General features: G+C 65.6%; 51 protein-coding genes and 1 other RNA gene (1 of these 52 running past the window's edge). 22 read left to right on the top strand and 30 right to left on the bottom strand.

Annotated features, from left to right (window positions below; genetic code table 11):
* The first annotated feature begins 52 nt into the window (after positions 1-52).
* Together AAFG16_RS02425 and AAFG16_RS02430 are read left to right on the top strand one after the other, a co-directional pair.
* Entirely contained in the window at positions 53-988 is a 936-nt protein-coding gene (locus AAFG16_RS02425; RefSeq protein WP_342741107.1) for a transporter substrate-binding domain-containing protein, read from the top strand.
* Positions 989-1,171: 183 nt separating this feature from the next.
* Complete coding sequence (locus AAFG16_RS02430; protein ID WP_342737008.1) at positions 1,172-2,815, top strand: lysine--tRNA ligase; 1,644 nt, start codon at positions 1,172-1,174, stop codon at positions 2,813-2,815.
* 88 nt (positions 2,816-2,903) lie between these two features.
* On the opposite strand, the gene AAFG16_RS02435 is transcribed toward AAFG16_RS02430, so the two are convergent.
* Together AAFG16_RS02435 and AAFG16_RS02440 are read right to left on the bottom strand one after the other, a co-directional pair.
* Entirely contained in the window at positions 2,904-3,656 is a 753-nt protein-coding gene (locus AAFG16_RS02435) for a carbonic anhydrase family protein (protein ID WP_342737010.1), read from the bottom strand.
* A gap of 119 nt (positions 3,657-3,775) precedes the next feature.
* A complete protein-coding gene (locus AAFG16_RS02440; RefSeq protein WP_342737012.1) occupies positions 3,776-4,429 on the bottom strand; it encodes a helix-turn-helix transcriptional regulator in 654 nt (217 codons plus the stop codon).
* 191 nt (positions 4,430-4,620) lie between these two features.
* Between AAFG16_RS02440 and AAFG16_RS02445 the strand changes: the two genes are divergently transcribed.
* Complete coding sequence (locus tag AAFG16_RS02445) at positions 4,621-4,965, top strand: DUF952 domain-containing protein (protein ID WP_342737014.1); 345 nt, start codon at positions 4,621-4,623, stop codon at positions 4,963-4,965.
* The gene (locus AAFG16_RS02450) at positions 4,962-6,059 is read left to right on the top strand and encodes a quinone-dependent dihydroorotate dehydrogenase (protein WP_342737016.1); all 1,098 of its coding nucleotides are present in this window, start codon (positions 4,962-4,964) and stop codon (positions 6,057-6,059) included. The genes AAFG16_RS02445 and AAFG16_RS02450 overlap by 4 nt, the downstream gene beginning before the upstream one ends.
* Before the next feature lie 130 nt (positions 6,060-6,189).
* Here the strand turns inward: AAFG16_RS02450 and AAFG16_RS02455 are convergent, their stop codons facing one another.
* From AAFG16_RS02455 to AAFG16_RS02470, 4 genes are all read right to left on the bottom strand, one after another.
* A complete protein-coding gene (locus AAFG16_RS02455) occupies positions 6,190-7,515 on the bottom strand; it encodes an MATE family efflux transporter (protein ID WP_342737018.1) in 1,326 nt (441 codons plus the stop codon).
* An 87-nt stretch (positions 7,516-7,602) separates the two neighbouring features.
* Complete coding sequence (locus tag AAFG16_RS02460) at positions 7,603-7,908, bottom strand: DUF6460 domain-containing protein (RefSeq protein WP_283083419.1); 306 nt, start codon at positions 7,906-7,908, stop codon at positions 7,603-7,605.
* 72 nt (positions 7,909-7,980) lie between these two features.
* Positions 7,981-9,882 (bottom strand): ATP-dependent DNA ligase, encoded by a 1,902-nt coding sequence (locus tag AAFG16_RS02465; protein ID WP_342737022.1) that lies wholly within the window; start codon positions 9,880-9,882, stop codon positions 7,981-7,983.
* Entirely contained in the window at positions 9,879-10,916 is a 1,038-nt protein-coding gene (locus AAFG16_RS02470) for a ligase-associated DNA damage response exonuclease (RefSeq protein WP_342737024.1), read from the bottom strand. Before AAFG16_RS02470 ends, AAFG16_RS02465 begins: the two co-directional genes overlap by 4 nt.
* 134 nt (positions 10,917-11,050) lie before the next feature.
* Between AAFG16_RS02470 and AAFG16_RS02475 the strand changes: the two genes are divergently transcribed.
* The 5 genes from AAFG16_RS02475 (at position 11,051) to AAFG16_RS02495 (ending at position 17,676) form a co-directional block, all read left to right on the top strand.
* Entirely contained in the window at positions 11,051-11,977 is a 927-nt protein-coding gene (locus AAFG16_RS02475; protein WP_342737026.1) for a methyltransferase domain-containing protein, read from the top strand.
* 116 nt (positions 11,978-12,093) lie between these two features.
* Positions 12,094-13,323: an ABC transporter substrate-binding protein gene (locus tag AAFG16_RS02480; RefSeq protein ID WP_342737028.1), complete on the top strand. Its 1,230-nt coding sequence runs from the start codon at positions 12,094-12,096 to the stop codon at positions 13,321-13,323.
* A 152-nt stretch (positions 13,324-13,475) separates the two neighbouring features.
* Positions 13,476-16,052, top strand: coding sequence for a ligase-associated DNA damage response DEXH box helicase (locus tag AAFG16_RS02485; RefSeq protein WP_283083423.1), 2,577 nt, complete (start codon positions 13,476-13,478; stop codon positions 16,050-16,052).
* A 152-nt stretch (positions 16,053-16,204) separates the two neighbouring features.
* The gene (gene pdeM, locus AAFG16_RS02490) at positions 16,205-16,903 is read left to right on the top strand and encodes a ligase-associated DNA damage response endonuclease PdeM (RefSeq protein WP_342737030.1); all 699 of its coding nucleotides are present in this window, start codon (positions 16,205-16,207) and stop codon (positions 16,901-16,903) included.
* A 341-nt stretch (positions 16,904-17,244) separates the two neighbouring features.
* Entirely contained in the window at positions 17,245-17,676 is a 432-nt protein-coding gene (locus AAFG16_RS02495; RefSeq protein ID WP_342737032.1) for a hypothetical protein, read from the top strand.
* Between the two features lie 118 nt (positions 17,677-17,794).
* Here AAFG16_RS02495 and AAFG16_RS02500 read toward each other — a convergent pair whose 3' ends face one another.
* Positions 17,795-18,574, bottom strand: a complete 780-nt coding sequence (locus tag AAFG16_RS02500; RefSeq protein WP_342737034.1) for a DUF2865 domain-containing protein — start codon at positions 18,572-18,574, stop codon at positions 17,795-17,797.
* Positions 18,575-18,824: 250 nt separating this feature from the next.
* Positions 18,825-19,388 (bottom strand): orotate phosphoribosyltransferase, encoded by a 564-nt coding sequence (pyrE, locus tag AAFG16_RS02505; RefSeq protein ID WP_018647906.1) that lies wholly within the window; start codon positions 19,386-19,388, stop codon positions 18,825-18,827.
* A gap of 182 nt (positions 19,389-19,570) precedes the next feature.
* Between pyrE and AAFG16_RS02510 the strand changes: the two genes are divergently transcribed.
* The gene (locus AAFG16_RS02510) at positions 19,571-20,197 is read left to right on the top strand and encodes a glutathione S-transferase family protein (RefSeq protein ID WP_283083427.1); all 627 of its coding nucleotides are present in this window, start codon (positions 19,571-19,573) and stop codon (positions 20,195-20,197) included.
* A 121-nt stretch (positions 20,198-20,318) separates the two neighbouring features.
* Here AAFG16_RS02510 and AAFG16_RS02515 read toward each other — a convergent pair whose 3' ends face one another.
* From AAFG16_RS02515 to AAFG16_RS02525, 3 genes are all read right to left on the bottom strand, one after another.
* Entirely contained in the window at positions 20,319-20,954 is a 636-nt protein-coding gene (locus AAFG16_RS02515; protein ID WP_342737036.1) for a LysE family translocator, read from the bottom strand.
* Positions 20,955-21,258: 304 nt separating this feature from the next.
* Positions 21,259-24,354 carry a DNA polymerase I gene (gene polA / locus AAFG16_RS02520; protein ID WP_342737038.1) on the bottom strand — a complete coding sequence of 1,032 codons (3,096 nt, stop codon included), beginning with the start codon at positions 24,352-24,354 and terminating at the stop codon, positions 21,259-21,261.
* A gap of 130 nt (positions 24,355-24,484) precedes the next feature.
* Positions 24,485-25,552 carry an acyltransferase family protein gene (locus AAFG16_RS02525; RefSeq protein WP_342737040.1) on the bottom strand — a complete coding sequence of 356 codons (1,068 nt, stop codon included), beginning with the start codon at positions 25,550-25,552 and terminating at the stop codon, positions 24,485-24,487.
* A 192-nt stretch (positions 25,553-25,744) separates the two neighbouring features.
* On the opposite strand from AAFG16_RS02525, the gene AAFG16_RS02530 reads away from it, so the two are divergent.
* The 3 genes from AAFG16_RS02530 to AAFG16_RS02540 all read left to right on the top strand — a co-directional run bounded on the left by AAFG16_RS02530 (position 25,745) and on the right by AAFG16_RS02540 (position 30,489).
* Complete coding sequence (locus AAFG16_RS02530) at positions 25,745-27,061, top strand: UDP-glucose/GDP-mannose dehydrogenase family protein (protein ID WP_283083431.1); 1,317 nt, start codon at positions 25,745-25,747, stop codon at positions 27,059-27,061.
* Positions 27,062-27,184: 123 nt separating this feature from the next.
* Positions 27,185-29,659 (top strand): ATP-dependent helicase HrpB, encoded by a 2,475-nt coding sequence (hrpB, locus tag AAFG16_RS02535; RefSeq protein WP_342737042.1) that lies wholly within the window; start codon positions 27,185-27,187, stop codon positions 29,657-29,659.
* A 317-nt stretch (positions 29,660-29,976) separates the two neighbouring features.
* Positions 29,977-30,489, top strand: coding sequence for a TIGR02281 family clan AA aspartic protease (locus tag AAFG16_RS02540; RefSeq protein WP_283083433.1), 513 nt, complete (start codon positions 29,977-29,979; stop codon positions 30,487-30,489).
* A 35-nt stretch (positions 30,490-30,524) separates the two neighbouring features.
* Here the strand turns inward: AAFG16_RS02540 and AAFG16_RS02545 are convergent, their stop codons facing one another.
* Positions 30,525-31,151 (bottom strand): transglutaminase-like cysteine peptidase, encoded by a 627-nt coding sequence (locus AAFG16_RS02545; protein WP_283083434.1) that lies wholly within the window; start codon positions 31,149-31,151, stop codon positions 30,525-30,527.
* Between the two features lie 404 nt (positions 31,152-31,555).
* Here AAFG16_RS02545 and AAFG16_RS02550 point away from each other — a divergent pair, with 404 nt between their 5' ends.
* Complete coding sequence (locus AAFG16_RS02550) at positions 31,556-33,055, top strand: phosphomannomutase/phosphoglucomutase (protein ID WP_283083435.1); 1,500 nt, start codon at positions 31,556-31,558, stop codon at positions 33,053-33,055.
* Positions 33,056-33,270: 215 nt separating this feature from the next.
* On the opposite strand, the gene AAFG16_RS02555 is transcribed toward AAFG16_RS02550, so the two are convergent.
* From AAFG16_RS02555 to AAFG16_RS02595, 9 genes are all read right to left on the bottom strand, one after another.
* Positions 33,271-33,780 (bottom strand): Lrp/AsnC family transcriptional regulator, encoded by a 510-nt coding sequence (locus tag AAFG16_RS02555; protein ID WP_283083436.1) that lies wholly within the window; start codon positions 33,778-33,780, stop codon positions 33,271-33,273.
* Between the two features lie 97 nt (positions 33,781-33,877).
* Entirely contained in the window at positions 33,878-34,801 is a 924-nt protein-coding gene (locus tag AAFG16_RS02560; RefSeq protein ID WP_342737045.1) for a sugar kinase, read from the bottom strand.
* A gap of 6 nt (positions 34,802-34,807) precedes the next feature.
* Complete coding sequence (gene nudC / locus AAFG16_RS02565; RefSeq protein ID WP_342737047.1) at positions 34,808-35,746, bottom strand: NAD(+) diphosphatase; 939 nt, start codon at positions 35,744-35,746, stop codon at positions 34,808-34,810.
* 10 nt (positions 35,747-35,756) lie between these two features.
* Positions 35,757-36,176 (bottom strand): HIT family protein, encoded by a 420-nt coding sequence (locus AAFG16_RS02570; RefSeq protein ID WP_092220890.1) that lies wholly within the window; start codon positions 36,174-36,176, stop codon positions 35,757-35,759.
* A 262-nt stretch (positions 36,177-36,438) separates the two neighbouring features.
* Positions 36,439-37,566: a muconate cycloisomerase family protein gene (locus AAFG16_RS02575; protein ID WP_342737050.1), complete on the bottom strand. Its 1,128-nt coding sequence runs from the start codon at positions 37,564-37,566 to the stop codon at positions 36,439-36,441.
* The gene (locus AAFG16_RS02580; RefSeq protein WP_342737052.1) at positions 37,563-38,318 is read right to left on the bottom strand and encodes an SDR family oxidoreductase; all 756 of its coding nucleotides are present in this window, start codon (positions 38,316-38,318) and stop codon (positions 37,563-37,565) included. Before AAFG16_RS02580 ends, AAFG16_RS02575 begins: the two co-directional genes overlap by 4 nt.
* Positions 38,318-39,124: an amino acid ABC transporter ATP-binding protein gene (locus AAFG16_RS02585; protein ID WP_342737054.1), complete on the bottom strand. Its 807-nt coding sequence runs from the start codon at positions 39,122-39,124 to the stop codon at positions 38,318-38,320. The genes AAFG16_RS02580 and AAFG16_RS02585 overlap by 1 nt, the downstream gene beginning before the upstream one ends.
* Positions 39,121-39,783, bottom strand: a complete 663-nt coding sequence (locus AAFG16_RS02590; protein ID WP_283083442.1) for an amino acid ABC transporter permease — start codon at positions 39,781-39,783, stop codon at positions 39,121-39,123. Before AAFG16_RS02590 ends, AAFG16_RS02585 begins: the two co-directional genes overlap by 4 nt.
* 187 nt (positions 39,784-39,970) lie before the next feature.
* Positions 39,971-40,819 (bottom strand): transporter substrate-binding domain-containing protein, encoded by an 849-nt coding sequence (locus AAFG16_RS02595; protein WP_283083443.1) that lies wholly within the window; start codon positions 40,817-40,819, stop codon positions 39,971-39,973.
* A 183-nt stretch (positions 40,820-41,002) separates the two neighbouring features.
* Here AAFG16_RS02595 and ffs point away from each other — a divergent pair.
* The 5 genes from ffs (at position 41,003) to AAFG16_RS02620 (ending at position 44,530) form a co-directional block, all read left to right on the top strand.
* Positions 41,003-41,099, top strand: an RNA gene (gene ffs / locus AAFG16_RS02600) — signal recognition particle sRNA small type.
* Between the two features lie 94 nt (positions 41,100-41,193).
* Positions 41,194-43,035, top strand: a complete 1,842-nt coding sequence (locus tag AAFG16_RS02605; protein WP_342737056.1) for a DNA polymerase III subunit gamma/tau — start codon at positions 41,194-41,196, stop codon at positions 43,033-43,035.
* 105 nt (positions 43,036-43,140) lie between these two features.
* Complete coding sequence (locus tag AAFG16_RS02610) at positions 43,141-43,461, top strand: YbaB/EbfC family nucleoid-associated protein (RefSeq protein ID WP_283083445.1); 321 nt, start codon at positions 43,141-43,143, stop codon at positions 43,459-43,461.
* A 1-nt stretch (position 43,462) separates the two neighbouring features.
* The gene (gene recR, locus AAFG16_RS02615) at positions 43,463-44,065 is read left to right on the top strand and encodes a recombination mediator RecR (protein ID WP_027561562.1); all 603 of its coding nucleotides are present in this window, start codon (positions 43,463-43,465) and stop codon (positions 44,063-44,065) included.
* A gap of 27 nt (positions 44,066-44,092) precedes the next feature.
* Positions 44,093-44,530: a hypothetical protein gene (locus AAFG16_RS02620; protein ID WP_283083446.1), complete on the top strand. Its 438-nt coding sequence runs from the start codon at positions 44,093-44,095 to the stop codon at positions 44,528-44,530.
* A gap of 125 nt (positions 44,531-44,655) precedes the next feature.
* Here AAFG16_RS02620 and AAFG16_RS02625 read toward each other — a convergent pair whose 3' ends face one another.
* The 3 genes from AAFG16_RS02625 to rmuC all read right to left on the bottom strand — a co-directional run bounded on the left by AAFG16_RS02625 (position 44,656) and on the right by rmuC (position 47,857).
* Entirely contained in the window at positions 44,656-46,020 is a 1,365-nt protein-coding gene (locus AAFG16_RS02625; RefSeq protein ID WP_342737061.1) for an MFS transporter, read from the bottom strand.
* Positions 46,021-46,225: 205 nt separating this feature from the next.
* On the bottom strand, positions 46,226-46,528 hold the full coding sequence (locus tag AAFG16_RS02630; RefSeq protein WP_342737063.1) for a GIY-YIG nuclease family protein: 303 nt from the start codon (positions 46,526-46,528) through the stop codon (positions 46,226-46,228).
* Between the two features lie 129 nt (positions 46,529-46,657).
* Positions 46,658-47,857: a DNA recombination protein RmuC gene (rmuC, locus tag AAFG16_RS02635; protein ID WP_342737065.1), complete on the bottom strand. Its 1,200-nt coding sequence runs from the start codon at positions 47,855-47,857 to the stop codon at positions 46,658-46,660.
* 171 nt (positions 47,858-48,028) lie between these two features.
* On the opposite strand from rmuC, the gene def reads away from it, so the two are divergent.
* The 3 genes from def (at position 48,029) to truA (ending at position 50,411) form a co-directional block, all read left to right on the top strand.
* Complete coding sequence (gene def, locus AAFG16_RS02640; RefSeq protein WP_283083449.1) at positions 48,029-48,556, top strand: peptide deformylase; 528 nt, start codon at positions 48,029-48,031, stop codon at positions 48,554-48,556.
* Between the two features lie 194 nt (positions 48,557-48,750).
* Complete coding sequence (gene fmt, locus AAFG16_RS02645; protein WP_342737067.1) at positions 48,751-49,674, top strand: methionyl-tRNA formyltransferase; 924 nt, start codon at positions 48,751-48,753, stop codon at positions 49,672-49,674.
* Positions 49,674-50,411, top strand: coding sequence for a tRNA pseudouridine(38-40) synthase TruA (gene truA, locus AAFG16_RS02650; RefSeq protein ID WP_342737069.1), 738 nt, complete (start codon positions 49,674-49,676; stop codon positions 50,409-50,411). The genes fmt and truA overlap by 1 nt, the downstream gene beginning before the upstream one ends.
* A 171-nt stretch (positions 50,412-50,582) precedes the next feature.
* On the opposite strand, the gene dapE is transcribed toward truA, so the two are convergent.
* The 6 genes from dapE to argB all read right to left on the bottom strand — a co-directional run.
* Positions 50,583-51,749, bottom strand: coding sequence for a succinyl-diaminopimelate desuccinylase (gene dapE, locus AAFG16_RS02655; RefSeq protein ID WP_342737071.1), 1,167 nt, complete (start codon positions 51,747-51,749; stop codon positions 50,583-50,585).
* Complete coding sequence (locus AAFG16_RS02660) at positions 51,746-52,396, bottom strand: DUF805 domain-containing protein (RefSeq protein ID WP_342737073.1); 651 nt, start codon at positions 52,394-52,396, stop codon at positions 51,746-51,748. The genes dapE and AAFG16_RS02660 overlap by 4 nt, the downstream gene beginning before the upstream one ends.
* A 222-nt stretch (positions 52,397-52,618) precedes the next feature.
* Entirely contained in the window at positions 52,619-53,464 is an 846-nt protein-coding gene (dapD, locus tag AAFG16_RS02665) for a 2,3,4,5-tetrahydropyridine-2,6-dicarboxylate N-succinyltransferase (RefSeq protein ID WP_027561552.1), read from the bottom strand.
* A 209-nt stretch (positions 53,465-53,673) separates the two neighbouring features.
* Positions 53,674-54,363: a pyrimidine 5'-nucleotidase gene (locus AAFG16_RS02670; protein ID WP_342737076.1), complete on the bottom strand. Its 690-nt coding sequence runs from the start codon at positions 54,361-54,363 to the stop codon at positions 53,674-53,676.
* A 236-nt stretch (positions 54,364-54,599) separates the two neighbouring features.
* A complete protein-coding gene (locus AAFG16_RS02675) occupies positions 54,600-55,586 on the bottom strand; it encodes a DUF1036 domain-containing protein (protein ID WP_342740837.1) in 987 nt (328 codons plus the stop codon).
* 179 nt (positions 55,587-55,765) lie between these two features.
* On the bottom strand, positions 55,766-56,393 hold the 3' portion of the coding sequence (gene argB / locus AAFG16_RS02680) for an acetylglutamate kinase (RefSeq protein WP_283083455.1). It continues 260 nt past the right edge of the window; 628 of the gene's 888 nt are visible here — the last part of the coding sequence; its start codon lies beyond the right edge, outside the window; the stop codon is at positions 55,766-55,768.

Here is a 56,393-nt window from a genome sequence, read left to right on the forward strand (position 1 = left end):
GGATGGTCTATAAGGCCCTCCGATCCCAATGAAATTCATTACTTTCCCGCCGATGGCCCCGTCGCGACAGGCAAAACCGTCCAAAATCGTGCGCCGCGCCCTGCTCGGACTGGCCGCCGCCGTCAGCCTGCTCGCGGGCCTGTCCGGCGCGAACGCCCAGGCCCCGGCCAAGCAGCCCCCGGCTGCCCCACAGGCGGCGCCGCAGGTCGCGCCTCAGGCGGCCCCCCAGGCCGTGCCCGGTTTCTGGGACCCGCGGCGGCGGCCGGAGCGGCCGGACCTGTCGCGCCTGACCGTAATCCGCTTTCTGACTGAGACCGACTATCCGCCGTTCAACTACACCGGCGCCGACGGCAACCCGGCCGGCTTCAACGTCGATCTTGCCCGCGCGCTGTGCGATGAGATCAAGGTCACCTGCACGGTGCAGATGCGCCGCTTCGAGACGCTGGTCGACGCGCTCACCTCCAACCGGGGCGATGCCATCATCGCCTCGATGGCGGTGAGCCCGCAGCTGCGCGCCCGCGTCGATTTCACCGATCCCTATTACCGGGTGCCAGCGCGTTTCGCCTCGCGCAAGGATGCGGTGATGCCGGAGATTCGCCCGGAATATCTCGAGGGCAAGAAGGTCGGCGTCATCGCCGGCTCCGCGCATGAAGCCTATCTGAAAGCGATGTTCACCGACGCCGAGCTGCACGCCTATCCCAACGACGATGCGCTCCGCGCCGCGCTGCGCAAGGGCGAGGTCGACTTCATCTTCGGCGATGCCATCTCGCTGGCGTTCTGGATCAACGGCACCGATTCCGCCGATTGCTGCGCCTTCTCCGGCGGCCCCTTCGTCGAGAGCCGCTTCTTCGGCGAGGGCATCGGCATCGCCGTCCGCAAGGGCAACGACGTGCTGCGCCAGGCCCTGAACTGGGCCCTGTTCCGCGTCTGGGAAAAAGGCCGCTACACCGATCTGTGGCTGCGCTATTTCTCGGTGAGCCCGTTCTAGTCTTGTCGCTGCTCCCTCCGCCGTCATTGCGAGGAGCCCTTGCGACGAAGCAATCCAGATTGTTTCCGCAGTGACAGTCTGGATTGCTTCGCTTCGCTCGCAATGACGGTACGAGAGGCTACACCGCCCACAAAATTGCATTCTGCCCGGAAATCGCTATTTTCCGCGGCCCGGAGGCTCCTGATGTCCGTTATCGATCTTGCCGCGAACCCGAGCGACCTGCGTGCGCTCGCCGAACAATCCAACGCCTGGCCGTTCGAGCAGGCGAAGGCCATTGTCGCGCGGCTGAAGAAAAGCCCGAAGGACGAGGTGCTGTTCGAGACCGGCTACGGTCCGTCCGGCCTGCCGCATATCGGCACGTTCGGCGAGGTCGCGCGCACCTCGATGGTGCGCCACGCCTTCCGCGTGCTCACCGAAGACAAGATCAAGACGCGCCTGCTCGCCTTCTCGGACGACATGGACGGCTTGCGTAAGGTGCCGGACAACGTGCCGAACAAGGATCTGCTCGCGCAATATCTCGGACGCCCGCTCACGGCCGTGCCAGATCCCTTCTCGAACGAATATCCCTCGTTCGGCGCGGCGAATAACGCGCGCTTGCGCGCGTTTCTGGATCATTTCGGCTTCGACTACGAGTTCGCGAGCTCGACCGACTATTACAAGTCCGGCCGCTTCGACGCGACGCTGCTCAAGATGCTCGCCGCCTACGACAAGATCATGGCGATCATCCTGCCGACGCTCGGCCCCGACCGCCGCGCGACCTATTCGCCGTTCCTGCCGATCAGCAAGACCACCGGCGTGGTGCTGCAGGTGCCGATGATCCGCCGCGACGTTGCGGCGGGCACGGTGACCTATGTCGATCCCGATACAAACGAAGAAGTTGAAATCCCCGTCACCGGCGGAAACATAAAATGCCAGTGGAAGGCCGACTGGGCGATGCGCTGGGTCGCGCTCGGCGTCGATTACGAGATGGCCGGCAAGGACCTGATCGACTCCGTGAAGCTGTCGGGCGCCATCGCCAAGGCGCTCGGCGGCACGCCGCCGGAAGGTTTCAACTACGAGCTCTTCCTCGACGAGAAGGGCCAGAAGATCTCGAAGTCGAAGGGCAACGGCCTCACCATCGACGAATGGCTGCGCTACGCCTCGCCGGAATCGCTGTCGCTGTTCATGTACCGCGAGCCGAAGGCGGCAAAGCGGCTGTTCTTCGATGTCATCCCGCGCCAGGTCGACGACTATCAGCAATTCATCGACGGCTTTCCGAAGCAGGATGGCAAGCAGCAGCTCGGCAATCCGGTCTGGCACATCCACAACGGCAAGCCGCCGCAGGGCGACATGCCCGTCACGTTCCAGCTGCTGCTGACGCTGGTGTCGTCGTCGAATGCGGAGAATGCCGCGACGCTGTGGGGCTTCATCGGCCGCTATCGTCCCGGCGTGAGCCCGCAGACGCATCCGAAGCTCGATGCGATGGTCGGCTACGCCATCAACTATTATCGCGATTTCGTCGCGCCGACGAAGCAGTTCCGCACGCCGACCGACACCGAGCGCGCCGCGCTGCAGGACCTGCGCGATGCGCTGTCGCAGCTACCGCAGGACGCCTCGGCCGAGGATATCCAGAACGTCGTCTACGAGATCGGCCGCCGCGAGCCGTTCCTCGACCAGGTCAAGAAGGGCAAGGACGGCCGTCCCGGCGTCACGCTCGACTGGTTCAACATGCTCTACCAGGTGCTGCTCGGCCAGGAGAAGGGCCCGCGCTTCGGCTCCTTCGTTGCGGTGTACGGCGTGCAGAACGCGGTGAATATGATCGACGGCGCGCTGGCGCGGAGCGCGTGAGAGGCGTTTGGGTGCTTGTAGCCCGGATGGAGCCAACGGGGCGCGCGAATGCGCGCCCCGTTGGCTCCATCCGGGCGACGGATTTCACTCAAATCGACCGCAGTACGAAGCGCCGGTTGTCTTTTTGCACCGGGCGCGCGTTCATCGGATAGAGCTTTGCGAACGCCGCGACATCGCTGGCGGCCACCTGGATGGGATCGGCGAGCAGCAGCCAGTCCACCACCTCCGCGCAGGGCGGAGTCGTCAGCGAGCCGGAATAGCGGAAATAGCCGAGCTTCTGCGGCAGCATGGCGTGCGGATCGATGCCGGCGTCGGCTTTCACCGCAGGGCTTTCCGCCGCCGGCATGGTCTTGATGATCTTGCCGAAGGCCGCGTTCGGCTTGCCCTCGGTCATCAGCACGCCGACCACGGCGAGACCGCCGGCCTCGTTGCGGTGGACGAAATGCGCCTCCATCGGAAAATTCTTGCCGCCGATCATGTGCTCGCTCGGCCGGTGGAAGTGGACCTGGAGCAGCTTGTATTTGACGTCGCCGAGAAGAAGCGTGCTGCCCTCGGCGAAATTGAGCTGGATGGTATGCCCGTTGTTGACGATGGTGTCGGCACTCTTGCCCCAGTTCAGCTTCAGCGCCGGCAGTTGCGATTTGATCGTCGCTTCGATGTCGATCGGCGATTGTTGCAGGCCGACCGCGCAGACCTTGTTGGCCGCGTCGAGATCGCCCCATTTGGCCGGACCGCCAGCGCCCTCATAGCTCCAATGCTCGCCTTCGGCGGCAAAGGCCGGCTTGCAGAGCGGACACAGCGCGAGACCCGCGAGCGCTTTCAATGCGTGACGGCGATTCATCATATTCCCCCTGAGATGAATTTGATCGGCAAAGCGCGCGCAACCTAGGCGAGAGGGGTGGTGAGTCGCAAGGTCGCCGCGGCAGATGCGGCCGGTGTCATGGTGCGGTCACGACGCCATCACTGGCTCGCCCACACGATCCGCGCGATCCACGCGATATCGCTCGTCGCGAGCGTGCGCTCGCCCTGCGTCGCATCGAGCGGCTGCAAGTCCAGCGCCTTCGTCGTGCGGCGCGTCAGGGTTGCGACCGTCACCTCGCCCGCCCTCGTCTTCACCACCACGCGATCGCCCTTGCGGATCGGCGCGCCGGGCGAGACCAGGATGATGTCGCCGTCGCGATACACAGGCGCAAGCGCATCGCCGGACATCTCCAGCGCGAAACTGTGGCCGTCTTCGGCATTCGGAAGCGCGGCCTCGGTCCAGCCCTTGCCGGATGGAAAGCCCGATTCGTCGAAGGCGCCGCTCCCGCCCGCCAGCGCGAAGCCGAGCAGCGGGACGAGCCGGTCCTCGCCCGGCTCGTCGCCGATCAGCCTCGCGAAGCTGTCGATCGAAGCTCCGGTCGCCGCCAGCGCCTTCGCGATCGATTCGGTCGAGGGCCAGCGCTCGCGGCCGTCGGCGGTGACGCGCTTGGATCTGTTGAAGGTGGTGGGATCGAGCCCGGCGCGTTTGGCAAGGCCCGAGGGCGACAGGCCGGCGCGCTCCGCCAGCCGATCCAGTGCGACCCAGATCTGGTCGTGAGTCAGTATCCTCTGCGCTTTGGCCTGCCTGACCATCGAAGGTCCAGCCCGTCGCAACCCAGGAAAACTGTCCGCAAATCAACCGGTTTTCCGCTTTTCGCGCAAGAGGCGGTGGCTAACTCTTGAGTTCGGAGGGGGCCGCCTTTACGGTCGCGCCGGGTTTCGAACGACCCCCAAGAGACGAAAAAACTCAAAAGACTCAAAGAGCAAACAGGGCTGCGTAAGCGGTGGTCAAGATCTACAAAATCTGTCCGGCCTCGGCCTGGCGCGAGGCGGAACGGCAGGGCGTGTACCGGGGTAGCGCGGACGATGCGCGCGACGGTTTCATCCATTTCTCGACGGCCTCCCAGGTTCCCGAGACCCTGCGCAAGCATTATTTCGGGCAGCGTGCGCTGTTCCTGGTCGAGGTCGACGGCGATGCGCTCGGCAGCGAATTGCGCTGGGAGCGCTCGCGCAATGACGAGCTGTTTCCGCATCTCTATGGTGAGCTCGATCTCGGCGCCGTGATCGCGGTGACGAACCTCAACATGCGCTCCGATGGCGGCCACGACACACCGGAGCTTCTCCCGTGATCCGCGCCTTCGACGCTTTTTCGCTGCCGGTGCTGCGCTGGCTCGATCCGGAGGATGCGCATCGCCTCGCCATCCAGGGCCTGCGCTTCCTGCCGCCGGTCAAGCCCCGCCCGGACGATGCCAAGCTCGCGGTGCGCGCCTTCGGCCTCAACTTTCCCAATCCGGTCGGCATGGCCGCAGGCTTTGACAAGAGCGCCGAGGTGCCGGACGCACTGCTGCGGCTCGGCTTCGGCTTCGTCGAGATCGGCTCGGTCACGCCGAAGCCGCAGGCAGGGAACCCGCGGCCGCGGCTGTTTCGCCTGGAGCGCGACGAAGCGGTCATCAACCGCATGGGTTTCAACAATGACGGCGCGGAGGCTGCGCTGCGCCGGCTCGCCGCGCGCGCGCAGCATGGCGGCATCGTCGGCGTCAATGTCGGCGCCAACAAGGATTCGCCCGACCGAATCGGCGATTACGTCAAGCTGATCGAGACCTTCGCGCCGGTCGCGAGCTACTTCACCGTCAACGTCTCCTCGCCGAACACGCCGGGCCTGCGCAATCTTCAGGAAGGCGCGCTGCTCGACGATCTGCTCGCACGGGTGATCGATGCGCGCGAGCGGGTGCGGCAGAAGGCCGGCGATACGCCGGTGCTGCTCAAGATCGCGCCGGACCTCAGCCTTGCCCAGCTCGACGACGTCGTGCAGGTCGCGCGCTCGCGCAAGGTCGACGGCATGATCGTGTCCAACACGACCATCGCGCGGCCGAGCACGCTGCGCGAGGAGATGCGCGCCAAGGAGCAGGGCGGGCTGTCGGGCCGGCCGCTGTTCCGCCTGTCGACGCGCATGGTCGCGGAGACCTATGTGCGGGTCGAGGGCGCATTCTCCCTGGTCGGCGTCGGGGGTGTCGACTCGGGCGGTGCGGCGCTGACGAAGATCCGCGCCGGCGCGAGCCTGATCCAGCTCTATTCCTCGCTGGTCTACAAGGGCCTCGGCCTCGTCGACGAGATCAAGCGCGACCTCACCTCGACGCTGCTGCGGACGGGGCGGGATTCGCTGTCGGAGATCGTGGGTGCCGATGCGGCGACGCTGACGGCGGAAGACTGGCCGGGGATGTAGCTCGGTCTCGTGCCCCGGACGCAGCGCAGCGCTCCTTCAGCGGTGCGCTGCAGAGCCGGGGCCCACAGGCTGCTGGGTCCCGGCTCTGCGTCGCATCACTGCGTGCTGCGCCGCGTCCGGGACACGAGAGCTACGGTTTAGAAAACGTCGCCCGATACAGCGCCGGATACCGCGCGCCCTGCAAGCCGCCGCGCGCGATGTAAAACGCGATCAACGCGCACCACAGCCCGGCATTGCCGAACGATTGCAGCGCCAGCCAGGTGCCGAGGAAGATCGCGAGCGAAGCCAGCATCAGGTTGCGCATCTCGCGCGCCCAGGTGGCGCCGACATAGATGCCGTCGAAGCCGAAGGCGAACACGCCGGGGATCGGGGCGAGCACGATGAACGGCAGGAAGTCGCGCGCGGCGCGGCGGACGTCCTCGCTCGCGGTCATGAAGTTGATGATGTTCTGCCCGAACAGCGCGAATACCACCGCGACGACCATCGCGAAGCCGAGGCCCCACGAGAGCACCAGCCGGGTCGAATCCGCAAAGCCTTTGGCATCGCGTGCGCCAAAGGTGCGGCCGCAGAGCTGCTGGGCCGCATTGGCGAGGCCGTCGAGGAAGAAGGCGCTGACCAGCAGGAAGTTGTTCAGCACGGAATTCGCCGCCAGCGTGACGTCGCCGGCGCGCGCGCCCTTGGCGGTGAAGAACAGGAACACGGTGATCAGCGCCGCAGTGCGGATCAGGATGTCGGAATTCACCGCCAGCATCCGCATCAGCTTTGTGCGGTCGAACAGCGTTGCGCGGGGAACGGCAAAGCCGCCATGCGCATAGCGCCGGCAAACGACGATGCCGAGCGCAAAGCCGACGCCCTCCGACAGCAGCGCGGCGATCGCCGCACCGGCGATGCCGGTGTCGTAGACCAGCACCAGCAGGATCGTCGCCGCCATGTTGATGAGGTTGATGACGACCTGGAGCGCAAGCGCCGGATTGGCGCGGGCCTGCCCGACCAGCCAGCCGAGGATGACGTAGTTTGCGAAGGCGAATGGCGAGGACCAGATCCGGATCATGAAATAGGTCTTTGCCGCGTGCGTGACGCCGGCGCTGCCGCCCATCAGGTCGAACAGCACGGCGGCCAGCGGCAATTGCAGCGCGATCAGCGCCGCGCCGATCAGCCCTGCGACGATGAAGCCGCGCACCAGGATCACGGTCTGCTCGCGCGTCTCGCCCGCGCCGAGCGCCTGCGCGGTGAAGGCGAGCGTGCTCATGCGCAGGAAACCGAACAGCCAGAACAGGCAGTCGAAGATCACCGAGGCCATCGCGACGCCGCCGAGCAGGGCGGCATCGTCGAGCCGCCCGATCGCCGTGGTCGAGACCACGCCGATCAGCGGCGTCGTCAGGTTCGCGACCATCGCGGGACCGGCGATGGCGAACACCTGGCGGCTGCCGATTTTGAGGGGAACGGGCGCGTGCATGTCAGCTGCGTGTAGCCGACCTATGTGTCCAATGCACCATCGCGGCCGGCATGGCGTGCTTGCGCCGGCCGCGCATTCCAGAAGGCGTTACCGGCCGCGCGGCGCGCCGAACACGCGCGAGAGCAGCCAGATCGGGATCACGATGACCGCGCCTAGCAGGAAGTAGCGCCACAGCCAGTTCACGGCATCGAAGCCGAGATCCCACAGTCGCTGGAACAAGAGGCGAATGCTGTAGATGATATTCCAGGGATCGAAGCCGATCGCGGCGAGCACGACGCCGACCAGGATCGAGAGCAGGACCAGCCGAAACGCGACCGCCAGCGGCGAGCCGCCGAGAAAGCGGTGCAGACCGTCGCCGCGGCCGGCCGGCAAATCTCTGACGTCTTGGACCATCGCAAACTCCTCGGGCGGATTCGACCCCATTATACGGCACGGCGAGGCACATGGGGAACCCGGCTTTCCCCGTCAATGGCCGTCGGCGGAGGCCGCAACCTTAATTGTTGGTAGGGATTCGTCCGCCTTCAGCATCTTCTCCAGCGTTTCCAGCCTGTCCGCCTCTCGCGGCGGCTTGTCCCAGCGCAGGCGGCTGATGCGGGGAAAGCGCATGGCGACGCCGGATTTGTGCCGCGGCGAACGCTGCAGGCCCTCGAACGCGACCTCCAGCACCAGGCCCTTGTCCGCCTCGTGCACGACATGGCGCACGGGGCCGAACTTTTCCGTGGTGTTGCGGCGGACGAAACGGTCGATCTGCAAGAGCTCCTCGTCGGTGAAGCCAAAATAGGCTTTGCCGACCGGCACCAGCTCGTCGCCGGCCTCGCCTTCGGTCCAGACGCCGAACGTGTAGTCGGAATAATAGGACGAGCGCTTGCCGTGGCCGCGCTGCGCATACATCAGCACGGCGTCGATGATGTGCGGATCGCGCTTCCACTTCCACCATTGGCCCTTCGGTCGTCCCGGCAGATAAGGCGCATCGCGCCGCTTCAGCATCACGCCCTCGACAGCGTCCGCGTCTTCGCCCGCGCCGGCGCTTGCCGGGTCGGCGCGTGCCGCGGTGAGCGCGGCCCAGCTTGCAAAAGGAACGGTCGGCGAGAGATCGATGCGGGGATCGTCCAGCTTCTTGATGAAGGTCTCCAGCCGTTCGCGCCGCTCCGCGAACGGCAGCTCGCGCAGATCGTTCTCGTCGTCGCCGAGCAGATCGTAGGCGCGCAAATGAATCGGAAACTCCTTGATCAGCTTTGGCGAGACGACCTTGCGGTTGAGGCGCTGCTGCAGGACGTTGAAGCTTTGGACGCGGCCTTCGCGCAGGATCAATAGCTCGCCGTCGATCGCGCCGGGCAGATGCAGCGACGGGACCAGATCGGGAAAGCTCCCGGTGATGTCCTCGCCGGTGCGCGAATAGAGCCGCGCGGTGATGTGGCCGCGGTCGTCGCGGCCCGCCACCGCCTGCACGCGGATGCCGTCCCATTTCCATTCGGCGATGTAGTCGGCGGGATCGAGGCTTTGGAAATCCGTGTCCTCGATCGCATGCGCCAGCATCACCGGCCGGAACGGTGCGGGATCGCGATTGACTGGCTTGTCGGCGCGGCCCTCGAGCCAGGCGAACAGGTCGAGATAGGGCGGCACAAGGCCGGGCCAGATCAGCTCGACGTCGTGCGGGTCCTTGTCGCCGAGCGCGGCCGCGGCGGTCTTCGCGAGGCGCGCGGAGATCCCGATGCGCAGCGCGCCGGTGACGAGCTTCAGCAGCGCCCAGCGCCCGGTCTCATCCAGCTCGTCGAGCCAGCGTTCGAGCTGCTTTGGCAGCTCGGTCTTGCCGAGCGTGCGCAGCGTGGTGACGACTTCGGTGAGGGTTGGGGGAGGTGGATTGTTGTGGTTGCCTGGGTAAGCGGGCTCATTGGCATCTCGCCCGCGGTACCCCTCTCCCTGACCCTCCCCCGCAAGGGGGGAGGGAACGGTGAGAGTGGTGCGTCCATCACTCACCAAATCGCTGTTAGCTGTGATGCTCATCGGCCGCCGCGTGCTCCGCTGCGCTCCCTCCCCCCTTGCGGGGGAGGGCGGGGGAGAGGGGTGGCTCGGAAAAGATTGTGTGTTGTTTTGCGCCTTCGGCCACATCAGGGCCACCGTCTCCGAGAGGTCGCCGACATAGTCGTAGCTCAACCCGAACAGCACCTCATCCGTCCGCGCCGCGATGAGGTCACGGATCAGCGCCGGCTTGGCATGCTTGAAGCTGAGCGCGCCGGTGAGTGCGGCCAGCGCGTAGCCGCGATCGGGATCGCCGACCTCGCGAAAATAGCCGGTGATCAGCCGCAGCTTGTTGTTGCGGCCGGGCTCGTAGGCGAGGCGGTCGAGAAGCTCTGCGAAGCGGTTCATGCTTCGCCCTCGTCGGCAGTCGGCGTCTCGCTCTCCTCCTCGTCGCCATAGCCGACGAGATCGAGCGGCCGCGCGCGGAGGCCTTGCGTCTTGCACCAATGCACCAGCGCATCTTCCTGACCGTGGGTGACCCAGATCTCGCCGGCGCCGGTCGCCTTGATTGTCGCGGTGAGACCATCCCAGTCGGCGTGGTCGGAGATCACCAGCGGCAATTCGACGCCGCCCTGCCGCGCCCTTGCGCGCACGCGCATCCAGCCCGAGGCGAAGGCGGTGACGGGATCGGGAAATCGCCGCGTCCAGATATCTGATGTCGCCGACGGCGGCGCCAGCGTGATGGTGCCGGCGAGCGCCGCCTTTTTCATGCCCTTCACCGGCCTGAGCTCTCCGAGGTCGATGCCGCGGCTCTGGTAGTATTCGGTGATCTTCTCCATCGCGCCATGCAGATAGATCGGCGCGTCAAAGCCGGCCTGCCGCAGCAGCGCGATCACGCGCTGCGCCTTGCCGAGCGAATAGGCGCCGACGAGATGCGCGCGTTCCGGAAACAGCGCGACGGAGGCCAGCAGCTTCTTCACCTCGAAGGCCGCATCGCCATGCCGGAACACCGGCAGGCCGAACGTCGCCTCGGTGATGAAGACGTCGCAGGGCACCAGCTCGAACGGCGTACAGGTCGGGTCCGGCGCGTCCTTGTAGTCGCCGGAAGCGACGATGCAGGTGTCTTTGCAGGTTACGGCGATCTGGGCCGAGCCCAGAACATGGCCGGCCGGGTGGAATTTGACGCTGACGTCGCCGAGCCGGATCTCCTCGCCATAGCTGATGGCCTGCGTCGATCCGGCAAAGTTCTCGCCATAGCGCAGCCGCATCATGTCGAGCGTTTCCTGCGTCGCCAGCACGGCGCCATGGCCGGCGCGGGCATGGTCGGAATGGCCGTGGGTGATCACGGCCCGCTCGACGGGACGGACAGGATCGATATGGAAGCCGCCGGGCTTGCAGCACAGGCCGGCAGCAGCTGGCAGCAGGATGTTTTGTGGACGCATGGTTGTCATATAGGGAGCGGTCGCTCCAAATTAAGCCGTCATGCGCGGGCTTGACCCGCGCATCCATCTCCCTAAACAGTCCTTTTTTTGATGGATTGCCGGGTCAAGCCCGGCAATGACAATCGGTTCCTCCAATGCCCCTGCGCCTGTTCCTGACCTCCGGCGATCTCATGGCCGACCGCCGTTTCGAGTTCGCGCGCGACCTCCAGCTCAAGGGCGACCTTCCCGCCGCCGCCGACCTCCTGGAGCAGGCGATCGAGCTTGCACCCAATTTCACCTCGGCCTGGTTCACGCTCGGCGAGATCCGTCTCCAGCTCGGCGAGCGCGACAAGGCGATCGCGGCGTTTCGGAAAGCGCGCGATTCCGACCCCGAGGATCAGCACGGCGCCGGCCTGCATCTGATGCGGCTTGGCGACACCGAAATGGCGGCGATGCCGAAAGCCTATGTGCAGGCGTTGTTCGACCAGTATGCGCCGCGCTTCGAGCACGCGCTGATCAACGATCTCGGCTACCGCGCGCCCGCGCTGATCTTCAAGGCAGTGTTGGCCGCCCGCGTCGCCGCGAGGAAGCCGGCCTTCTTCAAGCGCACCATCGATCTCGGTTGCGGCACCGGGCTCGCGGCCGCGGCCTTCGCCAAGCAGGTCGATTATTTCACCGGCATCGATCTGTCGCCCGGCATGATCAAGGAAGCGCGCGCCACCGGGCTCTATGCCGAGCTCGAAGTCGCCGACATGATCGAAGGCCTGCGTGGCAAGGCCGGTGCAAGCGCGAACCTCATCGTCGCCGCGGACGCGTTCGTCTATCTCTCCGATCTCGCGGCTGTGCTGAGCGAAGCCAAGCGCGTTCTCGTATCCGGCGGCGTGCTTGCCTTCACGCTGGAGACGCATGACGGCAGCGGCATCGTGCTCGGCGAAGGTCTGCGTTATGCCCATTCGGCGGAATATGTGCGCGGCGCGATTGCGAAAACCGGACTCAAGCTGCTGACGCTGGAGCCGGCATCGCCGCGCAACGAGAACAATGAGCCGGTGCGCGGCCTCGTTGTCGTCGCCGAGAAAACTTGAGTCTAGGCGCTGCAACTCGCGTGATTTGAGCGTCATTGCGTCGCAACGCGACGACTTCCCACTTGCGAGCGATGCTGCCTTCCCAGCACAATGAGCGCACCAGGGAGAAAACAACAATGACCAAGAATCCATCGCGGCGCGATTTCAGCGCCGGCGCGCTCGCCACCATCACCGCATCCACCTTGCCCGCGCCGTATGTCTGGGCCGCGGAGAAGAAATACGATGCGGGTGCCAGCGACACCGAGATCAAGATCGGGCAGACCGTGCCGCATTCCGGTCCCGGCTCGCTCTATGGCGTGCTTGGTCGCACTGGCGAAGCCTATTTCCAGATGCTGAACGAGAAGGGCGGCATCAACGGGCGCAAGATCAAGTTCCTCACCATGGACGACGCCTACAGCGCGCCGAAATGCGTCGAGGCGACGCGGCGGCTGGTCGAGCAGGAAGAGGTGCTGGCGCTTTACGGCTCGCTCGGCACCGCGCCGCAGACCGCCGTGCACAAATACCTGAACTCCAAGGGCGTGCCGCAGCTGCTGCTCAACACCGGCGCCTCGAAGTGGAACAACCCGAAGGAGTTCAAATGGACGATGGCGGGCCTGCCGCTCTATCCGACCGAGGCGCGCATCCTGGCACGGCACGTCGTTGCGGTGAAGCCGAACGCCAAGATCGGCATCCTCTACCAGAACGACGATTTCGGCCGGGACTTCCTGGGGCCCTTCAAGAAGGTGCTGGCAGATGCCGGTGGCACCGCGCAGGTGATCATGGAGCAGACCTACGATCTCACTGAGCCGACCGTGGACTCGCAGCTCATCAATCTCTCGAAGTCGGGCGCTGACGTCTTCTACAACATCTCCACCGGCAAGGCGTCGTCGCAGTCGATCCGTAAAGTGGCCGAGCTCGGCTGGAAGCCGCTGCAGCTGTTGTCGGCGGGCTCGACCGGTCGCTCGATCCTCAACGCCGCGGGCCTCGAGAACGCCACCGGCATCGTCGCCATCCGCTACAACAAGGAGGTCGGCCTGCCCAAATGGGAGAAAGACCCCGACGTGATGGCCTTCGAGGAGCTGCGCAAGAAGTACATGCCGACGATCGATCCTGATAACACCATCGCCTTCGCCGGCTATGGCCAGGCCGTGACCATGGGCGAGATCCTGCGCCGCTGCGGCGACGACCTCACCCGCGCCAACGTCTTGAAGCAGGCCTCGACGCTCGCGGGCTTCCACTCGCCCTATTTCCTCGACGGCGTGACCTATAGCTACACGCCCGAGGACTACACGCCGATGAAAACCCTGTTCATCTCCACCTTCAGCGGCAAGGACTGGGACATCTCCGACAAGCCGATGTCGGAGTAGGGAGGGTAGATGCCGTAGGGTGGGCAAAGGCGCATAGCGCCGTGCCCACCATTTTCTCCGATGACGACGGCGTGGGCACGCTTCGCTTTGCCCACCCTACGGGCCCCCCCACCCCCTCGACGAACCCACCCTCACGGCTTACCTGTGATGCCGTGCCGCCCCGCATCCTCAAAATCCCGGCCGAGCCGGCCACGCTGCTGCCCGACCGCTTCCAGAGATGGTTCGCGGCGCGCGGCTGGGCGCCGCGTGAGCATCAGCTCGCGCTGCTGGAGAAGGCACGCGAGGACCGGTCCGCGCTCTTGATCGCGCCGACCGGCGCCGGCAAGACGCTGGCGGGATTTCTGCCGACGCTGGTGGAGCTGAGTGCCGCGCCCGCGGCTTCATCGAAAGCTCTCGTTTCCACCGGCCGCGCTGTGCAGCGCAGTAGCGGCCTCCACACGCTCTACATCTCGCCGCTGAAAGCGCTCGCCGTCGACATCGCCCGCAATCTCGAGCGTCCCATCGCCGAGATGGGGCTGCCGATCAAGGTCGAGACCCGCACCGGCGACACGCCGGTATCGCGGCGCCAGCGCCAGCGGCGCTATCCGCCGGATGTTTTGCTGACGACGCCCGAGCAACTTGCGCTCTTGCTCTCCTCTGACGATGCGCCGTTCCTGTTCTCCTCGCTCAAGCGCATCGTGCTCGACGAGCTGCACGCGCTGGTGACCTCCAAGCGCGGCGATCTGCTCTCGCTCGGCCTTGCGCGCCTCTGGCGCCTCGCGCCGCAAATGCGCGCGATCGGCCTGTCGGCGACGGTGGCCGAGCCGGACCAGCTCGCGCGCTTCCTGCTGCCGCAGCCCGAAGGCAAGGAGGTCGCCGCCGACATCGTCGTCGCCGGCGGTGCGGCGCCGCCGGAGGTCGAGATGCTGGATACGCGCGAGCGCCTGCCCTGGGCCGGCCACAGCGCGCGCCATGCACTTCCAGAGATCTACGAGCTGATCAAGGCGAACAAGACCACGCTGGTCTTCGTCAACACCCGCAGCCAGGCCGAGATGCTGTTCCAGAATCTCTGGAGCATGAACGACGACGGCCTTGCGATCGCGCTGCATCACGGCTCGCTCGACGTCGCGCAGCGCCGCAAGGTCGAGGACGCGATGTCGGCGGGGCGCCTGCGCGGCGTGGTCTGCACCTCCTCGCTCGACCTCGGCGTCGACTGGGGCGACGTCGATCTCGTCGTCAATATCGGCGCGCCCAAGGGATCGTCGCGCCTGATGCAGCGCATCGGCCGCGCCAATCACCGTCTCGACGAGGCCTCGCGCGCCGTGCTGGTCCCCGCGAATCGTTTCGAGGTGCTGGAGTGCCGCGTCGCCATCGACGCCATCGCCGAGAATGCCCAGGACACGCCGCCGCTTCGCACCGGCGCACTCGACGTGCTGGCTCAGCATGTGCTCGGCTGTGCCTGCGGCGAGCCGTTTTTCAGCGACGAGCTCTATGCCGAGGTCCGCACCGCCGCGCCCTACGCAAATCTGCTGCGGCAGGATTTCGACGACGTCGTCGATTTCGTTGCCTCCGGCGGCTACGCGCTGAAGACCTACGAGCGCTTCGCCCGCATCAAGCAGGACAAGGAGGGCCGCTGGCGCGTCGCAAATCCCAAGGTGCGGCAGAGCTACCGGATGAATGTCGGCACGATCGTCGAGGACGACATGCTGAAGGTGCGGCTGGTGCGCTCGCGTGGCGGCGGCCATGGAAAAGCAGGCGGATCGACCGGCGTGATCGCGCGCGGCGGCCGCTTGCTCGGCGAGATCGAGGAGGCCTTCATCGAGGGCTTGAGCCCCGGCGACACTTTCGTGTTCAGCGGCGAGGTGGTGCGCTACGAGACCCTGGTCGAGGACCAGGTCTACGTCTCGCGCGCGCACGACAAGGACCCTAAGGTGCCGTCCTATATGGGCGGCAAGTTTCCGCTCTCGACCTATCTCGCCGAGCGCGTCCGCCGCCTGCTCGACGATGGCCGCGCGTGGGGCGGCTTGCCGGAGCAGGTGCGCGACTGGCTGTCGCTGCAGAAGGACGTCTCGCGCGTGCCCGCCGTGCGCGAGCTTCTGGTCGAGAGCTTTCCGCGTGCCAACAAGCACTACATCGTCTGCTATCCCTTCGAAGGCCGCCTCGCGCATCAGACGCTCGGCATGCTGTTGACGCGCCGGCTGGAGCGCGCCCGTGCCCGGCCGCTCGGCTTCGTCGCCAACGAATATGCGGTGGCGATCTGGGGGCTCGGCGATCTCTCCTTCATGATCCGTGACGGCCGGATCGACCTCAACGCGTTGTTCGCCCCCGACATGCTCGGCGATGACCTCGAGGCCTGGCTCGCCGAATCCGCGCTGATGAAGCGCACGTTCCGCAACTGCGCCATCATCTCCGGCCTGATCGCGCGCCGCCACACCGGCGAAGAGAAGAGCCGCCGTCAGGTGCTGTTCTCGACCGATCTCGTCTACGACGTCTTGCGGAAACATCAGGCCGACCATGTCCTGCTGCGCGCCGCCCGCGCCGATGCCGCCACCGGCCTGCTCGACCTGCGTCGTCTCGGCGACATGCTCGCCCGAATCCAGGGCCGCATCACCCACCGGGAACTAGACCACGTTTCCCCGCTCGCCGTCCCCGTGATGCTGGAAATCGGCCGCGAGTCAGTCTATGGCGAAGCTGCAGACGAGCTGTTGGCGGAGGCCGCCGACGAGCTCGTCAAAGAGGCGATGTCGTAGAGAATCTTCCCAGTGAGGCGCGCAACCCCATCCACATCGTCATGCCCGGGCTTGACGCGGGCATCCACGTCTTCCTTGCAGCGGCAAGAACGTGGATGGCCGGGCATAGGCGAGCGGAAGCGACGCCGTTCTTCGAACGGCTACGCCCGGCCATGACGGAGCAAGTCGCATTTTCGGTGACAAACACGCGCCACGTGGACATTGCCGGCATCTCGCTCCACGCCGATCTCTCCGGCGCGCTGTTCTGGGAAGAGCAGCGCCTGCTGGTCGTTTCCGATCTGCATCTGGAAAAAGGCTCCAGCTTCGCGATACGCGGCGTGCTGTTGCCGCCTTACGACACGCTGGCCACGCTGAGCCGTCTCGCTGCTGTCATCTCCCGCCACAACCCACGCACGGTCATCGCGCTCGGCGACAGTTTTCACGATCGCACCGCGCATGAGCGCCTGTCGGCGGATGACCGCGATGCCGTCGCCGCGCTCCAGACCGGCCGCGACTGGATCTGGATCTCAGGCAATCACGATCCGATGCTGCCGCGCGATCTCGGCGGCACCATCGCCGACGAAGTCGCGATCGGCCCGATCACCTTCCGCCACGAGCCGACTGGCGCGCATGGCGAGATCGCCGGTCATCTGCATCCCAAGGCGCGCGTCTCCGCCCGCGGCCGCTCGATGGAGCGCCGCTGCTTCGCCAGCGACGGGATGCGCGCCGTGATGCCGGCGTTCGGTGCCTACGCCGGCGGCCTCAGCATCCGCGATGCGGCGTTCGCAAAAATTTTTCCGAAGAACGGCTTCGTCGCGCATCTGCTCGGCGACCGCCGCGTCCATGCGATCGCGGCCTCGCGCTGTTATTGAGTTCCCTGGCTTCGCCAACCGAAAATTGGGACAGCGCTACGTTCGGTATTTATCCGGAGTCGCCGAAGTCGATTGCGACCTCTAACTTGGTTTCCGCCGGGGCTGGAATTTTGCATCCCGAACAAGAATTGCAACCGGCAAGGGGTCGTCGCAAGGCGGCCCCTTTCGATTCCCGCATCCGCAGTCGGGGATTCGAGCGCCAGCATTTCGGGCGACCCTGCACAGCATTGCCGCTGCGCTGGAACAAATTAAGAACGCTTTAGCAAGTCTTTGATATATCATTGTGATTCGGCGCATTGCCGACACAATATCTAGCGTCTGTCAGACCCTGCGAGGACTACATGTCCAACATTGCCTTCGATCAGTTTGCCCTCACCCGCATCGCCGATTTCGCGCGCTCGCTGTCGCGGCTGCATCAGACGGCGCGGCGCTTTGCCGTCGATGACGATCAGTTCGATCGCGAGTTCAACGCGGTGTGCCAGTCGATCTGGGGCTACACCATCGACGACATCAGCGACGAGCTGTTCTCGCCTGAGGATCATCTGTTCCTCGATACGCTGGACGAAGCGCATGCGCGCATCTTCGCGGCCGAGCAGGGCTACGACCTCGTGGACGAGGCCGGCATGCTGACGGACTGGTGGGGGTTCTGCTGGATGATTCTGGCCGAGAAGCGCGGATTGCTGACGGCCGAGAACCGCGCCGCCGCGCGCGCGGCGATCGAGGAGAAATACCTCGCCGCGCCGAATGTGATCGGGGTGATTATCGGGAGGTAGTGCCCCAACCTTCGTCATTGCGAGGAGCGAAGCGACGAAGCAATCCAGAATGCCTCCGCGGGGGCATTTCTGGATTGCTTCGCTGCGCTCGCAATGACGACTTGGATGCAGGTGGGACCTAATCCAATCCCGCCCGCTTTGCCGGCTTCGCCTGCGTCTTCGGCACAGTCACGTCAGGCAGCGCCTCGCGCACGATCTCGGCCGGAGCCGGCGCATCCGCCGACACCGTTTCGGCCCGCACCGGCGCCACCTTCATCTCGCCGAGGCGGGCGCGAACCTGCGCGGTGAGACCGGGATAGGAGGCGACCGGCGTGAAGTCCGCAGCCTGGTCGTTGCCGACGCGGATGCCAGTATAGGCGACGAGACCGTCGCTGGTGGCGATCACGTCGCCGGCCTTCAGCGAGGAGTCCAGCGCGAGATCGACCGGCGCGAGGCCGACCGGCTCGCGGCCGTTGCAGGTGCAGTCCGATCGCAGCGCCTTGCGATAGGCGAATGCGTTCTCGCTGTCGGCGTAGCGCTCGCCCGTTTGCGAATAGGCCCCATCGATCGAGGAGCCGAAATAGACCTTGGTCGTGCTGGCGGGACAGAATGCCTGACACATCTGCGCAGGCGAGGCGAGGCCGCGCATCAGCGGAAAATATTTGCCGTCGCAGCTGCGCACGCAGAACGCCGGGCCGGAGCCGCCGGCTGCGGCCGAGCGTGTCGGCGGCACATATTGCGGGTTTGCGGCGTTCTGCTGGCCGGTGAAGGGGTCGGAGTAGGAGTTCGCCTGCTGCGGCACCTCACGCTGCGGCCGTTGCTGCTGCAGGCCGCCGAAGAAGAAGTCGAACAGGCCTTCAGCCGAAACCGGGGCCGGAGCCGCGAGCATTGGAGCCGCAAGGAGGCTGGCTACAAGCATGGCGCGACGCTGCCGCCGCGTATGGGACAAGTGTGTACGCAATGCTCACTCCACCCGACGCTACTGAACAGGCCGAGACCCTTGAGGTCGCAGCGCATGATTCACCATAGTGCGCGATGGTAAATGAGCAGTTGAGCGGAGGCGGTTTCAAGACGAGGTGGTGGCCTCTTCAAGGCTGAGCACAGCTTCCGACCGATCGTTGCTTCCGGGACACGCCCGGGCATGGCGGCCAAGAATATGTTCCGGAGCTTTAGGCCTTCAAGAATTCCGACGCCTTGTACAGCGAGCGGAATGGCAGGCCGGCCGCGCCGAACGTGTCGGTGGCGCCTTCCTCGCGGTCGACCATGGTCAGCACCAGCACGACTTCGGCGCCGGTCTCGCGCACGGATTCCACCGCCTTCATCGCCGAGCCGCCTGTCGTGGTGACGTCCTCGACGATGACGACGCGCTTGCCGGCGAGCGTCTCGCCCTTGGGCAGGCCCTCGATCGCGAGCTTGGCGCCGTGCTCCTTCGGCTTCTTGCGCACGAAGAACGCGGCGATCGGATGGCCCTTGATCCAGGAGATCTGCGCCAGCGCGCCGGCGAGCGGCACCGCGCCCATCTCGAGCCCGCCGATGAAATCGAGCTGGTCGTCCTTCAACGCCTCATAGGTCAGCTCGGCGAGCAGGGTCGCGCCCTCGGGGTCGAGCATGGTCGGCTTCAGGTTGAAGTAGAAATCGCTCTTGCGGCCCGACGCGAGCGTCACCTCGCCGCGGCCGAAAGAGCGCCGGCGGATGATTTCGAACAGGCGGGCGCGGGAGGCGGATTTCGACACGGCGGTCCTCGAACAGCGTTTTTGGAGGAGGCGGAATTTATCCGCGACGGCCACGACATTCCAGAGGGGGCATCCCCCGTCAACAGGGATCGGCCATCCCGGTCCGCCGGTTGTGGGGGTGCAGGCGCTGAGGTAGTTGGATGCCGGATATCTCGGGGAAGGAACGAGCAAGGACATAGGGCATGACGATCGACCTGCACACCTGGAATACGCCGAACGGCCGCAAGATCTCGGTCGCGCTGGAGGAAATGGGGCTGCCCTACAAGGTGGTCCCGGTGAACATCACCAAGGGCGAGCAGATGGCGCCCGGGTTCCTGAAGCTCTCGCCCAACAACAAGATCCCGGCGATCCTCGACCCCGAGGGTCCCGACGGTAAGCCGGTCGGCATCTTCGAGTCCGGTGCCATTCTGCTCTATCTCGGCGAAAAGACCGGCAAATTCCTGCCGAAATCGCTTTCGGCGCGCATCCCCGTCTATGAATGGCTGATGTGGCAGATGGGCGGCTTCGGCCCGATGCCTGGCCAGGTACATCATTTCATCGCGCTCGAGAACGAGCAGGACCGCGCCTACGGCCTGAAGCGTTACATGGCCGAGACCCGCCGGCTCTATGGCGTCCTCGACCGCCGGCTCGATGGCCGCGACTTCGTCGCCGGCGACCTCTCCGTTGCCGATTTCGCCATCCTGGGCTGGGCCTGGCGCCACCCTCGCCACAAGGTTGAGCTGGCCGACTTCCCCAACGTCAAGCGCTGGTACGAGGCGCTGATGGCGCGGCCGGGCGTGAAGCGGGGGATGGAGGCGAAGCTGGATTGATTGGACGGTGTCATCGCCCGCGAAGGCGGGCGATCCAGTATTCCAGAGGAGGCGGTGGTTGAGCCGAGAAGCCGCGGCGTACTGGATGCCCCGCCTTCGCGGGGCATGACGGCGTTGCGCCTCACACCTTCTTCGCTTCCACCGCCATCCGCACCGCGAGCCCGGCCAGCACGGTGCCCATCAGCCAGCGCTGCACGAGCATCCAGCTCGGTCGGCAAGCCAGGAACTGCGCGATCGACCCCGCCGCGAGCGCGATCATCGCATTGACGCTGACGCTGATCGCGATCTGGATCGCACCCAGCACCACCGACTGCGTCAGCACGCTGCCGGCGCTGGGATCGATGAACTGCGGCAGCAGCGCGAGATACAGCATCGCGATCTTCGGATTGAGCAGGTTGGTGACGAAGCCCATCGCGAACAATTTGCGCGGGCTGTCGATGGCAAGCGTCTTCACCTGGAACGGCGAGCGTCCGCCCGGCTTCACCGCCTGCCAGGCGAGCCAGAGCAGATAACCGGCACCGGCAAAGCGCAGCGCGTCATAGGCAAAGGGAATGGCAAGCAGGAGCGCCGTGATGCCGAACGCCGCGCACAGCATGTAGAACACGAAGCCGAGCGCCACGCCGCCGAGCGAGACGATGCCCGCCGCGGGCCCCTGCGTGATCGAGCGCGAGATCAGGTAAATCATGTTCGGCCCCGGCGTGAGCACGAGGCCCAGGCAGACGAGGGCGAAGCCGAGCAGGGCGGAAGTGTGGGGCATGGGTGAACCGGTGCAGGAGATGACTCGGTTCTAATATGCGAAGGCCCGTGCGGCCATCGCGCAATTGCTCGGAGGACAATTGAGCTCTCGTGTCCCGGACGCGACGCGACGTTCTTGCGCCGGTGCGCTCCCTCGCCCCGTTCTTACAGGGCCGCGACGAGCTTCGCTCGCGCTGAGAGGGTCGGGGTGAGGGGCTCTGTCCGCGAGCGTTGTCTGTCGATAGACCTGTACCCCCTCACCCGGAATCCACGCTTTCAGCGTGAATTCCGACCTCTCCCCGCAGGCGGGGAGAGGTAAAGAGACTTCAATGCGCTTCGTCCCAATTGTTCGCCGCGCGCGCATCGACATGCAGCGGCACCGACAGCAGCACGGCCGGGAACGGCGCGTCCTGCATCACATGCTGCACGACCGGCAGCGTCGCCTCGACCTCGGCGTCCGGCACCTCGAAGATCAGCTCGTCATGCACCTGCAAGAGCATCTGTGCCGACAGCTTCTTCTGCGCCAGCGCATCCTCCACCCGCGTCATGGCGCGGCGGATGATGTCGGCCGCGGTGCCCTGAAGCCGGGCGTTGATCGCGGCGCGCTCGTTGAAGGCGCGCACCGAGGCGTTGGAGGCCTTGATGTCGGGGTAATGGCACTTGCGGCCGAACAGCGTGGTGACGTAGCCGTGCTGCCGGCAGAACTCCTTGGTCTCGTCCATATAGGCGCGGATGCCGGGGAAGCGCTCGAAATATTTCTTGATGTAGGCCGACGCCTCCTCGCGGGCGATGCCGAGCTGGTTGGCGAGGCCGAACGCCGAGATGCCGTAGATGATGCCGAAATTGATCGCCTTGGCGCGGCGGCGGATCTCGCTCGGCATGCCCTCGATCGGCACGCCGAACATCTCCGACGCGGTCATGGCGTGAATGTCGAGCCCATCACGGAACGCCTGCTTCAGCACGGGAATGTCCGCGATCTCGGCGAGCAGCCGCAGCTCGATCTGCGAATAGTCGGCGGAGACGAGCTTGTGGCCCGGCGTCGCGATGAAGGCGCGGCGGATCTTTCGCCCGTCCTCGGTGCGTACCGGAATGTTCTGCAGGTTCGGCTCGTTCGACGACAGCCGGCCCGTGGTGGTCGCCGCCAGCGCGTAGGTCGTGTGCACGCGATGGGTCTGCGGGTGGACGTAGGTCGGCAGCGCGTCGGTGTAGGTCGATTTCAGCTTCGAGACCTGACGCCACTCCAAGATCTTCTTCGGGAAGTCGTAGCCCTGCTCGGCAAGATCGTCGAGCACCTGCGCGGTGGTCGACCACGCGCCGGTCTTGGTCTTGCTGCCGCCCGGCAATCCCATCTTGCCGAACAGGATGTCGCCGATCTGCTTGGGGCTGCCGACATTCACGGGTTCGCCCGCGATCTCCTGGATCTCGGCCTCGACGCGCGCGGCGGTCTGGGCGAATTCGCCCGACAGCCGCGACAGCACCTGGCGGTCGATCGAGATGCCGCGCCGCTCCATGCGTGCGAGCACCGAGACCAGCGGCCGCTCCAGCGTCTCGTAGACGGCGGTCATGCGCTCGGCGACGAGGCGCGGCTTCAGCACGCGCCACGCGCGTAGCGCCATGTCGGCGCCTTCCGCCGACAGAGGCGCCGCCTTGTCGATCGGCACCTGGTCGAAGGTGATCTTGCCCTTGCCGCTGCCGAGCAGTTCGCTCTCCTTCAGCATGGCGTGGCCGAACCAGCGCTCGGACAGGGACTCCAACCCATGCGAGCCGCGGCCGGCGTCGAGCACATAGGAGATCAGCTGCGCATCGTCGATGCTGCGCAAGGTGATGCCGTGCTGCGCCAGCATCACGGCGCTGAACTTGGCATCGAAGCCGATCTTGAGGATTCCCGGTGATTCCAGCACCGGCCGCAGCGCTTCGATGGCGTCATCATGCTTGACCTGATCAGGCGCCAGCCCCGCGTCGAACAGGCCGGCACCGCCGCCGGACTGCTTGTGCGCCAGCGGCACGTAGCAGGCCTCGTTCGGGGCCAGCGCCAGCGCGACGCCGCAGAGATCGGCCTGCATCGGGTCGATGGAGTTGGCCTTGATCTCGATCGCGACCTGGCCGGCGTCGTGGATGCGCGCAATGAAGGCGTTGAGCTCCTTGAGGCTCTTGACCGTCTGGTACTTGCTGCGATCGACCGGAAGCTTGCGCAAGGCCTCCTCGCGCGCCGCTGCGAGCGAGATCGGCGCGCCCTTGAGGCTCGCCGTCTTGTCGCCCTTGTCGCCGCCCGTTGCCGTCTTTGCAGGGCCGCCGAACAGGTCGCCGGAACTCTCGGGCGATTTCGCCTTCGCGCTCTCGCCGGCCCTGGCGCCGCTGCTGTTGCTGGCATCGGCGTCGACATTGGCGGGATCGATCTGGGAATAGTCGGCGACGCGGCGCGTCAGCGTGGAAAATTCCATCGCCTTCAGGAAGGCGATCAGCTTGCGCGCATCGGGCTCGTGGACGGCGAGATCGTCGAGCGGCACGTGCAGATCGACCTTGTCGTCGAGCAGCACCAGCTTGCGCGAGATCCGCGCCTTCTCGGCGTTCTCCAGCAGCGCCTCGCGCCGCTTCGGCTGCTTGATCTCGCCGGCGCGGAACAGCAGCTGGTCGAGGTCGCCATATTCGATGATCAGCTGCGCGGCGGTCTTGATGCCGATGCCGGGAACGCCAGGCACGTTGTCGGTGGAATCGCCGGCCAGCGCCTGCACCTCCACCACCTTCTCCGGCGGCACGCCGAACTTCTCGATCACCTCGGGGATGCCGATGCGGCGGTCCTTCATGGTGTCGTACATGGTGACGCAGTCGGTGACGAGCTGCATCAGGTCCTTGTCGGAGGAGACGATGGTCGCGCTGGCGCCGCGCTCACAGGCCTGCCGCACATAGGTCGCGATGAGATCGTCGGCCTCGAAGCCGGCCTGCTCCAGGCAGGGCAGGTCGAAGGCGCGCACGGCTTCGCGGATCAGCGCGAATTGCGGGATCAGGTCGTCAGGCGCCGGCGGCCGGTGCGCCTTGTAATCAGCATAGATCTTGTTGCGGAATGTCACTTCCGACTTGTCGAACACGATCGCCAGATGCGTCGGCCGGTTGTCCTCGGGCATGTCGCGCAAGAGCTTCCACAGCATGTTGCAGAAGCCGAGCACGGCATTGACCTGCAAGCCGTCCGATTTGCGGTTCAGTGGCGGCAACGCGTGATAGGCGCGAAAGATGTAGCCGGAACCGTCGACCAGGAACACGTGGTCGCCCTTGCCAACCCCCTTCGCCGCAATCGGTTTGGCAGCAGCTGGCGCAGCGGCTTTGGTGTCGGCGGCGGCCTTGGCTTCCGTAGCCTTGGCCTCCTTAGCCTTGGGCGCAGCGTTGGTGTCAGCTTTGGCGGTGGTCTTCGGGGATGTTTTGGGCATGGCCGCAATGTATGAATTTTTGCGGGTTTTGACAGCCTTGGAAGGGGGATTTTTGGCTTGCTGGCACCGCTATCCCCACTGTCGTCCCGGACCCGTTGGCGCGCCCCGGGACGACCGTAAGGAGAGAGCCTTACTCCGCCGCCTGCAACACCGGCCCCGCCTTCTTCGGCGCGATCCAGAACGCATCCGGCCGCTCGAACAGGAAGTGGGCGCCCGTCCGCAGTGCGGCCTGCCAGATCGCCAGCGATCCGATCACGCCGACAATGGTGACGATCAGCGACACCGTGCCGATGTCGGCAATGACGCCAGTACGCAAGAGCAGCGTGCGGGTTGCCGCCATCGGCAGGAAGAAGATGAGATAGATCACGATCGAATGCTCGCCGCAGAAGCGGAAGAAGTTCAGCCAATGCGCGCGCGCCAGCAGCGTGCCCATCGTAACGATGGCGCAGGCGCCGGCGAAACCAAGCACGAGCGAGACGATCTTCCACTCGCTGGCCCCATATGCGACGAGGCCGGCATTGACCAGCGCCCAGGTCGCGAGGGTGGCGAGCGCCAGCGCGGGATGTTTTCGCGCGCGATCCGACAGCGCGAACACGTAAGGCGCGAACAGGTAGCCCGAATAGAAGTAGACGAAGCGCGCGCAGAATTCGTCGATCGCGGTCCAGCCGGTTGCGATGCGCGCCGTCTCGAGCGCGGCGGCAACGAGCCAGATCGCAAGCGGCGGGATTTGCCGTGTCAGTTTTGTGACGACGAAGAACATCGGCAGCAGATAGATGAACCACAGCGTGCCGAACGGCTCGATGAAGGATTCCAGATACAGCAGGCCCGCATCACGCCAGCTCGATTCCGCGGCGAAGGCGGGCGCCTTGAAGCCGAACTGGATTGTCACCCAGACGACATAGAAATAGGCGAAATGCACCACCTTGCGATCGAGATAGGTTCGCCAGTCGCGATCGATCACCAGTGGCAGGAACAGGCCCGAGATCAGGAAGAAATCGGGCATCCGGAACGGCTTTGCGAAGGCCACCAGGACATGCATGAAACCGGTCTCGCCGGCGGCGAGCTCCACCCCCAGCACCGAATGCATCATCACGACCATGACGATGCAGATACCCTTGGCGTAGTCGACCCAGTCGACACGCCCGGCCGTCGAGCCCTTCGGGCTCGCGCTCGCGGCGATTGTGCCTGATGATGCCATGGTGTCCCGTTTCGAGGCGTGTTCCGCCCGGCTCTGTATGGGCGTGGGGCAGTTTGGATCCCAGTGGTTTCCGACTTCTTTACCGGTTCAAGTCGCGTGCCGGTTTTTGCATGCGGACTGTTCCCTCCCCGCAGGAAAATGCTAAACCGACCCAAGTTGGGGTTTTGTTAACCAGCCAGAACAGGGTTTTTCATGCGAATCGCGATGATCGGCACGGGTTATGTGGGACTGGTGTCCGGGGCCTGCTTTGCGGATTTCGGTCACGACGTGACTTGCGTCGATAAGGACGAGAAGAAGATCGCGGCGCTTCATCGCGGCGAGATCCCGATCTACGAGCCCGGGCTGGACGAGCTGGTCGCCAATAACGTCAAGGCCAAGCGGCTGGACTTCACCACCGATCTGTCGAAGCCGGTCGCCGAGGCCGACGCCGTGTTCATCGCGGTCGGCACCCCGTCGCGCCGCGGCGACGGCCATGCCGATCTGTCCTACGTCTACGCCGCCGCGAAAGAGATCGCGCAGGCGCTGTCCGGTTTCACCGTGGTGGTGACCAAGTCGACCGTGCCGGTCGGCACCGGCGACGAGGTCGAGCGCATCATCCGCGAGGCCAATCCCAACGCCGATGTCGTGGTCGCCTCCAATCCCGAATTTCTGCGCGAGGGCGCCGCGATCCGAGACTTCAAGTTCCCCGACCGCATCGTGGTCGGCACCTCCGACGAGCGCGGCCGCAAGGTGATGGGCGACATCTATCGGCCGCTGTCGCTGAACCAGGCGCCGCTGATGTTCACCGCGCGCCGCACCGCGGAGATGATCAAATACGCCGCGAACGCGTTCCTGGCGACCAAGATCACCTTCATCAACGAGATCGCGGACCTGTCCGAAAAGGCCGGCGCCAACGTCCAGGAGGTCGCGCGCGGCATTGGCCTGGACAACCGCATCGGCACCAAGTTCCTGCATGCCGGTCCCGGCTTCGGCGGCTCGTGCTTCCCGAAGGACACCAAGGCGCTGATCAAGATCGCGCAGGACCATGACGTGCAGCTGCGCATCGTCGAGTCCGTGCTGGCGGTCAACGAGAACCGCAAGCGCGCGATGGCGCGCAAAGTGAGCCAGGCGCTCGGCGGCTCCTTGCGCGGCAAGACCATCGCGGTGCTCGGCCTCACCTTCAAGCCCGACACCGACGACATGCGCGATGCGCCGTCGATCCCGCTGGTCACCGGCCTCATCGACATGGGCGCGAACGTCAAGGCGTTCGACCCGGTCGGCATGGAGCAGGCCAAGGGTGAGCTGCCCAGCATCACCTATTGCGAGGACGCCTATTCGTGCGCGCAAGGCGCCGACGCGGTCGTCATCGTCACCGAATGGGTCCAGTTCCGCGCGCTCGACCTCGATCGGCTGAAGAGCGCCATGGCCCAGCCCATCATCGTCGACCTCCGCAACATCTATCGCCCGGAAGAGATGGAAGCCGCCGGCTTCACCTACGAGAGCGTTGGCCGCCCGCCGGTGCAGGGCTGATAGCCAGACATCATTGTCGTCTAAAACCGTCATGGCCGGGCTTGTCCCGGCCATCCACGTCTGTTTTCTAGTCCAAGACGTGAATGCCCGGGACAAGCCCGGGCATGACGACCGGATGATTTCTTGCCCCGCACCTTCGACACCCCCCTCCCGATCGACGTCGTGCTCGACGACCTCTCGCGCACGCTGGAGGCGCATAACGCCGCCGTGCTGGTGGCGCCGCCCGGCGCCGGCAAGACCACGCGCGTGCCGCTGGCGCTGCTCGATGCACCCTGGGCCAGGAACAAGAAGATCATCGTACTGGAGCCGCGCCGCATCGCCGCGCGCGCCAGCGCCGACCGCATGGCCAAGTCGCTCGGCGAGCGTACGGGGGAGACGGTCGGCTACCGCGTCCGTTTCGGCTCGAAGATCTCGCGCGCCACGCGCATCGAGGTCGTGACCGAGGGCATCTTCACCCGCCAGATCCTCGACGATCCCGAACTGTCAGGCGTCGCCGCCATCCTGTTCGATGAATTCCACGAGCGCTCGCTCGATGCCGACATGGGCCTCGCGCTGGCCCGCGACGCGCAACTCGGTTTGCGCGAAGACTTACGCATCCTCGTGATGTCGGCAACGCTGGACGGCGCCCGCGTCGCAAAGCTGCTCGGCGAGGCACCTGTCGTCGAGAGCGAGGGCCGGGCGTTTCCGGTCGAGACGCGTTATCTCGGCCGCAAGGCGGACGCGCCGATCGAGCGGCAGATGGCGGATGCGATTGTCTCCGCGCTCCGCGCCGACAGCGGCTCGGTGCTGGCCTTTCTGCCGGGCGCCGCCGAAATCCGCCGCACCCAGAACTTCCTCGGCGAGCGCGTGCAGGACGCCTCCATCGAGATCGTGCCGCTGTTCGGCGCGCTCGACGCCGCCGTGCAGGACCGCGCCATTGCGCCGGCGCCGAAGGGCACGCGCAAGGTCGTGCTGGCGACCTCGATCGCGGAGACCTCGCTCACCATCGAGGGCGTGCGCATCGTCGTCGATTCCGGCCTCGCACGCGTGCCGCGCTACGAGCCCGACATCGGCCTGACCAGGCTCGAGACCGTGCGCGCCGCGCGTGCGGCGGTGGACCAGCGCCGCGGCCGCGCCGGCCGTACCGAGCCCGGCGTCTGCTATCGGCTCTGGGACGAGCCGCAGACGGCTTCGCTTGCGCCCTACACCCAGCCGGAGATCCTCAGCGCCGACCTGTCCTCGCTGGTGCTCGACCTCGCGCAATGGGGCGTCGCCGATCCCGCCGCGCTGTCGTTCCTCGATCCGCCGCCGGCGCCCGCGTGGAAAGAAGCAAAGAGCCTGCTCGAAGAGCTCAATGCGCTCGACGGCGATGGCCGCATCACCGCGGAAGGCAAGAGCCTGCGCGCGCTGGCGCTGCCGCCGCGGCTCGCGCGCATGATCGTGGATTCGCATCGCGCAGGCGAAGGCGAAGCCGCCGCCGAGATCGCGGCGATCATCACCGAGCGTGGGCTTGGCGGCGACAGCGTCGATCTCGAGCGCCGGCGCGACCAGTTCCGCCGCGACCGCTCGCCGCGTGCCGCAAGCGCGCGCGACCTCGCGCGGCGCTGGGCCTCGCAGGTGGCGGCGTCGGAGAAGGCGAGCGAGCAGGGTGATCTCTCCACCGGCCTGATGCTCGCCTACGCCTTCCCGGACCGCGTCGCACGCAACCGCGGCAATGGCAGTTTCGTGCTCGCCAACGGCCGCGGCGCTGCCGTGGAGCAGACCTCGTCGCTCGCCCGCGCGCCCTATATCGCGATCGGCGAGATGACGGGCACGGCCGCGAGCGGACGCATCCTGCTCGCCGCGCAGATCACACAGGACGAAATCGAGCAGCATTTCGCCGAGCATATCGAGAGCGTCGACGAGATCTCGTTCGATCGCGGCGCGATGGCGCTGCGCGCGCGGCGCAAACGCGCGCTGCATGCGATTACGCTCTCCGAGGCCACACTTGCCGTGTCGCCCTCGGAGGACACCGCGCGCATTTTTGCCGATGGGTTGATCGCTGCGGGCCTCGACCGGCTGCCCTGGTCGAAGGCCGCAAAACAATGGCGCGACCGCGTGATGTTCCTGCGCAAGGCCGAGGGCGATAGCTGGCCGGATCTGTCCGACGACGGGCTGATCGCGCGGCGCGACGATTGGCTGGTGCCGGCGCTCTACGACAAGATTGCGCTCAAGGACATCTCGGCCGGCGATCTCTCCGACGCATTGATGGCGCTATTGCCCTGGGAGATGCGCGCGCGGCTCGACCGCGAAGCGCCGACGCATTTCGAGGCGCCGACCGGCAGCGTGCTCGCGATCGACTATGAGGCGGAGCAGGGGCCGACCATCGCAGTGCGGCTGCAGGAATTGTTCGGCCTCAACACCCATCCCTCGATCGCCGCCGGCAAGGTGCCGCTGGTGCTGGAGCTGCTGTCGCCGGCGCAGCGCCCGGTCCAGGTGACGCGCGATCTTCCTGGCTTCTGGCGCGGCAGCTACGCCGCGGTCCGCTCCGACCTGCGCGGCCGCTACCCGCGCCATCCCTGGCCGGACGATCCCGCCAGCGCCGTGCCGACGAGGCGGGCGAAGCCGCGCGGGACGTGAGATGCGTTCTCCCTCCCCCGCGGGCGGCAGGGCAATCGCGTTTGAACATTCTCGTCATGCCCGGGCTTGTCCCGGGCATCCACGTTCTTTGTGCCGCGTGGCAAGACGTGGATGACCGGGACGAGCCCGGCCATGACGCTGTGGAGACTGTCGGCGCCCCGAGCGCACAATGCGTAGCCTGCGGGAAGAGATTCGAAGTCGCCCATTAACCGTTCGCTCATCCTTTTCGTCAAAATGGCACCGCTTTGCCCGCGGCCTCGCTCGCGGGCGGGCATATGGCGTGGTGAAATCGGGCTTTCCGGCTCGGAAGTGGTGTGATGCGTAACATTATGATCATCGCGGCCGTCATGATCGGCCTCGGCACCTTCATGGCGCAGATGGCGGACAAGATGAGCTCGGCCTCCGCGACCTCCGCGCCGCGCACGACGGTCGCGGTTGCGGCGATGGCGCCCGCCGGCGGCCGCACGCTCAACATCCCGCGCGACGGCCGCGGTCATTTTCAGACCGAGGGCCGGATCGAGGGCCAGCGCATCGGCTTCATGGTCGACACCGGCGCCTCCGTCGTCGCGTTGAACGAGACCTCTGCGGCCCGCTTCGGCCTTCGCCCGTCGCGCAGCGAGTACAACGCCACCGTCTCCACCGCTAACGGCACCATCAAGGCCGCACGCACCCGCATCGCCATGCTGGATGTCGGCGGCCTCGTCGTGCGCGACGTCGATGCCATGGTGCTGCCCGACGAGGCGCTGTCGGAGAACCTTCTCGGCCTCTCCTTCCTGTCCCGCCTCAAGCGCTTCGAATACGCCAACGGCCAGATGGTGCTGGAGCAGTAGGCGAGCGTTCCATCCACCGGCCTTGCGGCGAAGCCCTACACGCTGCGTGGAGCGACGATGTTCCAATATCGCGGGTCGCTCGGCGATTGAACGCGAATCCAGCGATAGGGTGCGCGCGGCCAAGGTCTGATTTGCGCAGTCAGATTATCCAGCACCAGATCGCCGCCCTGGGTTCGAACGACCAACACCAGGTGACGCTTGCCCCAGACCGTCGCGACCTCGCCGAGCAGAAGCGCCCGCTGGGGCCAGCCTCGCCTCAGGAGCTGGTGGCGCTTGCTGACGGCGTAGTCGTTGCAGTCGCCGCGCTCGGGATCGATGACCCAGGTTTCTGCGGCGAGACCCAGTTCGTTCGGCTCCGGGACGATGCTGCTGTTTACGGTCTCGTTGACCTCTTTCAGATCCTTCCATCGTGCCTCGGTCAAGTGAACCGGACCGCCACGAAACAGCAGGCGAGGGCGACACTCGTCCCGGTAGTTCAGGCAGAACTTCGTATATGCCATCGGCGGAAGTGTCAGATCGCCGAACCTGAGGTGGAGAGGCGCCGGCGAGGCACTGGTCGGCGGCCCAGACAACCTCTCATTGGCCGAATGAGCGGCCATCGTTTGGCAGATCGACAAGACCGTGCCGGCCGCGATTGCGACTAGGATCGACACCGTGCGCATCGCTTGTCTCCTACGCGTGACGTGTGGAGAGAGCTTGAGACGAGGCTTCCGTTAATGATCCAAATGATCAGTCAGGCCGCGTGCTGCGCCATGGCGATTGCGGATAAATTAGCGAGCGAGGCGGAGTAACCCTGAGTGGATATCCGCGGCCGGCCCGGACGGCTTCAATACGATCCCTCGATCAGACACGGTGAGGCGCGACGGCGCATCTGAGGGTGCGATCGATCATGACAGAATCCCGCCACTGTAGTGCGCGATCGCGCGCATCGTGAGGCAGCAGTAAGGTTTTCCCGTTACCAAACTGCCGCAATTATCAGCCATAAGCTGCCATTCCCTCCTTCCGCTGCAGCCCGGCATTCGCTAAGGCTGCACCAATTCCTGCCCCCTCCCGCGAGATTGTCTCAATGTTTCCCAAGCCGAAATCCGTACTTTTGCCCAATACCTACGGCTTCGAATCCGAGCCGATGGTGAAGCCGACCGGCTTTCGCGAATACGACGCGCGCTGGCTGTTCCAGAAGGAAATCAACCTGATGGGAATCCAGGCGCTCGGCATGGGGCTGGGCGCGCTGATCGCCGAGCTTGGCGTCAAACAGGAGATCGTCACCGGCCACGATTTCCGCGGCTATTCGGCCTCGATCAAATACGCGCTGATCTCGGGCCTGATGGCGGCGGGTTGCAAAGTGCACGACATCGGCCTCGCCGTGACGCCGATGGCCTATTTCGCGCAGTTCGATCTCGACGTGCCCTGCGTTGCCATGGTCACCGCCTCTCACAACGACAATGGCTGGACCGGCGTGAAGATGGGCGCCAACCGTCCGCTGACCTTCGGCCCCGACGAGATGACGCGGTTGAAGGAGATCGTCCTCAACGCCGAGTTCAAGAACAAGGCAGGCGGCTCCTACCAGTTCCACGAGAACTATCCGGCGCGCTACATCGCCGATCTCACCAATCGTCCGAAGCTGACGCGCAAGCTCAAGGTGGTCGCCGCCTGCGGCAACGGCACGGCCGGCGCGTTCGCGCCGCAGGTGCTGGAGGCGATCGGCTGCGAGGTGATCCCGCTCGACACCGACCTCGACCACACCTTCCCGAAATACAATCCGAACCCAGAAGACATGGAGATGCTGCACGCGATCCGCGACGCCGTGCTGCATCACAAGGCCGATGTCGGTCTCGGCTTCGACGGCGACGGCGACCGCTGCGGCGTCGTCGACAATACCGGCGAGGAGATTTTTGCCGACAAGGTCGGCGTGATGCTGGCGCGCGACATGTCGGCGATCCACAAGGACGCGCAGTTCATCGTCGACGTGAAGTCGACCGGCCTGTTCGTCACCGATCCGGTTCTGCAGAAGCAGGGCGCGAAGACCGCTTATTGGAAGACCGGCCATTCCTACATGAAGCGCCGCACCAACGAGACGGGCGCGCTCGCGGGCTTCGAGAAGTCCGGACACTTCTTCTTCAACAAGCCCTACGGCCGCGGCTATGACGACGGCCTGGTCTCGGCGATCGCGATCTGCGACATGCTCGACCGCGCCCCCGGCAAGTCGATGGCGGACTTGAAGAACGCGCTGCCCAAGACCTGGTCGTCGCCGACGATGTCGCCGCATTGCGCCGACGAGGTCAAATACGGCGTCATCGACAAGGTGGTGAAGCACTTCGAGGATCTGCAGGCGAAGGGCGCGAAGATCGGTGGGCAGGCGATCCGCGATCTCGTCACCGTCAACGGCGTGCGCGTTACGGTGGAGGATGGCAGCTGGGGCCTGATGCGCGCCTCCTCCAACAAGCCCGAGCTCGTCGTCGTGGTCGAAAGCCCGGTCTCCGAGCAGCGCATGCACGACATGTTCGAGATGGTGAACAGCGTGCTGCGCACGCATCCCGAGGTCGGCGCGTACAATCAGACGATTTGAGGTGGGTTGACCGCTCCGACGGCGGTCCACGCCCTCGCCCCGTTCTTACGGGGCCGCGACGAGCTTCGCTCGCGCTGAGAGGGTTGGGGTGAGGGCCTCTCTCCGCACGTGAGATCGCCGAGGGACCTGTATCCCCTCACCCGGATTGCATCGGACGATGCTTCGCATCGCCGAGCGCAATCCGACCTCTCCCCGCAAGCGGGGAGAGGTGAAGGCTACGCCGCCACCACCGCCGGGATCGGCAGCGCTGTCACCGACTTGATCTTCTCCATCGCGAAGCGCGAGGTGACGTTCTTCAGCGGCACGGCGCTGATCAGCTTCTTGTAGAACACGTCGTAGGCCTGCATGTCCGCGACCACGACGCGCAGCATGTAATCGACGTCGCCGGCCATGCGGTAGAATTCCATCACCTCAGGCATGGCGCTGACGGCTTCGGCGAACTTCTTCAGCCAGGCGTCGGAATGATCGGAGCTCTCCACCGAGACGAACACGGAGATGCCGAGGCCAATCTTGTTCTGGTCGACCAGGGCGACCCGCTTCAGGATCACGCCGTCGGCCTCAAGGCGCTGGATGCGCTTCCAGCAGGGGGTCGAGGACAGGCCGACACGGTCGCCGATCTCGGCGACGGACAGGGAGGCATCCTCCTGGAGTACCATCAGGATCTTGCGGTCGATGGCATCGAGGCGGCGGCTGGTCTCGGGGATCTGGACGGCAAGGTCACTCATTTGAAGAACTTTGTTCCATTTCAGGGGCTGATTTCCCTGATATAGAGAAAAACTTTCTATAGCAAGCCCATATTCTCGGCGCGGCGGTGGAATTGCTCTAGGGGCCGCGGAGCAAAAGCTCTTCAACTTCAATGCGTTGTGGGGCGGCTGGGCCGCCGCCATGGCGGCTGCATTTCAGCGCGGCGGCCGCCGCGGCGAATCGCAGCGCCTCCCGCACGTCGCCCCGCTCGGCGAGGCGAAGCGTGAAGGCGCCATGGAAGACGTCGCCAGCGCCGAGCGTATCGACCGCCTCCACCGGAAATGCCGCCGTCTCCTCGAGCTCGCCCGCCTGGTTCAGCCAGATCGTGCCGCGGGGGCCGCGGGTGGCGGCGAGGAAGGCCGGCGTCAGGGCGGCGAGGCGCTTCAGGGCTTCACCATCATCGGCGATACCGGCGGTCTCCTGCACCTGCTCGCTCGAGAATAGCAGGTGCGAAGCGGTGGTGAGCAGGCCGTCCTGCAACGACATGGCGCGATCGACGCCGACGATGACGGCAATGCCGCGCCGGCGTGCTTCAGCACAGAGGTCGCTGCAAAAGGCGCCACAGCGGCTCTCGATCAGGACCGCCTGACAATCGGCCAGCAACTCGTCAGCGGCCGGCAGCTTCACGCTCCACAGCGCGGGATCGCGATAGATCGTGAGCGTTCGCTCGCCGGAGGGCTCGATCATGATCGCGGAGACCGGTGTGGTTAGTCCGGGCATGCGCACGATATGGGTGGTGTCGATGTGCTCCCGCGCCATCTGCGTCGGAATGAAATCGCTCGACGTCTCGCGCGCATCGCCCATGGGACCTGCGAATGCGACGCGGCCGCCAAGTCGCGCCATCGCGATGGCAGCGTTGAGCGCGTTGCCGCCACAGATCTCCGCGAGATGGCTGGCGTTGGCCTTGCTGCCGCGCGCGGGCACGGAATCGACCCGGAAGGTCAGGTCGCGCACGGGAATGCCGATGCAGAGGATGCGCGGCGCGGTCGCAGGTAGCGCCATCGGCGGTCAGCTCTTGTCGTGCACCCAGCGGCCGAGCAGGTGATGGGCGATAGCGAAGGGATGCGGGCCGGCGAGCCCGTCCGGATGGGTCCGCGTCAGCATCTTTGCCGCCTCCTCGCGCGTGAACCAGCGCGCGTCCTCGAGCTCCGAATGGTCGACCACGATGTCCTCGTTCAGCGCCCGCGCGCTGCAGCCGATCATCAGCGACGACGGATAGGGCCAGGGCTGCGTCATGTAATATTGCACGTCGGTGCAGCGGATGCCGGATTCTTCGAGGATCTCGCGGCGCACCGCGTCCTCGATGGTCTCGGCGGCCTCGACGAAGCCGGCGAGGCACGAAAACATGCCCGGCGGAAACTGCTTCTGGCGGCCGAGCAGGCATTTCTCGCCGGATGCCACGTGCATGATCACGACCGGATCGGTGCGCGGAAAGTGCTCGGCCTTGCAAGCGGGACATTCGCGCTTCCAGCCGCCTTCCTTCATCGCGCTGCGGGCGCCGCAATTGGCGCAATAGCCATGGCGCTGATGCCAGCTGACCATCGACTTCGCCATCGCGACCGCCGAGAGCTCGTCGGGCGGGATCGCGCCCTGCATTGCCATGCCGCGCAGCTCGGTGACGGTGTAGTCCTCACGGCCGATCAGCTTCTCGGCGGCGGCCTGCGACATCCCCATGCCGAAGACCGCGGCGCCGTCGCGCAGACCCAAAAAGATCGTGCCGGGATTGGCGCCGCATTTCAGCGCCTCGTCGATTCCGAGCAGCGCGCGGGCCTTGTCGCCGTCGCGCTTCACCAGCAGCGAGTCGCGGTAGACGACATAGGCGCGCGATGAGGATTTCTGCTCCAGCGCGAACAGTTTTTCGTCGTCGCGCCGCAGATGCGCGGCGCGGTCGAGCACGTTGGTGACGAAGGCCGGCTGTCCCAGCGGAAACGCGTCGAATGCTGACATTGTTATTCTTTCAACCCAACCAGATTTTTCGGCGAAGCGCGCTGATGAAATTCTGAACCTCCGCGGCATCGTGTGCCAGCGGCGGCATCACGCCCCAGACCGGCCGCGGCCAGGCGGCGTCGCTGGTCCGGCGCGCGATGATGTGAACGTGAAGCTGCGGCACGAGGTTGCCGAGGGCTGCGACATTGAGCTTGTCGCATTTGGTGATCTCCTTGAGCGCGCGCGAGACGCGGGAGATCTCCGTCATCAATTGCGCCTGCTGGACTTCGTCGAGATCGATGATCTCGACCGCGTCGGGGCGCCGCGGCACCAGCAAGAGCCAGGGATAATGCGCGTCCTTGATGACCAGCACCTTTGACAGCGGCAGATCGCCGATGTCGATGGTGTCCTCTTTCAGGCGAGAGTGCAGCGACCAGGCGGGATCAGACATATGCGTTTCCGGATGGCCCGTAGGACGGGCGTGTTGGGTCCGACCATACGATACGGGGTCCAATAGGGGAAGGATTGCGCTACGCTGTCACCGCATACGCGATCGTCGTCCCGGACAAGCGCAGCGAAGCGGAGCGCAGATCCGGGACCCATAACCACAGGGAGAAGTGTGGCCCGAGCTGGCAACTGCGAATCTTCGCCAAACTCGATCCTGTGGTTATGGATTCCGGGCTCGCGCTGCGCGCGCCCCGGAATGACGGAAACTACGCCTCCGCCAACACCCGCGCATTGGCGCGGACCGAGGCTTCGCTGACGCGGATGCCGAGGCCGGGACCGTCGGGCACCACGACGTGACCAGCGCGGTTCGCCACACGCTCCTCCAGCACGTCCTCGGTCAGCACGTGATGTGGCATGTAGAATTCGCAGCCGAGCGAGATGCCTGGTGTGGCTGCAATCAGCTGCGTGCCGGCAGCAAGGCCAATGCCGCCCTCCCACAGCGTGCCGCCATAGCCGGGCAGGCCGGCGATGTCGGCGATCGCCATGATCGCCTGCGCCTCGAACAGGCCGCCGGCCTTCATCAGCTTGATCGAGACGGCATCGGCCGCCTCGCGGCGCACCACCTCCATCATGTCGCGGCGATCAAAGCAGCTTTCGTCGGCGAGCACGGGCGTCTCCAGCGCCGCGGTGAGCTGCGCCATCACGTCGAGAAATTTGCGTGGCACCGGCTGCTCGATGAAGGTCGGCGAAAACTCTTCGACATCGCGCAGGATCTTGATCGCGCCGAACGGCGCCAGCGCCTGGTTGTAGTCGACGCGCAGATCGACCTTTTCGCCAAACTCTTTGCGAATCGCTTCGAGATGGTCGAGGTCCTCGCGATGCGGTTTCACGCCGGTCTTGACCTTGTAGATGACGTTCCCCTCAGGAACCATCTTTCGCATGCGTTCGAGATCGGCGGCGAAATCGGGATCGGCGATCGAGAAGGAGAGGGGGATCGTGTCGCGCACACGGCCGCCCAGCAGGTCGGCGACCGACAGCCCCGAGGTCTTGCCGACGATGTCGAGCAGCGCCATCTCGATCCCGACCTTGGCCTCGGCATGGCCGACCAACGCGCGGTCGAGCTCGGCCATCAGCGCACGGATGCGGCGCACGGGTTTGCCGAGCAGGATCGGCCGCAGATAGATGTCGAGCGCGGAGAATGCCGCTTCCGGCGTTCCCGTGAACACCTCCCACGGCGCCGCTTCACCCCAACCGACCACGCCGTCGCTGGAGGTCAGTTCGATCAGCACGCGCTTCACCGTGCCCTTGACGTTGCCGACGCCCTGCAGGCGCGCCATCTTGATCGGGCTTTCGATCAGGAACAGCCTGATACGTGCGACGGTTGCTTCGGTCATGTCAGGCCTCCATTGACGTGCCAGACCTGGCCGGTGACGTAGGACGCCTTCGGGGATGCCAGGAAGGCGATGATTTCGGCGACTTCCTCCGGGCGCCCGCGGCGGCGCATCGGGATCAGCGCCTCGGTCGCGGCGATCTGTTCGGGCGACAGCCGGCTCTCGCTCGGCTTGTCCTTGACGATGAGGCCTGGCGAAACCGCGTTGACGGTGATGCCGTCTTTCGCAAGCTCCATCGCGGTGAGGCGCACCAGCGCTTCCAGCGCGGAGCGGCTCGCGGCGGTGGCTGCGAAGGGTGCGAATTCGGGCCGGATCGCGTGCGCCACGAAGGACGACGCCGCCACGATTCGCGCGTGCTGTCCGGCGCGCAGCAGCGGCAGCGCGGCGTCAACGAGACGTGTGAAGGCCAGCGCGGATTCATCCATCGCCTGCCGGAATTGATCCGCCGGCGTGCCGATGGCGCTGCCGCGGCGGGCATGGCCGCCGATCAGGATCAATCCGTCGAGCCGGCCGAAGGCGGCCTGCGCGGCGGCGATGGCGTCGGTGACGGCCGCTTGCTCGGCAAGATCGCCGAGACACTTCGCGACAACGGCACCTTTCGCTTCGGCCTCTGCCGCAGTGGCGTCGAGGCCTTCAGCATTGGAGCGGGTGTGCAGCAGTAGCGCCGCGCCGGGGCCGGCGAGCAGTTTTGCAGAAGCACGGCCGATGCCGCTGGCGGCACCGGTGACGAGATAGGCGCGATCGATATCAGGCATCACGGTGTCGCGTTGGCCGGCGGCAACGCGCCGGTGCGGTGGAAATGGCTGAGGAAGGCGCGCGTCGCCGCTTGCTGCGGGTTGTCGATCACCTGCCGCGCCGGACCTTCCTCCACGACCACACCGTCGCGCATGAAGATCAAACGGTCGGCGACCTCGCGGGCGAATGCGATCTCGTGGGTCACGATCACCATGGTCATGCCTTCGGAGGCGAGGCGCTGCATCACGTTGAGCACCTCGCCGACGAGCTCGGGGTCGAGCGCCGAGGTGGCCTCGTCGAACAGCATGACATCAGGCTCCATCGCCAGCGCGCGTGCGATCGCAACGCGCTGCTTCTGGCCGCCGGAGAGCGTCGCCGGATATTGGTCGGCCTTCTCGGCAAGGCCGACTTTCGCAAGCTGCGCCCGCGCAAGCTTTTCGGCGTCGGCCCTGGCCATGCGCCGCACCGTGACCGGGCCCTCCATGACGTTCTGGAGCGTCGTCATGTGCGGGAACAGGTTGAAATGCTGGAACACCATGCCGGTGGTGGCGCGAAATTTTGCCAGCGTTTTTACGTCGGGGAGCTTGGTGCCTTCACCGAACGAGAAGCGTGTGTCGCCGACGCGGACGCTGCCGCCGTCGGGCTCGACCAGCAGGTTGATGCAGCGGAGCAGCGTCGACTTGCCGGAGCCTGACGGTCCGATCAGCGCCACGACGCCGCCCTTGGCGACGTCAAGATTGATGTTCTTCAAAACCTCGTTGCTGCCAAAGCTCTTGCGTAAGGCTCGGATCTCGATTTTCGAAGTGTTCTTGGATGGCTCGCTCATTCGCTCACCGCCAGTCGCTTCTCGCCGCGGCGGACGATGATGGTGAGCGGGATCAGGATCGCCGCATAGGCTACCGCCACCGCGGTGTAAGTCTCCAGCGGCCGGTAGCTGTCATGGGCTGCGACCTGGCTTTGATAGACGAGGTCAGGCACCGCCAGCACCGAAACCAGCGAGGTGTTCTTGAACTGGATGATCGACTGGTTCATCAGCGCCGGGATCATGCGCTTGATCGCCTGCGGCAGCACGATGCGCCGCATGGTCTGGCCCGGCGTCATGCCGAGCGCGGCACCGGCCTCCGATTGGCCCTTGTCGATCGAGATGATGCCGCCGCGAATGATCTCCGAATAGAACGAGCCGCCATAGAGCGAGAGCGCCAGCGCCGAGGCGGTGATCGGCGTCATCTCGACGCCGGCGAGGATCGGCAGCGCGTAGTAGAACCAGATCAGCTGCACCAGGATCGGCGTGCAGCGGAACGCCTCGATGAAGGCGAGCGCGACGAGACGCACGGCCTTGAAGCGCGACAGGCTGCCGAACGCGCCGAGCAGGCCGAACACTAGGCCAAGCAGCACGATCACCACGGTGAAGCCGACAGTGACGCCAAGCCCGTTGAGAAAGAGCCAGCGATAGCTCCAGAGGATGCCGAAGTCCCACTGATACATGCGTGCTTTCTTCCTTCACCTCTCCCGCTTGCGGGAGAGGTCGGCTCGCATCGAAGATGCGAGGCGGGTGAGGGCTCTGTCCTCTAGGGGAGTCTCTTTGCGGAAGCACCCTCTCCCCGACCCTCCCCCGCAAGCGTGGGAGGGGGCGGAGCGGAGTCCGCGGAGCGAGCCTGCCGCGAACATCAACTTACAACGACACGCCCGGCGGAATGTCCGCTTCCGTCACGCCCACCAGCTCCATGTTGGTGATGATCGCGTTGCGGATGAAGCCGAGGCCCTTGTTGAAGTCGATCCAGGTGTTGACATAGTCGCGGAAGGTCTTGTCGTTCTCGCGGCGGAAGCCGGCGTTCGACGTCGTCGCGAAGATCGGCGTCGGCAGCACGAACTGGCCGAGCGAGGGATTCTTCTTCAAGACGGTCAGCGACAGCATGGTGATCAGGCACTGCGCGTCGACGCGGCCGGTCTGCAGGGCGGCGGTGGCATCATCGGCGGTCTTCAGGCGCGAGATCTGCGCCTTCGGCGTCAGACGACTGACGACCTGGTCGTGCGAGGAGCCCTGGTCGACGGCGATCTTGATGTCGGGCGAGTTCAGCTCGGCCCAGCTCTTCGGCTTGAAGTCCTTCTTGCAGAGGATGCCGAAGGCGTTGTTGAAGACCGGCACCGAGAAATCGACCACCAGCGCGCGCTTTGGGGTCGGGTTGAGGCCGAAGAAGATGTCGATCTTGTTGGACTGAAGATCGAGCACCGAATTGCCCCAGGTCGTTTCGGTGATCTCGAGCTCGGCCTCCATGTCGTCGGCAAGCCCCTTGGCAATGTCGATGTAAAAACCCTTCCACTGGCCGGTGGCGAGGTCCTTCATGTAATAGGGCGCGCCGCCGCCGACCGCGCCGATCCGCATCTTCTTGGTGCGACGGATGCGGGCGAAGGTCGATTCGTTCGGGTCGGCCGCGGTCTGGGCCACGGCCGGGGCGGCCAGCGCGGCTGCGGTGACCGCGCCAAGTCCGACAATCGATGCAACATCACGACGTGTAACCATTGGGATCAATCGCTCTTCTGGTTGGGTGGAGTTCCGGCAGCGTTCTTAGCAAGGTGGTCCCATCAGTGAAAGCACAGCCTATCGGCTGGGCAGATCCGGGTTTGCCCGGATGCTGGGCAAACCCCGACCGTTCGAACCGATACCCGCTTGCTTTCCGCTTCCTTTGGCCCCAAATAGGGACCGGGAGATTGGCGGTGGACGAGCCACTCGCCAACCGGGTCAGGTCCGGAAGGAAGCAGCCCTAACGAGGTCCGGATCGGGTCGCTCGTCAGTCTCCTACCTGTTTTTCCGAGCGAATTGCGCCGGCGGGCTCCCCGCCAGCGCGCTCCTTTCCGCAAAAGCCGGCCGAGAGACATTTCATTGCGGATCGACCGATGACCGACGCTGGCGCCCCTCCCAATCCCGATAGCGCCGGCCCGGCCGGCAACGCGCCCTACCGGGTGCTGGCGCGCAAATACCGCCCCTCCTCATTCGACGACCTGATCGGCCAGGAGGCCGTGGTCCGCACCGTCTCCAACGCCTTCGAGACCGGCCGCATTCCGCAGGCCTGGATCCTCACCGGCGTCCGCGGCGTCGGCAAGACCACCACTGCGCGCATTCTTGCCCGGGCGCTCAACTACGAGATGCCGGATGGCTCGGTGAAAGGGCCGACCATCCACATGCCGACCTTGGGCGTGCATTGCCAGGCGATCATGGAAAGCCGGCACATGGACGTGCTGGAGATGGACGCGGCCTCGCACACCGGCGTCGACGACGTCCGCCAGATCAATGACAGCGTGCGCTACGCGCCGGCCAGCGCCCGCTACAAGGTCTACATCATCGACGAAGTCCACATGCTGTCGACGGCGGCGTTCAACGCCTTCCTGAAGACGCTGGAGGAACCGCCGGAGCACGCCAAATTCGTGTTTGCGACGACCGAGATCCGCAAGGTTCCGGTCACCGTGCTGTCGCGTTGCCAGCGCTTCGACCTGCGCCGGGTCGAGGCCGACGTGCTGATGAAGCACCTCGCCAATATCGCCGCCAAGGAAAACGTCGAGATCGAGCCGGAGGCGCTCGGCATCATCGCCCGCGCCGCGGAAGGCTCGGTGCGCGACTCACTGTCGCTGCTCGACCAGGCGATCGCGCATGCGGCGGGGCAGGTGAAGGCCGACGCGGTCAGGCAGATGCTGGGGCTCGCCGACCGCACCCGCGTCATCGACCTGTTCGATTCGCTGGCGCGCGGCGACATCGCCGCCGCCTTCAAGGAGTTCCGGGATCAGTACGACGTCGGCGCCGATCCGATCGTCGTGCTCTCCGACCTCGCGGAGTTCGTGAACTTCGTCACCCGCGTGAAGATCGTGCCGGCGACCGCCGACAACGTCGCCTATGGCGAGACCGAGCGGGTGCGGGCGAAGGATTTCGCCTCGAAGATCTCGATGCGGGTGCTGTCGCGGATGTGGCAGATGCTGCTCAAGGGCATCACCGAGGTGCAGGCTGCGACGCGTCCCGCCGCGGCCGCCGAGATGGTGCTGGTGCGCATCGCCTATGTCGCCGACCTGCCGACGCCGGACGAAGCGATCCGGATGCTGGAGCAGAACGGCGGCGGCTCGCCAGTCGTGAGTGGCGGAAGTAGCGCGCGTAGCAGCGCGCCGGCCGCACCGATGGCGTCCGCAGCGCCGGTTGCCTCGGCGGCGCCGGTTCGCATGCCGACCTCGTCGCCGACTTCCTTCGGTGGCGGCGCCCGGCCGCAAATGGCGGCGCCCGCGCCGAATACCCAAGGTGCGGCGCCCCAGCTGCGCATCACCAGCTTCACCCAGCTTGTCGCGCTTGCCGGGCAGAAGCGCGACCTCATGACCAAGGGCGCGCTCGAAGGCGACATGCGCCTCGTCCGTTTCGAGGAGGGCCGGCTGGAGGTCGCGCTCGAGCCGAACGCCTCCAAGACCATGATCTCGGAGCTTGCCAAGAAATTCGAGCTCTGGACCGGCCGGCGCTGGACGGTGATCGTCTCCAACGAGCAGGGCCAGCCGACGCTGCGCTCGGTGAACCAGGCCGCCAAGCAGGAGCATGCCCGCACCGCGGAGGCCGATCCGCGCGTGCAGGAGGTGCTGTCGCGTTTCCCCGGCGCGAAGGTCGTCGAGGTCCGCAGGCTTGCCCCCGAGGCGCCGGAATCCAATATTAATGCCGACTATGGCACTGACGATCCGCCCGACGGTTCCGACGCCGACGACGATCTTTGAGCATGATCCGGAAAAGTGTGCAGCGGTTTTCCGAGAGATCGTGCTCGAACAAAAAAGCAAAAGCGCGCTTCATCGCGCTTTGGCCAGTTTTAAGGACGAGCACCCATGGCTGACTTTCTCGGCATGATGAAGCAGGCGGCGCAGCTGCAATCCAAGATGCAGGAGATGCAGGAGCAGCTCGGCAATGTAGAGGTCGAGGGCATCTCCGGCGGCGGCCTCGTCGCCGTGCGCATGACCGCCAAGATGGACGTGAAGGGCGTCAAGATCGATCCCTCGCTGATGAAGCCGGAAGAGCGCGAGGTGCTGGAAGACCTGCTCGTCACCGCCTTTGGCGATGCCCGCCGCAAGGCGGAGACGGCGATGCAGGAGAAGATGCAGTCGCTCACCGGCGGGCTCGGCCTGCCGCCGGGGCTGTTCGGCCAGTAAGATGGGCGCGGTTGCAGGTCCCGAGATCGAGCGGCTGGTCCAGCTTCTCGCGCGGCTGCCGGGCCTTGGCCCGCGCTCGGCGCGGCGCGCGGCGCTGCATCTGATCAAGAAGCGCGAAGCGCTGATGATGCCGCTGTCCTCGGCCTTGCAGGTGGCGCTCGACAAGGTCCAGGTCTGCAAGACCTGCGGCAACATCGACACGCAAAATCCCTGCACCGTCTGCACCGATCCGAAGCGCGATCCCGCGATCATCGTCGTGGTCGCCGACGTCGCCGATCTCTGGGCGCTGGAGCGGGCCAATGCCACCCAGGGTCGCTATCACGTGCTGGGCGCGACCCTGTCGCCGCTCGACGGCGTCGGCCCGCAGGACCTGACCATCGACGCGCTGGTCGCGCGGGCCCACGCCGCCGAGGTGCACGAGATCATCCTGGCGCTGAATGCAACGGTGGACGGCCAGACCACGGCGCATTACATCACGGACCTGCTTCAGGACGCCAACGTCAAAGTAACCCGACTCGCGCACGGTGTGCCGGTCGGCGGCGAGCTTGATTATCTCGATGAAGGTACGCTATCGGCCGCCATGCGGCAGCGGACCCTGTTCTAGCTATCCAGACTTCACGGAACGGACGACATGACGAAACGATTCGCCAAACGGCTGGCTTTGGCCCTGACGATGATGACGGTGGTGACCCCGGCCGTCTCGGCGCAACAGGACGATGGGGCCCCGCCGCCGTCCAAGCCCGGCAAGCCGATCAACAATGGCGACGTGCTCTCGGGCGAGCTGAACACGATGAAGGTGCGCGACGTCAAGAACGCCGGCAAGCGGATCGCGATGTACCAGATCACCTCCGAGCCGCGCCGCCTGCCGGCGCCGAACGGGCTCTGCAATCTCGAGACCGGACCTGAGACCTTCCAGCTCGTCACCTCCAGCGACGCGCAGGCCGCACAACTGAAATCGTTCGTCGGCAAGGAGATCTCGGTCAAGGTCGACGAGGTCGCCTGCGCCAGCGATCCCGGCCAGATGAGCGAGGCCGTGATCACGAAGTGGAGCCTGATCAGGAAGCAGTAGGGCGGCCGCGCCCCACACCGAGGTGCCGTAGGGTGGGCAAAGGCGCACCGCGCCGTGCCCACCACCTGCTTCTAATTCATGGCGCGATGGTGGGCACGCTTCGCTTTGCGCACCCTACGGCAGCATCACACCCTCACCGGCCCCAGCGCATCGAAATGCCCGCGCTTCTGCAGCCAGGCCAGCAGCATCAGGCTCGGGATCGCCACCAGCACGCAGATCACGAAGAACAGCGCCCAGCCGGTCGTCTCCGCCACGAAGCCGGCACCGGACGACAGATACGTCCGTCCCACCGCCGCGAGCGCGGTGAGCAGCGCGTATTGCGTCGCTGTGTGCAGCGGATTCTGGCACAGCGCCGAGAGATAGGCGACGAAGATCACGGTGCCGATGGCGCTGGTGAAGTTCTCGGCGCAGATGGCGAGCGCCAGCGCCCATTGGTTGGTACCGACCACCGCAAGCCATGAGAAGGACAGGTTCGCCAGCGCCTGCACCACGCCGCCGATCCAGAGCGACGTCGCCAGCGAATACCGCCGCGCCACAAAACCGCCGGCGAAGCCGCCAATCAGCGTCGCGGCGAGGCCGACGCCCTTCACGATCGCCGCATAGTCGTTGCGGGTGAAGCCGAGGTCGATCACGAACGGCGCCGTCATCGTGCCGGAGAACGCGTCGGTGAACTTGAACAGCACGACGAAGGCGAGCGCGGCAAGAGCATCCTTGCGCGACAGGAACTCCGAGAAGGCGCCGATCGCCGCATGCAGCACGCGCGTGAACGCGGTCTCGGCCTGTGTCGCGGCTTCCGCTCGCACCGATTGCTCGGGCTCGGTCGCGACCAGCGCCGTGATCGTTCCGATCAGCACCATCGCCGCCATCACCACATAGCCCCACATCCAGGCCGAGCTGCGCGCAATGCCGGTGTCCTCGAAGCCCGAGACGATGAACAGCGCGCCCGCGGTCGAGACCAGCATGCCGATGCGATAGGCCGCGACGTAAGCCGCCATGCCGGCGGCCTGCTCGCTCTCGGGCAGGCTCTCGACCCGGAACGCGTCGACCACGATGTCCTGGGTCGACGATGTCGTCGCCACCAGCAGCGCGCCGAGCGCGACGTAGAACGGCGAGCGCGCTGGATCGGTCATCGCCAGCAACAGGATCGCGATGATCAGCAGCAATTGCGAGAACACCAGCCAGCCGCGCCGCCGTCCGAACGTGCGGGTGAACAGCGGCACGTGGAGCGCATCCACCAGCGGCGCCCACAGGAATTTCAGCGTGTAGGGCGTGCCGACCAGCGCAAACAGTCCGATGGTCTTGAGATCGACCCCGGCCTCGCGCATCCACACCAGCAGCGTCGAGCCCGACAGCGCCAGCGGCAGCCCCGAGGAGAAGCCGAGGAACAGCACGATCAGCACCCGCGGTTGCAGGTACACGGCCAGGCTCTCGCGCCAGGAGGTCGCGGGAGCGGGGCTAGCGGCGGGGGAGGTCACCTCGGGTGCGGTCATCGGGTGGTGTTAGCAGATTCTAGGGGCCACAAGGGAGCTGTCGTCGCTGCCAGCGGCAAAGGAGGTGTCGTCGCCCTCTCGGTGTCATCGTCCGCGAAGGCGGACGATCTAGTAACCACCGGCTTCTCAGTTCAACCACAACTGCCGCGGCGTACTGGATACCCCGCCTTCGCGGGGTATGACAGCGCGGCGGGGCATGGCAGCTTTATGGCGGCCCGGCGATCTCGTGATACAGGTCATCCCAATTCGGATTGTGTTGCTCGATCAATCGGACCTTCCAGGCCCTGTTCCACTTCTTCAGCCGCTTCTCGCGCTTGATCGCGTTCTCGGGGTCGTCGAACTGCTCGAAGTAGACGAGCCGAGCGACATCATACTTCTCGGTGAAGCTCTCGATCAGCTTGGACTTGTGCTGAGCGACGCGACGGATGAGGTCGTTCGTCATGCCAATATAGAGCGTGCCGCCGATCTTGGAGGCGAGAATGTAAACATAGTAGTGGCGTGCCCCCATGTGACCACCTCAACGGTGTCATCGTCCGCGAAGGCGGACGATCCAGTACTCACCAGCACCTCGGTTCAACAACGACCGTCACAGCGTACTGGATGCCCCGCCTTCGCGGGGCATGACAGTGTCCTAGAATCACTCCCCCGCCTGGAGCTTCCGCGGAAACAGCTCGCCCGCGCCCGTCGCCACCAGCCGCGGGCCTTCCGGCGCGTCGGTCTTGCTGAAATCGAGCTCCTCGATCCGCCCGGCGCGCTTCTCGATCTTGTCGGCGGAGATCAGCACCTGGCGGACGTCCTCGTTCACGTCGGCAAAATGCTTTTGCAGCTTCAGCACGCGATCCCTGAGACGTCCCAGATCGTCGCCGAGCTTGATCACCTCGGTGCGGATCTGGTCGGCGGCATCGCGCATGCGCGCGTCCTTCATGATCTGCTGCATCACCTGGATCGCCAGCATCAGGAGCGAGGGCGACACCAGCACGATGCGGGCGCGATAGGCCTTCTGGATCACGTCGTCGAAACCGTCATGGATTTCCGCATAGACCGATTCCGACGGCACGAACATCAACGCCATCTCCTGGGTCTCGCCGGCGACGAGATATTTTTCCGCGATGTCGCTGACATGCTTCATCACGTCGCCGCGCAGCCGCTGCGTGGCGACGCGCCGCTCCTCGTCGGTGCGAGCGTCGTGCAGCGCCGTCATCGCTTCCAGCGGAAATTTTGCATCGATGCAGAGCGGACGCTGGTCGGGCAGGAACACGACACAGTCGGGCCGCTTGCCGGTCGAGAGCGTGAACTGGAACTCGTAGGAGCCTTTGGGAAGGCCGTCCTGGACGATCGCCTCCATCCGCGCCTGGCCGAAGGCGCCGCGCGACTGCTTGTTGGCGAGGACATCGCGCAAGGTCGTCACCTGCGTGGTGAGGTCGGTGAGGTTCTTGTGCGCGTTGTCGATGATGCCGAGCCGCTCGTGCAGCGCGCGCAGGCTCTCCATGGTGTTGCGGGTCGAATGTTCCATGGACTGGCCGACGCGGTGGGTCACCGAATCCAGCCGCTCGTTGACCGCCCGCGCCATCTCGGCCTGGCGGCCGGCCAGCGCCTGGGTCATGGCATCGACCCGGCCGGAGGCTTCAGCTTGGGCGTGCAGCACCTGGGCGAGGCGCTCCTCGAGCTCGTCGGCCCGGATCGCGTGGGCCATCGCGAGTTCCGCGCCGCGCCGTCCCGAGCGCGCGATCACGACCGCAATCACAACCAGCAGGATGAGGACCAGCGCGCCGAAGCCGATCAGCGCATCGATGGTGCGCACCGGCCAGTCGCCGGCCATGAAAATGATCTCGTTCATGCCAGCCCTTCTATCCGATTCGCGTCCGGTCGCGAACGAAGGGGGAACGTTTTCGGTAAAGAAACCCTTAAGTTTTATGGTTAACGAAACCTGAAGCTTTATCGTGAGCGGAGCGTGAACCGGGTTCCTGGCCGCATTGACCGCATCCGGCGCGCGGCTTAAATCGCCGCCATGGCTCTACGAGAAATCATCATTCTGCCCGACAAGCAGCTGCGCCTGGTCTCCAAGCCGATCGAGAAGGTCACGCCGGAGATCCGCAAGCTTGCCGACGACATGTTCGAGACCATGTACGACGCGCCCGGCATCGGGCTTGCGGCGATCCAGGTCGCGCAGCCGCTGCGGCTGATCACCATGGACCTCGCCAAGCCCAACCCGGACGGCGAGACCAAGCCGGAGCCGCGCGTCTTCATCAATCCGGAGATCATCGCCTCGTCCGAGGAGCTGTCCATTTACGAGGAAGGCTGCCTCTCGATTCCCGAATATTACGAGGAGGTCGAGCGCCCTGCGAAGGTGCGGGTGCGCTTCACCGATCTCGACGGCAAGCTGCACGAAGAGGATGCCGAAGGCCTCTACGCCACCTGCATCCAGCACGAGATCGACCATCTCAACGGCGTGCTGTTCGTCGACTATCTGTCGAAGCTCAAGCGCGACCGCGTCATCAAGAAGTTCGAGAAAGCCGCCAAGCGCGCGGGGGAGTGAGTCATCGGAGCCGCCCCACCCTCGGTGCGCTCCCTCCCCCCTTGCGGGGGAGGGCGGGGGAGAGGGGTAGCCCAGCAAAAGTTCTAACGGGGACGAAGAACCAATCCGCGCTCAAGCCGAGAGAGCGCGTCGTGTGGCACCCCTCTCCCTAGCCCTCCCCCGCAAGGGGGGAGGGAACGCAGCGAGTTCTGTTGATGCCCCTCCGTCTGATCTTCATGGGCACGCCCGATTTCTCCGTGCCGACGCTGCTCGAGCTGGTCGCGCACGGCCACGAGATCCTGGCCGTCTACACCCGCGCGCCGAAACCCGGCGGGCGGCGCGGTCTGCAATTGCAGCCGACTCCAGTTGAAGAAGCGGCGCGAAAGCTCGGCGTGCCCGTGCTGACGCCGAAGACGCTGAAGACTGAGGAGGCGCTCGATGAGTTTCGCGCCTTCGACGCCGATGCCGCCGTCGTCGTCGCCTACGGAATGATCCTGCCGCAGGCGATCCTCGATGCGCCGAAGCTCGGCTGCTACAATCTGCACGCTTCGCTGCTGCCGCGCTGGCGCGGCGCTGCTCCCATCAACCGCGCGATCATGGCAGGCGATGCCGAGAGCGGCGTGATGGTGATGAAGATGGATGTTGGTCTCGACACCGGCGACGTCGCGATGGCCGAGCGGCTTCCGATCACGGACAACATGACCGCGGTCGATCTGCATGATCGTCTCTCCCGTCTTGGCGCCGATCTGATGGTGCGCGCCATGGCTGGGCTCGAACGCGGCGGGCTGCAGCTCAAAAAGCAGAGCGAGGACGGCGTCACCTATGCGGCCAAGATCGACAAGGCCGAGGCGCGGATCGACTGGACGAAGCCGGCGCGCGCGGTGCTCCGCCACGTCCATGGCCTGTCGCCGTTCCCCGGCGCATGGGCGGAGCTTGAGAATGCGCGCGTCAAAATTCTGCGCTGCGAGCTGGCGAAGGGCGCGGGCGATCCGGGTGCGGTGCTCGATGATCATCTCACCATCGCCTGCGGCGACGGCGCCATCCGCATCCTCGAGCTGCAGCGCGAGGGCAAAGGCCGGATGCAGGCGGCGGACTTCCTGCGCGGCGTGCCTGTGAAGCCGCCGATGCGGCTTTCCTGATGCCGCGCTACAAGCTCACCATCGAATATGACGGCGCGCTGTTCTTCGGCTGGCAGATCCAGGAGACGCTGCCGTCTGTGCAGGGCGCGCTGGAAGCGGCCGTGAAGGCGATGACCGGCGCGGATCTGCGCGTGCATGGCGCCGGCCGCACCGATGCCGGCGTGCATGCGCGCGGCCAGGTCGCGCATGTCGATGTCGAGAAGCAGTTTCCGCCGGGCCGGTTTCGTGACGGGCTCAATGCGCATCTGCGCCCGCATCCGATCGCGGTGCTCGAGGCCGAGATCGTCCCTGATACATTCGAGGCGCGCTTCTCGGCGGTGAAGCGCCACTACCGCTATCGCGTCATCAACACCCGCGCCAATCTCGCTCTCGATGTCGGTCACGCCTGGCGCGTGCCGCGCAAGCTCGATGCCGATGCGATGCATGCGGCAGCAAAGCGCCTGCTCGGCAAGCACGATTTCACCACCTTCCGCGACACCGAGTGCCAGGCCAAGTCGCCGGAGAAGACGCTCGACCAACTCGACGTGCTGCGCGACGGCCGCGAGATCACCATCGTGACGTCGGCACGCTCGTTCCTGCACAGCCAGGTCCGCTCGATGGTGGGCTCGCTGGTCTGGGTCGGCGAAGGACGCTGGACCGCGGACGATCTCTCCGCGGCGCTCGCCGCGCGCAACCGCGCCGCCTGCGGCATCGTCGCCCCGCCGGAGGGGCTGTATCTGATGAAGGTGGATTATTAGCGAGGCGGGAGCTCTCGCCTCATTATCGGTGTCATGCCCCGCGAAGGCGGGGCATCCAGTACGCCGCGGCCTCTCGGCTCAATCACTACCGTCTCTGGAATACTGGATCGCCCGCCTTCGCGGGCGATGACAGCGGAGTAGGGGCGACGACGGAGCGGAAGACGGCAGCTCCTACCCAAAATACCTTTGCAAAATCCCGCGATACACCCGCGTCAGCTTCTCCAGATCCGTCACCGGCACGCGCTCGTCGACCTGGTGCATGGTCTGGCCGACCAAGCCGAACTCGATCACCGGGCAGTAGCTCGAGATGAAGCGTGCATCCGAAGTCCCACCGCTCGTCGACAGCTCCGGCTTGCGGCCCGTGACTTCCTCGATCGCGGAGACGGCGAGATCGGTGAACGGGCCGGGTTTGGTGACGAACACGTTGGAGTTCGAGGGCTCCCAGACGATGCGGGCCTTGATGCGGTTGCCGCAGGCTTTTGCGAGGCGCGCCTCGACCAGCTCGCGCAGGGATGCCTGGGTGTGGTTGTCGTTGTAGCGGATGTTGAATTTTGCGCGGGCCTCGCCGGGGATGACGTTGGAAGCCTTGTTGCCGACGTCCACTGAAGTGAATTCGAGATTGGAGGCCTGGAATTGCGCGCTGCCATGGTCGAGCGGCTCGTCGGAGATCGCCACGATCAACCTTGAGATATCCGGCACCGGATTGGAGGCGCGGTGCGGATAGGCGACATGGCCCTGCACGCCGTCGACATAAAGCGTGCCGGATTGCGAGCCGCGTCGGCCGACCTTGATGGTGTCGCCGAGCGTCTCGACATTGGAGGGCTCGCCGAGCACGCAATGATCGAATTTTTCGCCGCGCTCGGCAGCCCATTTGAGCAGCTTGATGGTGCCGTTGATCGAGACGTCTTCCTCGTCGCCCGTGATCAGGAACGAGATCGAGCCCGTCCCGTCGGCGCGCGGCTTGCCGCCATTGGCGGCGAGATGCTCCAGCACGGCGGCGACCGAGCAGGCGATGCCGCCCTTCATGTCCACCGCGCCGCGGCCGTGCAGAAAACCGTCCTTCACCTCGCCGGAGAACGCGCCGACGCTCCAGGCGCTCTCGTCGCCCGGCGGCACCACGTCGGTGTGGCCGGCGAAGGTGATGTGCGGTCCTTCGGTGCCGATCCGCGCATAGAGATTGTCGACATCGGGGGTGCCTTCTTCGCTGAAGGTCACGCGGTGGCAGGTAAAGCCGGCGGCGGCGAGGGCCTTTTCAAGCACCCCCAGCGCACCGGCATCTTCAGGGGTTACCGAGGGGCAGCGGATGAGATCGCGGGCAATCGAGAGAGCATCGGTCATGCGCTCCGCTTAACATGCATGCCGCCGGGTGGGCTAGCGCTGGGCGGGACAAAATCGATCTCGCGCTGCTGGTCCCAGCTTTGTGCAGGTGGCGCGGCAGGACGGTCCTCGTCCTTGGCGAGTGGATCCGGACCAAACCGGTTGTCGCCGGACGTGCCGGGCGCGATGAACAATTCGACGAACCCCCACAACCACAGCGCATCGATGGCCAGGTCGAACGGGACGAACCAGGAGGCGTCGGGCAGCAGCTCGTTGAAATGAAGCAGCAGCCGGGGAACGAAGAAGAGGGGCACGAGCCACCAGCCGCTCCGGTCGCGATCGTGCAGCCGCTTGATCGTGGTCGCGAGGAGGATCCAGAAAAATAGCGAGGTGCCGAGCACCTTCAGGATCAGGGTCGGACGGTCGGCGGTTGGCAGCAAGCGGTAGGCGCGCGGGTCGATCGCCTTGAACAGGCCGTCGGTGCTGAAGTCGAAATTGATATCCAAGCCGAGCTTGAGGGCGATCGATGTGCCCGCTTCGAGCGACCGGATGACCTGACCGATCACGTCCAGCAAACCTGCGAGCAGCACGACGATCAGCAGCGCCTGCCACAGCAGGGCACGGTTGATGCGGCCGTCGAAGCGAAAGAAATACCAGGTCCAGTCCATGCGAGAGGCTCCGGGCGGGAGTGGCCGCCCGGTGATTGGTCGCGATGGAGGGAGGGAGGGTTCGATGGGCCTTCGGTGTCGTCCCGGCGAAAGCCGGGACCCATACCGCGGAAACTATCGGGCAGCGAAAGATAGTCGTACCGAGCGATGAGTCTTCGCCAAACTACGCCCTGTGGTGATGGGTCCCGGCTTTCGCCGGGACGACAGCGGTGTGCGCCGAACTCAATCCCGCAGCAGCTCGTTGATGCTGGTCTTCGAGCGCGTGCGCTCGTCGACGCGCTTGACGATGACGGCGCAAGCCGTGCTCGGGCCGATCTGGCCGTTCTTCATCGGCTTGCCGGGCAGCGCGCCGGGCACCACCACCGAATACTCCGGCACCTCGCCCATGAAGACCTCGCCGGTCTCGCGGTCGACGATCTTGGTCGAGGCGCCCAGGAACACGCCCATCGCCAGCACCGCGCCCTTGCGCACGATCACGCCTTCGGCGACTTCCGAGCGCGCGCCGATGAAGCAGTCGTCCTCGATGATGACGGGCTCCGCCTGCAGCGGCTCGAGCACGCCGCCGATGCCGGCGCCGCCGGAGATGTGCACGCGCTTGCCGATCTGCGCGCAGGAGCCGACGGTGGCCCAGGTGTCGACCATGGTGCTCTCATCGACATAGGCGCCGAGATTGACGAAGGACGGCATCAGCACGACGTTCTTGGCGATGAAGGCCGAGCGGCGCACCACGGCGCCGGGCACGGCGCGAAAGCCCGCGTCGCGAAAACGGTTCGGGCCCCAGCCTTCGAACTTCGAGGGCACCTTGTCCCACCAGCTGGCCTTGCCAGGGCCGCCGGGAATCACGTCCATGTCGTTGAGGCGGAAAGAGAGCAGCACCGCCTTCTTCAGCCATTGATTGACCTTCCACTTGCCGTCTGCGCCGCGCTCGGCAACCCGCGCCTCGCCCTTGTCCAGCGTCTCCAGCGCCTGGTCCACAGCCTCGCGGACCTCGCCCTTGGTCGAGGTCGAGATGCCGTCACGCGCGTCGAAAGCGCTGTTGATGGTGGATTCGAGGGCGGACAGGGACATCGGGCTTTCCTCTTCGGATCAGGGAATTTTGAGGGATTGGGGCGCTTTTTCGGGATTTGAGGGGGCGGAGTCAAGCTTGGCCTCACTGTCATCACCCGCGAAAGCGGGTGATCGAGTACGCCGCGGCGGTCATGATGAAACGAGGCGGCGGCGATTACTGGATACCCCGCCTTCGCGGGGTATGACCCCCTCATTGTGGGGCTACGGTCTCACTGCGACAACCGCGCCAAAAACCCCGTCAGATCATCCGTGACGTGATCGACATGGGCGGCGTCCCGGCCTTCCAGCTCCCAATCCTCGCGCACCACCTCCTTGGTGCCGTCAGGCACCACCAGCACCGTGGTCATGCCGAGCGCGTGCGGGACGGTGAGGTTGCGGGCGAGGTCCTCGAACATCGCCGCCCGGGTCGGATCGACCCCATGGTCGGCGAGAAATTTCCGATAGGTCTGCGGCGCCGGCTTCGGTTCAAACTCCGCCGCGATGATGTCGAACACGCCGTCGAAATGGCCGGCGAGGCCGAGCCGCGCCAGCACGGCATCGACATGGTCGACCGAGCCGTTGGTCAGGATCAGTTTTCGCCCCTTCAGCTTTGCGATGGCCTCGCCAAGCTGCGGATTCGGCTCCAGCGGCGAGTGATCGATCTTGTGCACATAGGCGAGATAGTCGTCAGCGCGCACGCCATGCAAAGTCATCATGCCGCGCATCGTGGTGCCGAAGCGCCGATAATAATCCTTCTGAATCCTGCGCGCTTCCTCCCGGCCGACGTTCAGCCAGTTGCACACGAACTCGCTGATTCTGGCATCGACCTGTTGCCACAGATTGACGTGATGCGGGTACAGCGTGTTGTCGAGGTCGAACACCCAGGTGTCGACGTGGGTGAAGGTGCGGGGAGATGTCATATCGGCATTCTCAATTCGTCGTTCCGGACACGCGTAGCCACGTTCCCGCTGTCGTCCCGGACAAGCGAACGAAGTGAGCGCCGATCCGGGACCCATACCCCCAGGGAGTGGTTTGACGAAGACTGGCAACTACCATCGTGCGCCACACTGCTCCCTGGGGTTATGGGTCCCCGCGTTCGCGGGGACGACGGCGGAGTTTGTGGCCCCAGTGCCTTGATCCTCGATCACAGCACCCATCACGGCATCGCAAAGCGCAGCGTCTTGCCGCCACTCGACATATCCACCGCACCAAAGCCCGTTGCCGCAAATCCGCGCGCGGCACAATCGGTCTGCTCAACGGTCTCGAACTTGGTCTCGCGCGTGCAGAGCTGCTTGTCGCCGCCCCAGTTCAGCGGCTTGTCCTTCAGCTTGATGATTCGGTTGTCCGCGTCGATCGCCTCCGCGAAGCTGAAGATCTGCTTCGGCGTACCCGTCACGTCGGGGTGCAGGCAGGTCTTGGGATCGATGCGATACCAGCCGCGGCTCGTCACCGACTTGCCGTCGTCGGTGGCGACCGCCGCCATCACCTTGTGCGGCGTGTCGTTGCACCAGGTCAGGCCGCTCGAAGACGGCGTCTGCGTCGCATCGACCATGGTCTTGAAGAAATTCGGCGACGATATGGTGTCGGACGGCAGGCCGCGGCTCTTCAGGAATGCGGCGAGCGCCCCTTGCGTCTTCGGTCCATCGACGCCGTCGATGGCGCCGACGTCGTAGCCGATGATCACGAGGAGGCGCTGGATGCCGGCGAGGCGCGCCTGCTCGTCGTCATATTCGGAATCCTCGGCGAGATAGGCGACGGCATTGCCGTCGTCGGCACGCGTCGGCGTGATTTGTGTGAAGGGGACCTGTGTCTGGCCGCTGCGGCACTGCCGCGCGGCGGCGATGACGAAATTGTCCTGCGCCACGCACAGCATGTCGCTGCCGTTCTGCGGGATCGGGGAGGCGCCATAGATGCCCAGCGCGCGCGCGTTGAGCAGAATGCGATCGGCGGTCAGCGTGCCCTGGACCACCACGCGGCAGGCGGCGGGATCGATCCTGAACCAGCCGCGCGTCGCGGTCGCCGCCTTGTCGTCGATGCCGATCGCAGCCTCGACGACATAGGACATGCGGTTGCAGATCTTGAGATCGGCGAAGGCCGGCGCGGAGGAGAAGAAGAACGAGATGGCTGCGGCAGGCAGCGTCATCAGGAAGCGGGTGAGGGCGGAGCGGCGGGGGCGCTGAACTCTCCGCTCGTCATGCCCGGGCTTGACCCGGGCATCCACGTTTTCGCCGCGAGAAAGATCGTGGATGGCCGGGACATCTTCGCGAAGACGCGCTTCGCGCTCTTGCCCGGCCACCACGGCGCCTCTCGTCTTTGCGTTCCTCACTTGTGGATCAGCGTGCCCGTGCCCTGGTTGGTGAAGAGCTCGAGCAGCACCGCGTGCTGCATCTTGCCGTCGATGATGACGACGCCCTCGACGCCCTGCTCGAGCGCGTAGATGCAGGTCTCGACCTTCGGGATCATGCCGCCGGAAATGGTGCCGTCGGCGATCAGCTTGCGCGCGTCCTTCACCGACAATTGCGGAATCAGCTTCTTCGACTTGTCGAGCACGCCCGGCACGTCGGTGAGCAGCAGCAAGCGTTTTGCCTTGAGCGCGCCCGCGACGGCGCCGGCAAAGGTGTCGGCGTTGATGTTCAGCGTCTGGCCGTCCTGCGAGGTCGCGAGCGGCGCCAGCACCGGGATCAGCTCGTAGCCGATCAGCTGGTTGAGCAGCGTGAGGTCGACCTTCCCGGGGTCGCCGACGAAGCCGAGATCGACCGCCTTCTCGATATGCGAGTCCGGATCGATGATGGTGCGCGTCGTCTTCGACGCCTTCACCATGTTGCCGTCCTTGCCCGACAGCCCCACGGCCTTGCCGCCGGCCTCGTTGATGTAGCCGACGATCTGCTTGTTGACCGAGCCGGCCAGCACCATCTCGACGATCTCGATGGTGGCCTTGTCGGTGATGCGC

It is taken from the genome of Bradyrhizobium sp. B117 (assembly GCF_038969555.1).
Lineage (GTDB): Bacteria > Pseudomonadota > Alphaproteobacteria > Rhizobiales > Xanthobacteraceae > Bradyrhizobium.

Bases quoted from the DNA above. Each gene is read 5' to 3' on its own strand.
- AAFG16_RS02425 (WP_342741107.1), top strand. From the start codon at position 53: ATGGCCCCGTCGCGACAGGCAAAACCGTCCAAAATCGTGCGCCGCGCC.
- AAFG16_RS02430 (WP_342737008.1), top strand. From the start codon at position 1,172: ATGTCCGTTATCGATCTTGCCGCGAACCCGAGCGACCTGCGTGCGCTC.
- AAFG16_RS02435 (WP_342737010.1), bottom strand. From the start codon at position 3,656: ATGAATCGCCGTCACGCATTGAAAGCGCTCGCGGGTCTCGCGCTGTGT.
- AAFG16_RS02440 (WP_342737012.1), bottom strand. From the start codon at position 4,429: ATGGTCAGGCAGGCCAAAGCGCAGAGGATACTGACTCACGACCAGATC.
- AAFG16_RS02455 (WP_342737018.1), bottom strand. From the start codon at position 7,515: ATGCACGCGCCCGTTCCCCTCAAAATCGGCAGCCGCCAGGTGTTCGCC.
- AAFG16_RS02460 (WP_283083419.1), bottom strand. From the start codon at position 7,908: ATGGTCCAAGACGTCAGAGATTTGCCGGCCGGCCGCGGCGACGGTCTG.
- AAFG16_RS02465 (WP_342737022.1), bottom strand. From the start codon at position 9,882: ATGAACCGCTTCGCAGAGCTTCTCGACCGCCTCGCCTACGAGCCCGGC.
- AAFG16_RS02470 (WP_342737024.1), bottom strand. From the start codon at position 10,916: ATGCGTCCACAAAACATCCTGCTGCCAGCTGCTGCCGGCCTGTGCTGC.
- AAFG16_RS02475 (WP_342737026.1), top strand. From the start codon at position 11,051: ATGCCCCTGCGCCTGTTCCTGACCTCCGGCGATCTCATGGCCGACCGC.
- AAFG16_RS02480 (WP_342737028.1), top strand. From the start codon at position 12,094: ATGACCAAGAATCCATCGCGGCGCGATTTCAGCGCCGGCGCGCTCGCC.
- pdeM (WP_342737030.1), top strand. From the start codon at position 16,205: ATGACGGAGCAAGTCGCATTTTCGGTGACAAACACGCGCCACGTGGAC.
- AAFG16_RS02495 (WP_342737032.1), top strand. From the start codon at position 17,245: ATGTCCAACATTGCCTTCGATCAGTTTGCCCTCACCCGCATCGCCGAT.
- AAFG16_RS02500 (WP_342737034.1), bottom strand. From the start codon at position 18,574: ATGCTTGTAGCCAGCCTCCTTGCGGCTCCAATGCTCGCGGCTCCGGCC.
- AAFG16_RS02510 (WP_283083427.1), top strand. From the start codon at position 19,571: ATGACGATCGACCTGCACACCTGGAATACGCCGAACGGCCGCAAGATC.
- AAFG16_RS02515 (WP_342737036.1), bottom strand. From the start codon at position 20,954: ATGCCCCACACTTCCGCCCTGCTCGGCTTCGCCCTCGTCTGCCTGGGC.
- polA (WP_342737038.1), bottom strand. From the start codon at position 24,354: ATGCCCAAAACATCCCCGAAGACCACCGCCAAAGCTGACACCAACGCT.
- AAFG16_RS02525 (WP_342737040.1), bottom strand. From the start codon at position 25,552: ATGGCATCATCAGGCACAATCGCCGCGAGCGCGAGCCCGAAGGGCTCG.
- AAFG16_RS02530 (WP_283083431.1), top strand. From the start codon at position 25,745: ATGCGAATCGCGATGATCGGCACGGGTTATGTGGGACTGGTGTCCGGG.
- AAFG16_RS02540 (WP_283083433.1), top strand. From the start codon at position 29,977: ATGCGTAACATTATGATCATCGCGGCCGTCATGATCGGCCTCGGCACC.
- AAFG16_RS02545 (WP_283083434.1), bottom strand. From the start codon at position 31,151: ATGCGCACGGTGTCGATCCTAGTCGCAATCGCGGCCGGCACGGTCTTG.
- AAFG16_RS02550 (WP_283083435.1), top strand. From the start codon at position 31,556: ATGTTTCCCAAGCCGAAATCCGTACTTTTGCCCAATACCTACGGCTTC.
- AAFG16_RS02555 (WP_283083436.1), bottom strand. From the start codon at position 33,780: ATGAGTGACCTTGCCGTCCAGATCCCCGAGACCAGCCGCCGCCTCGAT.
- AAFG16_RS02560 (WP_342737045.1), bottom strand. From the start codon at position 34,801: ATGGCGCTACCTGCGACCGCGCCGCGCATCCTCTGCATCGGCATTCCC.
- nudC (WP_342737047.1), bottom strand. From the start codon at position 35,746: ATGTCAGCATTCGACGCGTTTCCGCTGGGACAGCCGGCCTTCGTCACC.
- AAFG16_RS02570 (WP_092220890.1), bottom strand. From the start codon at position 36,176: ATGTCTGATCCCGCCTGGTCGCTGCACTCTCGCCTGAAAGAGGACACC.
- AAFG16_RS02575 (WP_342737050.1), bottom strand. From the start codon at position 37,566: ATGACCGAAGCAACCGTCGCACGTATCAGGCTGTTCCTGATCGAAAGC.
- AAFG16_RS02580 (WP_342737052.1), bottom strand. From the start codon at position 38,318: ATGCCTGATATCGATCGCGCCTATCTCGTCACCGGTGCCGCCAGCGGC.
- AAFG16_RS02585 (WP_342737054.1), bottom strand. From the start codon at position 39,124: ATGAGCGAGCCATCCAAGAACACTTCGAAAATCGAGATCCGAGCCTTA.
- AAFG16_RS02590 (WP_283083442.1), bottom strand. From the start codon at position 39,783: ATGTATCAGTGGGACTTCGGCATCCTCTGGAGCTATCGCTGGCTCTTT.
- AAFG16_RS02595 (WP_283083443.1), bottom strand. From the start codon at position 40,819: ATGGTTACACGTCGTGATGTTGCATCGATTGTCGGACTTGGCGCGGTC.
- AAFG16_RS02605 (WP_342737056.1), top strand. From the start codon at position 41,194: ATGACCGACGCTGGCGCCCCTCCCAATCCCGATAGCGCCGGCCCGGCC.
- AAFG16_RS02610 (WP_283083445.1), top strand. From the start codon at position 43,141: ATGGCTGACTTTCTCGGCATGATGAAGCAGGCGGCGCAGCTGCAATCC.
- recR (WP_027561562.1), top strand. From the start codon at position 43,463: ATGGGCGCGGTTGCAGGTCCCGAGATCGAGCGGCTGGTCCAGCTTCTC.
- AAFG16_RS02620 (WP_283083446.1), top strand. From the start codon at position 44,093: ATGACGAAACGATTCGCCAAACGGCTGGCTTTGGCCCTGACGATGATG.
- AAFG16_RS02625 (WP_342737061.1), bottom strand. From the start codon at position 46,020: ATGACCGCACCCGAGGTGACCTCCCCCGCCGCTAGCCCCGCTCCCGCG.
- AAFG16_RS02630 (WP_342737063.1), bottom strand. From the start codon at position 46,528: ATGGGGGCACGCCACTACTATGTTTACATTCTCGCCTCCAAGATCGGC.
- rmuC (WP_342737065.1), bottom strand. From the start codon at position 47,857: ATGAACGAGATCATTTTCATGGCCGGCGACTGGCCGGTGCGCACCATC.
- def (WP_283083449.1), top strand. From the start codon at position 48,029: ATGGCTCTACGAGAAATCATCATTCTGCCCGACAAGCAGCTGCGCCTG.
- fmt (WP_342737067.1), top strand. From the start codon at position 48,751: ATGCCCCTCCGTCTGATCTTCATGGGCACGCCCGATTTCTCCGTGCCG.
- truA (WP_342737069.1), top strand. From the start codon at position 49,674: ATGCCGCGCTACAAGCTCACCATCGAATATGACGGCGCGCTGTTCTTC.
- dapE (WP_342737071.1), bottom strand. From the start codon at position 51,749: ATGACCGATGCTCTCTCGATTGCCCGCGATCTCATCCGCTGCCCCTCG.
- AAFG16_RS02660 (WP_342737073.1), bottom strand. From the start codon at position 52,396: ATGGACTGGACCTGGTATTTCTTTCGCTTCGACGGCCGCATCAACCGT.
- dapD (WP_027561552.1), bottom strand. From the start codon at position 53,464: ATGTCCCTGTCCGCCCTCGAATCCACCATCAACAGCGCTTTCGACGCG.
- AAFG16_RS02670 (WP_342737076.1), bottom strand. From the start codon at position 54,363: ATGACATCTCCCCGCACCTTCACCCACGTCGACACCTGGGTGTTCGAC.
- AAFG16_RS02675 (WP_342740837.1), bottom strand. From the start codon at position 55,586: ATGACGCTGCCTGCCGCAGCCATCTCGTTCTTCTTCTCCTCCGCGCCG.